The organism is Rhizobium sp. P40RR-XXII (genome assembly GCF_012641405.1).
Lineage (GTDB): Bacteria > Pseudomonadota > Alphaproteobacteria > Rhizobiales > Rhizobiaceae > Rhizobium.
The window spans coordinates 56,711-112,498 of record NZ_JABAII010000012.1; the positions used below are offsets into that span (position 1 = coordinate 56,711).

Genomic DNA, 55,788 nt, shown 5'->3' on the forward strand with positions numbered 1-55,788 from the left:
CCCGTCGGGGGCATGACCTCTTTCGCTCTATAGCCTGCAGCCTGCGCCGAGATCATGCGTTATTGAAAGTGCCGGTGTTCGTTTCGTCCCGGTTGCGATGGATCGGGCGACCATCTCCCGTGGCCGTGATCTTGGTCGTAGTGAAACATTGGTTCCGAGATTTTGTCAATTCGGAATGTTTATTCCATTTTCGTTTTATCGGATTTTATTGCGCCTTTTCGCCGGCGTTCGGCAATGGCGACCGGAAAGGCCATGATCAGCGCCATCGATGCCGATAACGAGCGGAAGCCGGCAAAATCGGACTCGGCCACTTCGAACCAATGGGTCGCGCAGGCGGTGAGCGGGGAAAAGGCCGAATCGGTGATGGCGATGACGGGCACATTGCGTGCCGCGAGATCCTGGGCCTGCGCCAGACTGTCGGCGGCGTATGGCGAAAAGCTCGCGGCGATCGCTGCGTCCTTCTCCGTAGCAAAACGGGCAATCTCGCCGTCGATGCCGTTGGGTGAGGCGACGATCTGGTGGCGGATGTTCAGCTTGGAAAAGGCATAGGTCATATGTGCCGTCAGCGGATAGGAGCGGCGCTTGGCGATGAGATAGATCGTCTCGGCCGCGGCTAGGACATCCACTGCCTTGGCGAAACGGTCCGTCTCGATGGTTGCGGCGAGCTTGTTGATGGACTGGCTTGCGGCGGACAGGAAGCCGGAGAGAATGCCGGCCTCCTCGTCCTGAATGCCGGAGCGTTCCAGCGTCACCAGCCGTTCTTCGTAGCTTAGGGTGCGATCGCGCAGTCTTTCGCGAAAGATGCTCTGCAGGTCGGAGAAACCCTCGTAGCCGAGGTGATGAGCAAGTCGTACCAGCGTGGAAGGTTGAACCTCGGCGGCAGCGGCAATGCTGGCCGTCGTGCCGAAGGCGACTTCGTCGGGATTGCCAAGCGCGAAGGCGGCGACCTGCGCGAGACGCTTCGGCATGGCGTTCTTGCGCTCGATGATGATGCTGCGCAGGCTTTCGAAGTCGCGCGGAACCCTCGTCGGGGCCTCGATATTATTGTCCATGCGCCGTCCTCAAGCTCCCCCAACACCGACAATGAAACAAATATTCCATATTTGTAACGATACCGGATTTTGATTCGTTCGGCACGAAATATTTTAAGTACATGCTTTTAAATGGATAAATATGGGTCTAACACTCTGGCGAGAGTTTCGAGCCTATGATCACGCTTGTCAAAACGGTCTAAATATTCCAAAAATCCCTCGACTTCGGGAGCAGTTTGAGGAGGAAGGCCAAATGAAGCCGTTGGGCGTTGGATTGATCGGGACCGGCTATATGGGCAAATGCCATGCACTGGCATGGAATGCGGTGAAAACCGTGTTCGGCGATGTCGCGCGGCCGCGCCTGGTGCATCTGGCCGAGGCCAATGCCGATCTGGCAAGGGCGAGGGGCGATGAATTCGGCTTCGAAATGGCAACCGCGGACTGGCGAGACCTCATTGCGGACCCGGACGTCGACGTCGTCTCCGTCACGACGCCCAATCAGTTCCACCCGGAAATGGCGATCGCGGCGCTTGAAGCCGGCAAGCATGTCTGGTGCGAAAAGCCAATGGCGCCGTCCTACGGCGATGCCGAGCGCATGCTGGCCGCGGCCAAGACCTCCGGCAAGGTCGCCATCCTGGGCTACAATTATATCCAGAACCCGGTGATGCGGCACATCAGGTCGTTGATCGCGGAGGGGGCGATCGGCGCAGTCAATCACGTCCGCGTCGAAATGGACGAGGATTTCATGGCCGATCCGAACGGCCTTTTCTACTGGAAGAGCGAGCTTGCCTCCGGCTACGGCGCTCTCGACGATTTTGCGGTGCATCCGCTTTCGCTGCTTTGGTTCCTGTTCGGCCATGTGGAGGCCGTCATTACCGATATGATGAAGCCCTATGCCGAGCGGCCGCTGAAGGATGGCGGCAGCCGCGCCGTCGAAAATCATGATCTTGCGAATGTGCTGATTCGGCTTGGCGGCGGCATTTCCGCCGTTCTCATGGCCAATCGCTCGGCCTGGGGCCGCAAGGGGCGGATAGCCCTGCAGATCTTCGGCTCCAAGGGTTCGATCTCCTACGATCAGGAACGCATGAACGAATTCGAGATCTATCAGGCCGAGGGCAGGGATAGCGAGCAGGGCTTCCGCAAGGTGCTGGCCGCACCCGCCCACAAGCCTTATGACCGCTTCATCCCGGCACCCGGACACGGCCTCGGCTTCAATGATCTGAAGATCATCGAATGCCGCGAGCTGATCCGCGCCATATCAGGCGAGGCTGCGTCGGTCGTGGCTTTCAAAGATGGTCTTCGCATCGAGAAATCGGTGCATGCCATGGCGCAATCCTTCCACGAGCGGTGCTGGGTGGAAATCGAGAGCTGAGCATTTGGCCTAATTTTCTCCCGATCCGGGGTGCAGGGTCAGCTATGATTGACGCTTGCGGATGCAGGCGTTACCCCTGAAGTCCATAGGCATCCCCGTGTTGCACGGAGGATCGCTATAATAACATGGAGTGCGGATCGTGACGGGCAGATTGGTCATAGTCGGGGCCGGGCAGGCGGGTTTCGCGCTCGCGGCCAAATTGCGAGGACTGGGTGATTCGAGGCCGATCACCATCGTTGGCGCCGAGGAAAACCTTCCCTACCAGCGGCCGCCACTGACCAAGAAGTACCTGCTCGGCGAGATGATCTTCGATCGCCTGCTGTTCCGGCCCGAACATTGGTATGCCGACAACAATGTCGATATCCGCGTGTCGACCTGGGTCGAGCAGATCGATCGCGCTGCAAAGCAGATCATCATGCAGGACGGATCGAGACTGGATTACGAGATATTGGCACTGGCAACGGGCGCGACGCCGCGCCACCTGCCGCCATCCGTTGGCGGTGCGCTGGAGGGCGTCTATCTCGCTCGTGATAAGCGCGATGCCGACCTCCTTGCCGGCGAGATGCGCCCCGGACGCCGGGTGCTTATCATCGGCGGCGGATATATCGGGCTCGAAGCGGCCGCGGTCGCACGCCATCGCGGCCTCGAAGTGACCCTCATCGAGATGGGCGACAGGATCCTGCAGCGTGTCGCCGCCAAGGAAACGGCCGATATTTTCCGGGCCATTCATCAGAAGCATGATGTTGTCATTCGCGAGAAGACCGGATTGAAGCAGCTTGTCGGCCGCAATGGCCATGTTGCTGCCGCGGAACTTTCCGACGGCTCGACGATCGATGTCGATTTCGTCGTCGTCGGTATCGGCGTCGCCCCGAATGACAGGCTGGCCAAGGAGGCTGGTCTCGAGGTTGGCAACGGCATCGTCGTCGATTCGTTTGCCCGCACCTCCGACCCCTATATCTTCGCCATGGGCGATTGCGTCGAGCTGCCGTGGGAGGACGGGCGAATCCGCCTCGAATCGGTGCAGAACGCGGTCGACCAGGCGGAGGCCGCCGCCGAAATCATCGCCGGCGGCGACAAAGCCTATGATCCGAAACCTTGGTTCTGGTCGGATCAATATGACGTCAAGCTGCAGATTGCCGGTTTCAACCTGGGTTACGACGAGACGCTTCTGCGCCCCGGCACTCGCGAGGGTGCGGCTTCGATATGGTATTTCAAGCAGGGCCGCTTCATCGCCGTCGATGCGATAAACGATGCAAAGGCTTATGTGACGGGCAAAAAGCTCCTGGAAGGCGGCGCCAATCCGTCCAAGGCGATCCTTGCAGACCCGGCGGCCGATTTGAAGCAGCTATTGGCCTGATATGAGTTTTCAAGTCGGACGGACCGCCTTCCGGCCGACAACCGGCTGTTGCCGAATCTCGGAAAAGAACGCAGCCGAAGGCGAAAAAGCGCTTGCGTCGATAAATGAATGGCCCTATCAGGGCCGCACCGGAGAGGTGGCCGAGTGGTCGAAGGCGCTCCCCTGCTAAGGGAGTATACCAGAAATGGTATCGTGGGTTCGAATCCCATCTTCTCCGCCATTTCCCAAATATCAAGCAGTGATCGCCGTTAGTCCCGCAAATGGGCCGCTTCCCCCCTGGAGTACGGAGCGTTCCTTGATTCGGTCGCCGATATCCGGCCTCTGGCCCGGAGCCTCTCCGGACTATTGCAGGTGCCGCGCCGCCCGGCTGCGAATCGAACGGTGAGAATCGTTTGAGCGCCTGCTTCGATTTGGGACGGCTGCAAGCAAGGCTTGTCCACCGCACTACCGGAAGTCGTCGCCTGAAATGGCGCAGATGACTTGCCTGTTGTCGTGGAGATCCCGAAATCGCCGCGGATTGGCCATTTTGCTGCCCGTTTGCATATCGCGGGCCTCTTTAATCATGTGCCGCCTAAGTACCCGTAGATTAAAGGATTTCTTAACGAAGTCTAAATCTATGTGGCGGCCGTGTTGCCAACTTGTGTCCTTTCGGCAACAGGACTTGCGGAAGGTTCACGCAAATCCCCCTTTCGGAGAAGATGTCGATTGCGTGACAGAGCACGTCTTGTATTTTCACTCTCGGAAGCGAGGGCGATTGATCGTCCACTTCTTGAAACGCGAGAATGGGACAGGGAATACCTTCGGGTAGCTCTCATTCTCGACATAAACTTTGACTGGAGGTCAATATGAACATCAAGAGCCTTCTTCTCGGCTCCGCTGCTGCACTCGTAGCAGTTTCCGGTGCTCACGCGGCTGACGCTATCGTCGCTGCTGAGCCGGAGCCGCTCGAATACGTCCGCATCTGCGACGCTTACGGTGCTGGTTACTTCTTCATCCCGGGCACGGAAACCTGCCTCAAGATCGGCGGTAAGGTTCGTACCGAAGGCAAGTGGTACGATGCCTACAATCCCGATGCACGCGATGGTACGATCTGGCACACTCGTGCTGAGTTGAACGTCAACACCGCGACCGACACCGAATACGGTCCGCTGAAGACGGAAACCATCATCCGTTGGGACTGGAACGACGGCAACGCAACGTCCACCAACCTGCTCTGGGCTTACATCAGCCTCGGTGGCTTCACGGTTGGTAAGACGGACTCGCAGTTCAACCAGTTCACCGGTTATGCCGGCGACGTCATCAACGACGACGTGGTCTATGACGGCCCGTACGAACTGAACCAGATCACCTACAACTACGACGCTGGCAACGGCTTCACGGCTGTGATCTCGCTCGAAGACAGCAACTCCGGTTCGGGTGCTACGGGCTCCAACGGCGAAGACAGCTCCGATCACTACGCTCCTGACGTTGTCGCAGGTGTTGGCTACAAGGCCGGCGCATGGGGCTTCAAGGTCGTCGGCGGCTACGACTCGATCGTTGAAGAAGGCGCTGTCAAGGCTCGCGTTGACGCCGACTTCGGCGCATTCTCGGCCTTCTTGATGGGCGGCTGGAACACCGACGGCGACAAGCTCAACAAGTACGCTGGCGCTGGCGGCGGTGGCTCTGCCTCCGGCATCGGCTGGGGCGACTGGGCTGTCTGGGGCGGCGTTGGCGTTCCGATCAACGAAAAGCTGAAGTGGAACCTGCAGCTCGCCTACACCGACTCGAAGATCTTCGCCGCTACCACGAACGTCAAGTGGAACCCGGTCAAGAACCTGCTCATCGAGCCGGAAGTCTCCTACACCAACTGGGACTCCATCAATCAGGACCAGTGGGCTGGTATCCTGCGCTTCGAGCGTAACTTCTAATCTGATTTGACCTCGGTCTATCCGATTTTCACTTCGGTGAAGGAAAAGCCCGGCCATTGGCCGGGCTTTTTCGTGTTTGCAAGTATTAGCAAACCAGAATGCTATATCCATTACCGCCATGCAGCCGTCGTTAAATACAGCTCTCTAAATTCGGCGAATTTTTTAGCTGAGCCAGAGTAGAATTCGGCTTTTGATGCGTCTGCGATATGACAGTTTTGCGACGTGATTTTTGTGCAACGCACACTTTGAAACGCCCGTCACAATTGCTGATAGTTTATCTCTGATATTGCTCTGAAAAAAACGATCTGTAGGTTCCAGATCGGAAGCAAGACTTACTGTCTTGGTTCTCCCAGATCAGGGGTCAACTTTTAAAACTAGGTGGGTAGGGCGCGTCGATTTTTCGGCGTGATTTCTCATACCTAATTGATATTGAAACTGGAGTTACTATGAACATCAAGAGCCTTCTTCTCGGCTCCGCTGCTGCGCTGGCAGCAGTTTCCGGTGCTCATGCGGCCGACGCCATCGTCGCTGCTGAGCCGGAGCCGCTCGAATACGTCCGCATCTGCGACGCTTACGGTGCTGGCTACTTCTTCATTCCAGGCACTGAAACCTGCCTCAAGATCGGCGGCCGCGTCCGTACGGAAGGTGGCTGGTACAACGCTTACAAGGCTGGCCAGGACGCAGGTGCACGTGGTACCTACTGGCATACCCGCGCTGAACTCTCTCTCGACACCGCCACCGACACCGAATACGGTCCATTGAAGACCAATACCGTTGCTCGTTGGGACTGGAATGACGGCAATGCGACAACGACGAAGCTGCTTTGGGCCAACATCAGCCTGGGTGGTTTCCTCGTCGGTAAGGCTGATTCGGTCTACTCGACCTTCCTCGGCTATGCCGGCGACGTCATCAACGACGACGTGATCGAATACGGTATCAATGGTACCGACGAACTGAACCAGATCACCTACAAATATGATGCCGGCAACGGCTTCACGGCTGTGATCTCGGTGGAAGATTCCAACTCCGGCGCTGGCGCTACTGGTGCAAACGGCGAAGACAGCTCCGACCACTACGCTCCGGACGTTGTCGCCGGTGCTGGCTACAAGGCCGGCGCCTGGCAGTTCCGCGTCGTCGGTGGCTACGACTCCATCGTTGAAGAAGGCGCCGTCAAGGCTCGCGTCGACGCCGACTTCGGCGTTCTCACCGCTTTCGTCATGGGCGGCTGGAACACCGATGGCGACAAGCTCAACAAGTATGCCGGTGCCGGCGGTGCTGGTCTCGGCTGGGGTGACTGGGCTGTCTGGGGCGGCGTTGGCGTTCCGATCAACGAAAAGCTGAAGTGGAACCTGCAGCTTTCCTACGACGACGTGAAGACTTTCGCCGCGACGACGAACGTCAAGTTCAACCCGGTCAAGGACCTGTTGATCGAGCCGGAATTGACCTACGTCAACTACGACGCCGTGAACAAGGATACCTGGGCTGGTATCCTCCGCTTCCAGCGCACTTTCTAATTCGGTTCGCCGAATCGAATTTGACAGATCTTCCGATCAGACCTCCGATCGGAAGAGGGAAGGCCCGGTCTCCCACCGGGCCTTCTTGTTTCGTATAGAGTCCAACGATTTGAGGCTCGTCCTCAAAGCCCTGAGATGAAATCCCGGATCGCGTCCGGAATATCGCCGAAATGCAGGATTGGGGCATGCCCTTGTCCATTGGCGATCTTGACGATGGTGCCTGGATGGCGTCTTGCCATCTCATCGGTCGTGGATTGCGCAAGCAGCTTCGAATTCTCGCCGCGAATCACCATCAGCGGAATGTCCTGAAATCCTTGGAATTGCGTCCACAGGTCGGGAATCGGCGCTTCCAGGTCGAGTGCCTGCATCTGGGCAGCGATGGCGGGGTCGTAATCGGCAGCGGGTTTGCCATCGACGGAGGCGTAGATCGCTCGCGCCATGTCCTGCCAGTCCTCTTCGCCAAGCGCGGTAAAGGCATTGCCATGGTTCTCCCGCAGGATTTCGGTCGCCTCGCTCCAATTGGCGGGTTTCTTGTCACGGTTGAGATAGTCGCGAATATCCGCCAGCCCGATCTTCTCCAGGATGGGACCGATATCGTTGAAGATGACCGCTTTCAGGATATCCGGCCGGTTGGCCGCAAGCATATGCAGGACCAGGCCACCGCGCGACGTGCCGACGAAGATAGCTTGCCGAAGATCGAGGGCAGCGCAAACCGCCAGCACGTCCTGCGCTTCGACGACGAGATTGTAGTGGGATTTGTCGGGATCCCGTTCGGACAGGCCGCGTCCGCGAGCGTCGAGTGTGATCACCCTGTGTGGAGCGAGGGAATCCTGCGAGAGAAGCAGCGCCAATTGATGAAAGTCGCGTGAATTGCGTGTCAGCCCCGGCAGGCAGAAGACGGGCGGCCGGTTTCGTGTCGCGCCGGCATAATCCCGCACATGAAGCTTCAGGCCGTCCCCGGCCGGTATCGTTCTGGCAAGGAAACCGCTTTCATCGTCGCTGCGCATGCATCATCCCTCGTGCTTCGGACATTGCGAGGGATGTAACGGCATTTCTCCGACACGCACAACTGCGGTTCTCGGCTAACCGCGGCCGTTGACCAGATCCTGCACGATGTCGGCCTTTTGTCCGAGCCGCGCCTTGTAGACCTGGTAGTTTTCCATGACCCGCTGGACATAGTTCCGGGTCTCGGGGAAGGGGATGCGCTCGATCCAGTCGACCACGTCGTCGAGCGACTTGCCGCGTGGGTCGCCGTAGCGGCTGATCCATTCCGGCACCTTGTTCGGTCCGGCATTGTAGGCGATGAAGGTAAGAATGTAGGATCCGCCGAACGTATCGATCTGCTCGCCGAGGTAATGAGCGCCGAGTGTGGCGTTGTAGCCGGCATCCTGTGTCAGCTTGTCGGCGGAGTAGGCCATTCCGTGCCGGCCGGCAACCGCCTTTGCCGTCTTCGGCAGCAGCTGCAGCAGGCCCCGCGCATTGGCGGAGGAAACCGCAGCCGGATTGAAGGCGCTTTCCTGGCGGGCAATGGCGTAGGCGAGCGCCTTGCCGGAGCCGGAGATATTGGCATTGTCCGGAATGACGCCGATCGGGAAGGCCAGTGCCGCCACGTCGACGCCACGCCCATAAGCAATCTTGCCGATCTGCAGCGAAAGCTGGTGGTTACCGGAGCGCTCGGCTCGAGCCGCCAGCAGGGCGATTTCGCCGGGGCTTTCCAATTGTTTTGCCATGGCGCGATAGAGCGCCTCTCCACGCCAGCCATGCCCTGCCGCCTCGAGCTGCGAGATCGCCTGCACCGCTTCGCGCTCCTGGAAGCGTTGGCGGTCGGCAGCCGAGGGGCAGGGATAGCTGACGTTCAGCGTGCGGCGGCCGAGCTTCTCGGCGGCAAGCTGTCCATAGAACGTGCTCGGATAGGAGGCCGCCTTCGCATAGAAATCGGCTGACTTACCCGGGCCGCCCGCTTCGGCTGCGCGGCCGAGCCAATACCAGGCGCGCGATTGCGAGATCGGCCCGTTCGAGACCAGCAGGATCTTGCGGAAATGGCTTGCCGCGCTTGCGCCGTCCTGCAGACCGCGCAGAGCGTACCAGCCGGCATGGAATTCGGCTTCGCCGACATCCTGCGGGCTTTCCGCGACGCTGGCGTCGACAACGCGATAGGCTGCTTTGAATTCACCCTGGTCCACCAGGCCGCGGCTGACGATACGCTGCTCGTTCCACCATTGGCCGGGGCTGACGAGCACGCCGCGGTCACGCGGCATTTGCGCCAGAAGATTGGCCGCGTCGTCGTATTTGTTTTGGCGGCGTAGGCTTTCGATGCGCATGAAGAGATAGGCGGGATCCTTGCGCCATTGCGCGTCGACGGCTGCTATCAGCGCGTCGGCGTTCGGCGAGCGGTTATTGACCGCGGCCCAGGCCTTGTAGAGCGATTGCGCCTTGCCGAGATCGCCGAAACGTTTGGCCTGCGCAGTCTGGTCACGGTAAAGCAGATAGTCCATGCGCGCATTGTGATCGGCGGGAGACAGCAGGCTCGGGAATTCGGCGAGGATCTTGTCCTCGAGAGATTTGTCGAGCGGCTCGTCGCGCCAGATCTTGCGGATCAGCTTGCCGGCTTGAGCGGATGAGCCGCGCGCCATCAGCGCGCGTGAAAGGATGATGGCGCCTTCCACGGTTTCCGGCTGCGAGTTGCCGAAGGCGGCGAGAACCTGATCCGTCGCCGGATTTTCGTCGTAGAGCGCGCGCTCGGAATTGGCGCGCAGGCTGCCGAGCCCCGGCCATCCCACGAGTTCGCGAGCGGCGGTGGCAATCTCGCCCGAGGGAATGCCCGGCTGGCCCGACGTGGCAATCGCCCAGGTCAGGATATGACGATCAAGCGTGCCGTCGCCCATGCTGTTGCGAATGGCCAGCGCCTGCATCGGATTCTTGTTGGAAAGCGCGTCCAGGCCCGCCTTCAGATCTCCGCTCACCGGTGCGATGGCGCCGCTGCGCGGGATCGCGGCTGTGCTTATCGGATCCGTCGCCATGGCGAGATCGGTGCTGGCGCGTGTAGATGCCTGTTGGCCGGGAAGCTGCGAGGCAACGGCGCCCCAGGCCGCCGCCAAGCCCACAGCGGTCCAGATCATGACTGGTCTCTTCATCCGGCTACTCACAAAACAAACGGTCCCATTCCATTTGCCAAATGCTATATTAACGAAACCTTACCGGTGGTCCGAATTTCAATCAATTATGATATCGGAAACTGCCCTCTACCATCCAAAGCGTGCTTGTCGCGGTCAAGCCGGCGCTTTATGGTGCGCGGATTCATAACCATGGATTGCGGCCGAAGCATGAATGCCGCGCCGCTAGGAGACTTGCATGTTCCAGGGATCCATTCCCGCACTCGTTACGCCCTTTACTGACGCCGGCAAGGTGGATGAGGCGTCCTTCGCCTCGCATGTCGACTGGCAGATAAAAGAGGGTAGCAAGGGTTTGGTGCCCGTGGGCACGACGGGGGAATCGCCGACCCTGTCGCATGACGAGCACAAGCGGGTCGTCGAGCTTTGCATCGAAGTCGCCAATAAGCGCGTTCCGGTCATGGCGGGAGCGGGTTCGAACAATACCCGCGAGGCGATCGAGCTTGCGCAGCATGCCGAAAACGTCGGTGCCGACGCGGTTCTGGTCGTTACGCCCTACTACAACAAGCCGACGCAGAAGGGGCTTTACGCGCATTTCGCCGCCGTTGCCGAGGTGGTTAAGCTGCCGATCTATATCTATAATATTCCGGGCCGCTCGGTCGTCGACATGACGCCGGAGACGATGGGGGCGCTTGCGAAGACCTACGGCAATATCGTCGGCGTGAAGGATGCGACGGGCAAGATCGAGCGCGTCTCCGAGCAGCGCATCAGCTGTGGCCGCGATTTCCGCCAGCTTTCCGGCGAGGATGCCACGGCGCTCGGCTTCAACGCCCATGGCGGCATCGGTTGCATTTCCGTGACCGCCAATGTCGCGCCGCGCCTGTGTGCCGAATTTCAGGCAGCCACGCTTGCCGGGGACTATGCCAAGGCTCTCGAATATCAGGATCGCCTGATGCCTTTGCACAAGGCGATCTTCCTCGAGCCCGGTCTCTGCGGCGCCAAATATGGTCTTTCACGCCTTGGTCGCATGAGCCGCAACGTCCGTTCGCCGCTTTTGTCGACCTTGGAACCGGGCACGGAGGCTGCTATCGATGCGGCCATGCGCCACGCCGGCCTTCTGAACTGACCCATAGCAAGCATCGGCGAAACTCTCTGCAAGGCCGCTCTCTTCACAAGGGGGGCGGTCTCGCTTATTTAGGGTGCAGGAACTTGGCGCGCCGAAGGCTGCCGCCGGAATGATACAAGAAAAGAAGAACAATCATGGCCCCCAAAGGCAGCCAACGTGTAGTGAACAAGGTCGTCGCGGAAAACCGCAAGGCCCGTTTTAACTACGAGATCATCGATACCTATGAGGCAGGGCTCGTGCTGATGGGCACGGAGGTCAAGTCGTTGCGCGAAGGCAAGGCCAACATTGCTGAATCCTATGCTTCGGATGAAGGCAACGAGATCTGGCTAATCAACTCGTATCTGCCGGAGTATCTACAGGCGAACCGCTTTAATCACGAGCCGCGCCGCCGCCGCAAGCTCCTGCTTTCGAGCCGCGAAATCGGCCGGCTGCGCTCCGCCATCAATCGCGAGGGCATGACGCTGGTGCCGTTGAAGATCTATTTCAACGACCGAGGCCGCGCCAAGCTGGAATTGGCTCTCGCCAAGGGTAAGAAGCTGCATGACAAGCGCGAGTCCGAGAAGGAGCGCGATTGGAACAGGCAGAAGAGCCGTCTGCTCAAGGACAATCGGTGAGGGTGAGGGTGAGGAGCGATCGGGCAAAGCCCGAGCAATCGATCCAGTGAATCGATTGCAGCGACGAACGCCCTGAGCCTCAGCGAAGGGCCGGTGGCCGCGGCAAGCGCGCAACTACCCTCGGCGACTATACTGCGGATTGCAGCGACGAATGCCTCTTCGGCAGGCTCAGGATGCCTCAGCGAAGGGCCGGCGGCCGCGTCAAACACGAAACGCTTCCGCCGCGCACGCAATTACCCTTCGGCAAGCATCGAACGCATCTGACGCAGTGCCAATTACTCTTCGACATCCGTCGAGGCGGGCGCCGGTTCGACGGGACGTTGTGGGCGCTCCGAAGCCTCGCGGCCGATCTCTGCCTTCAGCGATACGAGATCGATGAAATGGTCGGCCTGCCGGCGCAGATCGTCAGCGATCATCGGCGGCTGGGTTGCCATGGTCGAGATGACCGACACCTTGCGGCCACGGCGCTGCAGGGCCTCCACGAGGTTCGTGAAGTCGCCGTCGCCGGAAAAGATCACCAGGTGATCGACGGTTTCGGATTGCTCCATGGCGTCGATCGCCAGTTCGATATCCATGTTGCCCTTGATCTTGCGGCGACCCATGGAGTCCGTGAATTCCTTGGCCGGCTTAGTGACGACCTTGTAGCCGTTATAATCGAGCCAATCGATCAGCGGGCGGATCGAGGAGTATTCCTGATCTTCGATAAGAGCGGTGTAATAATAGGCGCGCAGGAGATATCCGCGTTTCTGAAAAGCTTTTAGGAGCTTGCGGTAGTCAATATCGAAACCGAGGCTCTTGGATGCAGCGTAGAGATTGGCGCCATCTATAAAGAGTGCAATTTTTTCGCGTGGGTCAAACATCGCTTACATATCCGCTGTTATAAAAACGTAATGATTTCATTCAAAGTTCAGCTAAAACAATCCGTTGCAAAGCGTTGAAGAATAATTCGTAGTACTTTATGAATTATTCATATAACCGAGATGTAGGGCACGAAATGTGATATTCCAAGCAATCGCAGGTAGAAATCGCCGTTTGTCTAGGGTAATTTTAGCACTTTCCCAGGGAGTGCGAAGGCGCTCAAACAGGAAAAACTTGAATTTGCCATCGTTTGCTTGTATCGGCGTGCTACTCCGAGACATGATGACGACATCACGACCGCAAAGGACAGGCAATGGCCCGTGTCACAGTAGAAGATTGCATTGATAAAGTAGAGAACCGGTTCGAGCTCGTGCTGCTCGCCAGCCATCGCGCCCGCCTGATTTCGCAGGGCTCCTCGATCACGATCGACCGTGACAACGACAAGAACCCGGTTGTTGCGCTGCGCGAAATCGCCGACGAGACGCTGTCGCCTGATGATCTCAAGGAAGATCTCATCCATTCGCTGCAGAAGCATGTGGAAGTGGATGAGCCCGAGCCCGATCCGGCAAGCCTGCTCGCAGCCGGCGCCTCCGCCTCCAGCGACGAGGAAGAAGATCTGCCGGAGACCGTTACGTTCGACCAGATGTCGGAAGAAGAACTTCTGGCCGGTATCGAAGGTCTGGTTCCGCCGGAAAAAAGCGACGATTACTGATCGTCGAGCTTGATGCTCCGGGCAGGAGCGATATGATGGGGAAATGCGTGCGCCGGTCATATGACTGGCGCGCTTTTGTTTTTGCGGGAGTAGCCTCGGAATGATGCGGCAATACGAGCTTGTCGAGCGCGTGCAGAAATACAAGCCCGATGCCAACGAAGCTCTTCTCAACAAGGCCTATGTTTATGCAATGCAGAAGCATGGCCAGCAGAAACGTGCCAGCGGCGATCCCTATATTTCCCATCCTCTCGAAGTTGCTGCCATCCTGACCGATATGCGTCTGGATGAATCGACCATCGCGGTCGCTCTCCTCCACGACACGATCGAGGACACGACGGCGACACGGGCCGAGATCGACGAACTGTTCGGCGAAGATATCGGCCGGCTGGTCGAAGGCCTCACCAAGATCAAGAAGCTCGATCTCGTCACCAAGAAGGCGAAGCAGGCTGAAAACCTGCGCAAGCTGCTGCTCGCCATTTCCGATGACGTGCGCGTGCTGCTGGTCAAGCTTGCCGATCGGCTGCACAATATGCGCACGCTTGATCATATGTCGCCGGAAAAGCGCGCCCGCATTTCCGAGGAGACGATGGAAATCTATGCGCCGCTCGCCGGCCGCATGGGCATGCAGGACATGCGCGAGGAGCTGGAAGAGCTTTCCTTCCGCCACATCAATCCGGAGGCGAACGACACCGTCACCAAGCGCCTCGAGGAGCTGTCGCGGCGCAATGAAGGCCTGGTCAAGAAGATCGAGACCGAGCTGCGCGATCTGCTTGTTGCCAACGGCCTTGCCAATGCCATGGTCAAGGGCCGGCTGAAGAAGCCCTATTCGGTCTTCCGCAAGATGCAGTCGAAGTCGCTCTCCTTCGAGCAGCTTTCCGATATTTATGGCTTCCGTCTTCTCGTCGACGACATTCCATCCTGCTACCGTGCGCTCGGCATCGTGCACACCCGCTGGCGCGTCGTTCCCGGACGGTTCAAGGACTATATCTCGACGCCGAAGCAGAATGACTACCGCTCGCTGCACACGACGATCGTCGGCCCCTCCAGCCAGCGCATCGAGCTGCAGATCCGCACGAAGCGCATGCACGAGATCGCCGAATTCGGCATCGCCGCCCACACGCTCTATAAGGACGGTACGAATAGCAATGGCAATGGTGCGGATGGGGAGCTGCTGTCCCGCGAAAGCAATGCTTATTCCTGGCTGCGCCATACCATCGAGGCTCTGGCCGAAGGCGACAGCCCGGAAGAGTTCCTCGAGCACACGAAGCTCGAGCTGTTCCAGGATCAGGTCTTCTGCTTTACGCCGAAGGGCAAGCTGATCGCTCTGCCGCGTGGCGCAACGCCGATCGATTTTGCCTATGCCGTTCATACCAATATCGGCGACACGACCGTCGGCGCCAAGATCAACGGCCGCATCATGCCGCTGGTGACGCGGCTGAACAATGGCGACGAAGTCGAGATCATCCGGTCCGGTGTGCAGGTGCCGCCGGCCGCCTGGGAAGAGATCGTCGTCACGGGCAAGGCGCGCGCCGCCATTCGCCGCGCGACCCGGCTTGCCATTCGCAAGCAATATGCTGGCCTTGGCCACCGTATCCTGGAGCGCACCTTCGAGCGCGCCGGCAAGGTCTTCTCGCGTGATGCCCTGAAGCCGGCCCTGCATCGCCTCGGTCAGAAGGATGTCGAGGATGCGATCGCCGCCGTCGGGCGGGGGGAGATGTCGTCGCTGGATGTCCTGCGTGCCGTTTATCCCGATCATCAGGATGAGCGCGTGACCGTGAAGCCCGCCGGCGACGAAGGTTGGTTCAACGTCCGCAGCGCCTCGGGCATGATCTTCAAGATCCCCGGCAAGACCAAGGCCGATCTGGCTGACGGCACCGATGCCGAGGCGCCGCCGATCCGTGGCCTGGCAGCCAATGTCGAGGTGCATTTCGCCCCGACCGGCGCCGTTCCCGGCGATCGCATCGTCGGCATCATGGAAAAGGGCAAGGGCATCACCATATATCCGATCCAGTCGCCCGTCCTGCAGCGCTTCGATGATGAGCCGGAACGCTGGATCGACGTACGCTGGGATCTGGACGAGGCCAACAAGTCCCGCTTTGCGGCACGGATCATGATCAACGCGCTGAACGAGCCGGGCACTTTGGCCAAGGTGGCGCAGACCGTCGCCGATGTCGATGTCAATATTCGCGTGCTCAATACCGTTCGCGTCGCCGCCGATTTCACCGAAATGGCGCTCGATGTGGAAGTCTGGGATCTGCGCCAGCTCAACCAGCTTCTGGTGCAGCTCAAGGAGCTCGACTGTATTGCCACGGTAAAGCGTCTTTACGAGTGAGATCTGTCCGGCGCTATCTTCGATCCAAGGCAGACTGCATATTTTGTGATCATTTTATGACGAAATTCGAGCACCTTTCCGGATAGATATGCGCTTAGCGCATGGCTGCGTCTATTTTAGAGCGGTGGTAATTCACCTTGATCGCGCTTATCTTCTATTCATCGAAGAAACGAAACAGAGATGAGAGAAGACAATGTTTAGCCCGATCAAGAAAATCGCCCGCGCCCTGCGTGTTCCGAGTGTTGAAGACCGCGAAATGGCTTACCTGAATGGCTCGCACGACCGTTTTGACCTTGAATATCGTCAGCGTCAGGTCGACCGCGGTCTGTTCCGTCAGCGTTAACAGCCGTTAATACTTAAAAGACCAGGAGGGCGCGTCGTTATTGCGCCCTTGGAGCATCCCCGATCTCGCGGGATTGCTTCCCGCAAAAGAGAGAACGCCCATTTTCTGCATCCTGAGCAGGTGGAGTTCCAAAAAGGGCCGCACTTTCGGTTCTTAATCGGTGCGTGATACACAAGGCCGGTCTTGTCATGACGGCCCCCATTGCACTAGATAAGCCGCATGCTATTTCGTCGCCGAAAACCACTGACGTTCAAGGAAAAACTGCGGGAGCACCTGTGGCCCCGCAAGGGTTTCGTCCGCTCGTTCCAATATTTCGGTAAGCGCCTCGTTCGTCTTGCCGCATCGCCGCATTCGGTTGCGGCCGGTTTTGCTGCGGGCATCGTCGTCTCGTGGACACCCTTCATCGGCGTGCATTTCGTGATGGCGATCATTATCGCCTATCTGGTGGGCGGCAATGTCATCGCGTCGGCGCTCGGCTGCCTGGCGGCGGGTAATCCCATCACCTATCCCTTCATCTGGGCTTTCACCTGGGAAATTGGCCATCTGATCCTGGCGCGCGACAGCGGCAGTCAGGGTGGCAGCATCGATTTGCCGGCGCTGTGGCACAAGGGCGATCTCACCCAAATATGGGACCCGGTTTTAAAGCCGATGCTGATCGGCGGCATTCCTCCGGCGATCGTAACCGGCGTGATCGTCTATGCGCTCACCTATTATGGCGTGAAGACCTTCAAGACGCGCCGCAAGGAGCGCCTGATGGAGCGCGCCCGCGAGCGGCTGGCGCTTGCCGAAAACGCATCGAGCGTCTGACGGTGCCTGACATCGCCCCGGCCGCCAGGAGGGCCTTCCCATGATTATCGGCATTGGCAGCGATCTCATCGACATCCGCCGGGTGGAGAAGACGATCGAGCGTTTCGGCACTCGGTTTACCGAGCGCTGTTTTACCGACATCGAGCGCGCCAAGTCCGAAGGCCGCAAGAACAAGGCGGCATCCTATGCCAAGCGCTTTGCCGCCAAGGAAGCCTGTTCCAAGGCTTTGGGCACCGGCCTGGCGCAAGGCGTCTTCTGGCGCGATATGGGCGTCGTCAATCTGCGGAGCGGCAAGCCGACGATGCAATTGACCGGCGGGGCGGCCGAAAGACTGGCGTCCATGCTGCCGCCAAATCATCGCGCCGCCATTCATTTGACGATAACGGATGATTTTCCTCTTGCTCAGGCTTTTGTGATCATAGAGGCATTGCCGGCAGATGGCTGAATCGCAGCCATCTGTCGCTTTTGGCATCCGCGCCATTGCCGCAATGATGTGAAGCGAGTAGACAGGGCCTAAAAGCAAGTGCGCCGGTGGGGTGCGAAAAAGGAATAAGACTGCGTGTCCGAGAAAGCCGTAAAACAGCAGAACGCCCTGTGGGAAAACATCAAGGTTATCGTCCAGGCGCTCGTCCTGGCCATGATCATCCGAACGGTTCTCTTTCAGCCGTTCACCATCCCGTCGGGTTCGATGATGCCGACGCTTCTTGTCGGCGACTACATCTTCGTCAATAAATTCGCCTACGGCTATTCGAAATATTCGCTGCCGTTCTCGCCGGACCTCTTCAGCGGCCGTATTTTGGGTAGCGAGCCGAAGCGCGGCGACGTCGTCGTCTTCCGCTTCCCGCCGAACCCGGACGTCGACTACATCAAGCGCGTGATCGGCCTGCCGGGCGACCGCATTCAGGTCAAGAACGATATCCTCTACATCAACGGCCAGGCCGTTCCGCGCGAGCCGCACGGCACGTTCTCCTCGGACTACAGCCAGGAGCCGGGCGATAACATCCCCGTCTATAGCGAGCGTCTGCCGGATAGCGGCAAGGTTTATGACACGCTGGACCTTTCGCCCAATTCCCGTGGTGACAATACCCAGGAATATGTCGTGCCGGCCGCTCATTACTTCATGATGGGCGACAACCGCGACAATTCCGACGATAGCCGTTTCGACGTCGGCTACGTGCCCGCCGAAAATCTCATCGGCCGCGCCAGCGTCATCTTCTTCTCGCTGGGTCACGACACCTCGTTCCGCGAGGTCTGGAAATGGCCGACCAACATGCGTTGGGATCGCCTCTTCAAGGTTGTCGAATGACGAAGGCGCAGGCGCTCTCCCAGGCGGATCGTGCGAAGCTTGAGGTTGCGATAGGCCATGAATTCGCCGAGAAGGAGCGTCTCGACCGTGCGCTGACGCATGCCAGCGCACGCACGCACAAGACGGGCAACTACGAACGGTTGGAATTTCTCGGCGACCGGGTTCTCGGCCTGTGCATCGCGGAATTGCTCTTTAAGACCTTCGGCGCAGCGACGGAAGGCGAGCTTTCGGTTCGCCTCAACCAGCTCGTCAGCGCCGAGACCTGCGCCGAAGTCGCCGACGAGATGGAGCTGCATCTTTACATCCGCACTGGCGCCGACGTGAAGAAACTGACGGGCAAGCGCATGCTGAACGTGCGCGCCGATGTCGTCGAAAGCCTGATAGCCGCGCTCTATCTGGATGGCGGGCTTGAAGTCGCGCGCGCGTTCATCCTGCGCTTTTGGGAGCGCCGCGCCATCCGTCCGGAAGGTGCAAGGCGCGACGCCAAGACGGAATTGCAGGAATGGGCGCATGCGAAATTCGGTGTCACCCCGGTCTACAGGGTTGATGATCGCAGCGGACCGGATCATGATCCACGCTTCACCGTGACGGTGGAAGTGGCGGGAACGGCGCCCGAGACAGGAATTGAACGCTCCAAGCGTGCGGCCGAACAAGTGGCGGCGACGCGGATCCTGGAGCGTGAAGGCGTATGGCAGCCTCAGTTGACTGGGAAGTGACTGCCGGGGAATAATGGAAAAATGAGCAATCAGCAGGACACGCCCGCCGAGGACGGCGCGGTTGAACGTATCGGCCCGACGCATTCGGGCTTCGTGGCCCTTATCGGCCCCACCAATGCCGGCAAGTCGACGCTGGTCAACCGGCTCGTGGGTGCGAAGGTCTCGATCGTCAGCCACAAGGTGCAGACGACGCGCGCGATCGTGCGCGGCATCGCCATTCACAACAATGCGCAGATCGTCTTCATGGATACGCCCGGCATCTTCAAGCCTCGCCGCCGTCTCGACCGCGCGATGGTGACGTCGGCCTGGGGTGGCGCCAAGGATGCCGATCTCATCATGCTGCTGATCGACAGCGAGCGTGGTTTGCGCGGCGATGCCGAAGCGATTCTGGAAGGGCTGAAAGAGGTTTCGCAACCGAAGATCCTGGTGCTGAACAAGATCGACCGCGTTCGCCGCGAAGATCTGCTGGCGCTTGCCGCCGCAGCCAATGAGAAGATTGCCTTCGATCAGACCTTCATGATTTCGGCTGAAAACGGCTCCGGCTGTGACGACGTCATGGACTATCTGGCGAACACGTTGCCGGAAGGACCCTGGTACTATCCCGAGGATCAGATTTCGGATCTGCCGATGCGGCAGCTTGCCGCCGAAATCACCCGCGAAAAGCTGTTTCTGCGCCTGCATCAGGAGCTTCCCTATTCTTCGCATGTCGAGACGGAAAAGTGGGAGGAGCGCAAGGACGGTTCGGTGCGCATCGAACAGGTGATTTATGTCGAGCGCGAAAGTCAGAAGAAGATTGCGCTCGGTAAGGGCGGCGAGACGATCAAGGCGATTTCGACTGCATCGCGCAAGGAACTCTCCGAAATCCTGGAGCAGCCGGTACATCTTTTCCTCTTCATCAAGGTTCGCGAGAACTGGGGAGATGATCCCGAGCGTTTCCGGGAAATGGGGCTGGACTTCCCGCGTTAATGAAGCTTTGTGTTCATGAGTGCTTTATAATGCAGCGGCTTATCGGGCATGTTGCCCATGCCGCTGCCATTCAGGGAGCGTTTCATGGCGAAGGCTGCGACGATGCATGGACAGCGAACATCATGCCAGCACTGTCCGTTGAGGACTCTGCCGCATTTTCGTGAATTCGACCGCGATGAGCTGAATTTCATCAGCAGTTTCAAGAAGGGCGAGCTTCTTGTCGATGCCGGCGCCACGATTTTCCTCGAAGGTGCCCACAGCGCCCACCTCTTTACCATCCTGTCGGGGTGGGGTTTTCGCTACAAAACCCTGGAGGACGGCCGGCGCCAGATCCTCAACTATGTGATGCCCGGCGATCTCATCGGGCTGCAGGGTTCGATCATGGGAGAGATGCAGCACTCGACCGAAGCGCTGTCGCCGGTATCGCTCTGCGTTTTCGAGCGCACCGAATTAATGACCCTTTACAATTCGCACGCCTCTCTTGCCTTCGACCTGACGTGGATTGCTGCAAGGGAGGAGCGGATTCTGGATGAACATCTCCTGAGCATCGGACGCAGGTCCGCGGTCGAGCGCGCAGCCTACCTGATCGCATACCTGCACCAGCGCGCCGGAGCGCTTCGTCTCTTTAATGGCAGCAAGGTCATTCCCGTCACGCAGCAGCATGTGGCGGATACGCTGGGCCTTTCCGTTGTTCACACCAATAAGACATTGAAAAAGCTGGCTGCACGAGGATTGCTTCTCTGGCAGGAGCGAGGCTGCGAAGTTTTGGATGGGGAAGGGCTTGCCGCACTTGCCGGTTGGGACGGACTTGATTCGGGCAAGCGTCCCTTCATCTGAGTTATTCTCGATGCAAAGCAGCATGTCTTTTTTAAATGCTGACAGCAACTGTATCAGCATAGATTATTTTCACCGTCACTTTTCCACCAGTTTCACCTTTTACTAACCCCGGCGGCAAAAGCGATTGGAGCACGTCAACGAGCCCATAGTACCGCAGTGCAAAAAGTGCGAAGCGGTTTGGAGGCAAGGTCATGTTGCAAGAGACTAAGCCAGTACGAATGGGAAAATCCATTCATTCAATACGGGCCGATGATTGGCACCGGAGGGATAGATGTGGGACTTTTTACGGGGAGCGCCAACTGGCGTGCGGGTGCAAGGATGGCGCTGATATGACGGTTCAGCGCGTCCTTATTCTGGAAGACAATCTCATTATTGCCATGGAGGCGGAGGAAATTCTTCGTCTCGTGGGAATTCAACAGATCGAGATTGCTTCAAATCTGGAACAGGCGGTCAACGCCGTGCATTCCGAACACTACGATTTTGCGATGCTGGACGTGAACCTCGGGGAGTCGACGAGCTTCGGCTTTGCCCGATTGTTGATGGATCGCGGCATCTCCTTTGGTTTTGTCAGCGGTTATTCCGATACGCTCGATTTCCCGGCGGACCTGCGGCATGTGCCGCTTTTGAACAAGCCCTTCGATGAGCAAGCCATGCGCCTCTTTGTTCATACATTGGCGGCTGGCGATTCCAGTGCCATGTGACAGCGGCGGGCATTTGCCTTAAATTCGAATCGCAAAAATCTTTCGGGGCAGCTGGCCAATGCAGTGGCAGGACCACGCGATCATTCTGGGCGTCAAGCGCCTTGGCGAGACCAGCGTCATCGCCGAGGTGATGACGCATGCCCGCGGCCGCCATATGGGGCTGGTGCGATCAGGCCGCTCGCGCGCCATGCAGCCGGTGCTGCAGGCCGGCAATCTCGTCGAGGTAACCTGGCGGGCAAGGCTGCATGAGCATCTCGGCGAATTTCGCATGGAACCGGTCACACTCCGGGCCGCGCGGCTGATGGAGACCGCGACCGCCGTCTACGGCGTGCAGGCGATGGCCGCCTTGCTGCGGCTGCTGCCGGAGCGGGACCCGCATCCGCATCTCTACGACGCGCTCGACGTGATCCTTGAAAACCTGCAGAATCCCGCCGACGCTGGTGAGCTTTTCGTGCGCTTTGAACTTGCCGTGTTGAACGATCTGGGTTTCGGCCTCGATTTGGCCGAATGCGCGGCAACTGGCGTGCGCGAGGACTTGGCTTTCGTTTCGCCCAAGACCGGACGTGCCGTCTGCCGTGCGGCCGGTATGCCTTGGGCGGATAAGATGCTGGCGCTGCCGCCGTTTCTATCAACCGGAGCCGTGGTCGCCGCGGATACGGAAAGCCTCGCGGCCGCCTTCCGCCTGACCGGCTTCTTCCTGCATCGCCATGTCTACGAACCGCGCGGCATAGAGATCGCCGCGGCGCGCGAGGGCTTCATTCAGGCCGCGATGAAGGCACTGAATGCGGCGTCGCGGGAGCGGCCGACCGTTGCAGCCAAAAGATAGAGCAAGCCGCGCAAAAGTGCGCGGCAAATAGGATCGCGCTCAAGGCGTGTTCGGAGCCGGAAGACCGCTCGCTTCAAACCGCCATATTCGACGCCGCCGACATCACCTCCCGCGGGGCGGGAATACCGAACATATGACGACCGGCCTCTTCGACTTCCGTGAAACACCAGCGGATGACGCCATCCCGATCGAGCAGGAATTCGCCGACGAGCTGACCTTCGCCCGTCGCAATCATATGTTTGTCGTCCTGCGTGAATTCGTAGCCATCCGCCTTGTCGAGGAACTCCGTCGCCGCCATCGGATCCATCGGTTCGGGAAGCTCGCCCGGCATCTCGATGCGCATCGATCGCACCGCATTCATTCCGACCTTGCGCGGCCAGTCGGTCTCGTCTTCGGTGAACTGGATATTCGGCAAGCCGAAGGCCTTGTGCGATACCCGCTCCGGATCGGAAGCGGCCAGCAGGTTGGGAAGCGGATGAAACCGGAAGTAGAGCCGGGCGCGTTCGATCGGTGTGTTGACGACGGTCAGGCTGTCGATGCCTTTCTCCTGCAGAGCTCCGGTGAGTTCGGACATCGCGGCGATCTGCCGGCGGCAGAAGGGGCAATGCAGTCCACGGAACAATCCGACAAGGACCGGCCTCTGGCCGCGAAAATCATCGATGGCGATCTTGCCCTGGCGAGTGATTGCATCCAGCACGACATTCGGCGCGCGATCTCCAGGCTGCAATGGTCTTTCGGTGTGGTTCTCCTGCATGTTTCGTTCCTCCCTTTATGTATTTGAACCGGTTCTCCCAACCAATCGCCTGAGACAATGAAGACAGTCAGTCGAGAAACGGCAATACGACGAGCGTGCCTGGATCGAGGTTGTGGCGGATGCACACATCCTGTGCCAGCGTGAAATACCGTTCCGCCTCGTCCATGTCGTCATGCTCGAGGCTCAGTGTCGCCAAGCCATCATAGCACGGAAAGAGCAACTGCGGTTCATCGATCTCCTTCGCAACCTCAAGGGCTTCCTCGTAATACTTACGAGCTAGCTTCGGCTGCCCGTGGCATTGATGAATTTGTCCGAGGACGATCAGCGGTACGGAGAGATGATCGCGCTGATCGAGCGCCCGGTCGATTTCCACTGCCTTCTCCGCCGCCGGCACGCCTTCGGCGGCGCAGCGGTCGGTAAAGGTACAGCAGGAAACGGCGAGGTTGGCGAGAAGGCGCGCCTGGAAGCCGAGATCGCCGATGCGGGTCGCGACCTCAAGCCCGCGCCGGCAGATCTTGATGGCGTGGGCCGGATCCACGATGGTGTAGAGCACGCCGAGGTTGGAATAGGCGCGACAGGCAGCACTTTGCAGATCGGCCTTTTCGGCAACAGCAAGACTGCGCTCCACTTCCTGCACGGCATCGCGGCGGCGGCCGAGCCGCGCAAGTGCTGCGCCCTTGGTGTTCAGTGCCTCCGCCATCGCGCGCGCCGCCTCTCGTCCGGCTTCGGTCGTTCCGTCGATGGGGAGCGTTTCCAGCCGTTGCAGGGCCAGCGTCGCCCATTCGGCGGCCGCGGCCTGGTCGCCCATGCGGAAGGCCATATGGCCGCGCTCCTGCAGGAGATGCGCATGTTCGACCGGGGCATCGATCGTCGCGATCAAAGCCTCGGCCTCGGCGCAATGCGCTTCCGCCTGATCGCGGCGCCCCGCCTCGTGATGCAGCCGGCCGATTTTTCGCAATATCCTTGCTGCAGCGATCCGATCGTCTCTCTTGCGGTGGATCGCAAGCGCTCGTTGATAATGGTTCAGGGCCGCGTCGCGGAGACCGGCGGGACCACAGAGATCGGCAAGACGCTCCAGAAGCGCCAATTGCTCCGACGTCACCTCCGGCTCGTCTGCGAACGCGGCAAGTGCCTGACGGTAGAGGCGCATTGCATCGTCATTGGCATAGGTCATGCGTGCCAGATCGCCTGCCGCCATCAAATAGGTGGCTCCTTTGGCTTTCTCGGTGGTCAGGCTGAAGTGATGGCCGAGCTGCGCCAGATGCTCGGGGCGATCGGGCGCTGAGCCATATTGGTGTTCCAGAACCTGACCGATCCGGTGATGAAGGTCCGTGCGCCGCTGCAACAGGAGATTATGGTAGATGACATCGTGCAGCAGGGACTGGCTGAAACGATAGGTGGGTGAGGCGCCGGCATCCGGCCCGCGCAATTCCTCGACGATATCGGCATCGCAGAGATAGTCCAATGCGGCATCGATGGCAGCCGGGTCGGCGGCGATGCTGCGGAGTAGAGCGGTGTCGAACTTCGGGCCGACCACCGCCGCCTCCTGCGCCAACCGTTTGATCTCCTGCGGCAGACGATCGACACGGGCAAGCAACAGGGCCTGCAGATTGACCGGAATATCGACATCCGTGTCTTCCGCCGCAACTTGCCAGCGCTGACCGTCATTGTGCAGCCTGCCCATGTCGATCAATCCCCGAAGGATCTCCTCGATGAAGAGCGGATTGCCGCCGGCTCGATCGAGGATGCGCTGACACATCGCAACCGGCAGCTTGCCATGGCTCTCGCCGAAAAAGGCGGCGAGCAGCTTCCGGCCGTCGGCGGCGGCGAGTGGGCCGAGACGCTGCACGGTGACACTGACCCGATTGGAATCCAGCGGGTCGATCCGCGATGTCGGCCGATAGATCGCCAGCAGCATGAGCCGGCTGCGCTCCAACCGATCCATCATGAAGCGAAGCACTTCCAGCGAAGCGGCATCGGCCCAATGCAGATCTTCGATGATAAGCAGCAGGGGGCCTTGCGCCAGCCGCCGCTCGAAGACGGTGCGGACTGCATAGAAGATCTGCCGCCGCAACTGTTCAGGCTCGATGTGTCGCAACGCTCCGTTGGGATCGCCGAGGCCGAGGACATGCAGGAAAAGCGGCAGAAGCCCGTCGATATCCTCCTGGGTGAGATCGAGCGCGCGGAATCCCATTGCCAGTAATTGCCGCGTCCTGTCGAGATTGTCCCGCTCGCCGATGCCGTAGGCGCTGCGCACCACCGCGGCAAGCGTCCCATAGGATTGTTCGCCGAGAGGCGAGCAGGTCGCCTTGCGGATGGCGAGACCTGGAAAGCGGGCCGTATTGCCGGCAATGGCGATGAACTCGTTGGCCAGCCGCGACTTGCCGATACCCGCTTCGCCGATGAGGCGGACAAGTTGTGCCGCACCACCGCAGGCAAGGTCGAGGCAGGTTAAAAGCCGCGACAGCTCCGTATCTCGTCCGATCATCGGTGCCTGAAGGCCGAAACTTTCGAGCCCGCGCGCCGTATGCGGCGCTTCCAACGGTCCCGTTAGCCGATGCACAAGCACATTGCCGCTTTTGCCGCGCAAGGCTTGGGCGCCGAGGCTGTCGAAGGCGAAGGCATGGCGGGTGAGGCGATAGGTCAGCGGCCCGACGAGGATATCGTTTTCGCCCGCCATGGATTGCAGCCGTTGGGCGGTATTCACCGTGTCGCCGGTCACGGAATAGGATTTGGTACTGACCGCGCCGAAGCCGCCGGTGACGACCGGGCCGCTATTGATACCGATATGCAGACGCAGTGGCACGCCGGCGCGTGGTTGCCAGCGCTCGCCCACCTGTGTTGCCCGATCGATCATATCGAGCGCTGCGTTCAGTGCCCGCACCGGATCGTCCTCATGGGCGACCGGCGCGCCGAATAGCGCCAGCAGCGCATCGCCGACGAACTTGTCGACGAAGCCGCCATAGGCCTCGACCGCTTGGGTCATCTCTTCGAACAATTCGTTCTGCAGCATCCGCATGACTTCGGGGTCGATCTGCTCGCTCAGTGTCGTAAAGCCGCAGAGATCTGCAAAAAGCACGGTCACCGGCCGCCGGTCGGCATCATCTTCGGATTTTGCCGATGCAGCCTTGATGACCGGCTTGGCCGCGGGTTGCGCCTTGTCGGAAATCGCAGCGCCGCATTTGGGGCAGAAGGCAAAATCGGGCTGGCAAGGGTTGCCACACGCGGCACAGGAGATTGGCTGCTTTGTGCCGCATCGTGGACAGAAAGCAAAGCCGCTTTGAATATCGAAACCGCAGCCGGCGCACTCCATCGGACGCACCTCGACCAAGCCCGCGCACCACGGCTGTTTCAGCCGTGACCGCCGGGTTCAAAATGAGTGATAAGCATGCGCCTGCTGTCTTAGGTCCGCAAGCTAAACAAACGGCGGAACGACTATCGCCGCTTCAGCGCCCAGCCCTCCGGCCGCTCCTCGAGCACCGTCACCGTATCGCCGATCTTCACCGAGCCTTCGCCGCGCGGCACGGCGTTCCAGCCGAAGAGCGGGCCGGGGACGCGGCGGTCGGCCGACATGCGTATGCGGCCCATGGCGGGTATCGGGTTTGGCACGTCGCGCGAGCCGGTCTTCTGATCCTGCGTCGTCATGATGCAGCGCGAACAGGGCTTGACGAGATCGAGGCGAATGCCGCCGATCTCGATTGCCGACCAGCGATCCTCCGGCCATTCCTCATCGATATCGATGACGATGTTCGGGCGGAAGCGCTCCATGCCGACAGCGCCTTCGCCATGGGCGGCGAGATTGGCGTTGAGCGCCTTCAGCGAGCCGGTGGTGGTGACCAGAATCTGGTAGCCATCGGAAAACGTAACAGGCGTCTCCTCGCCCGCCCATTCCGGATTGGCGACGCGCTCGGCAAGCCTGTCGAAGAACACCATCCTGACTTCACGACCAAGCCAGCCGGACAGAGCCTTGTTGGTCTCCTCATCGGCAACGGAGGCGCTGACATTAGATTTCAAGACGACGATATCCATGCGATTGTCGGGGTGGGGCGGCGGTACGATGATGTCTGCCTTGCCCTCCATCTTCAGGCGCAGGTGGGAGGGCGCCGGTTGGACATCGATCCGGGCCAGCGCCTGCAATTCGCGCTGGGTGATGAACTGGCCGGCAGGATCGACCAGCATGGCGCGACGGTCGCCTGCCAGACCGAAGGCATCGATGGCGGTCGACGGGATGGCGATGCCGCGTGCGCTCTTGAGCGGGTAGATGAACAGATCGCTGACGCGCATGGAAAGTCCTCAGATTTCGTCGATGAACATTGCCAGCACGGTCTTCAGCCGGTCGTGCCGCGCCTCGGCAAACTTGGCTCCGGTCCCGGTCTGGAATCCGTCCGCCAGTTTGAACAGCTTCGTCTCGAAATGGTCAATGGCGAAGCGCTTGTCGTCAAGCGGCCGTTCGCTTGCCAGCGGGTCGAACGGGTCGTAGAGGCCGGAGCCAAGACGCCCCGCAATGTAGAAACAGCGGGCAGCGCCGACCATGCCGATCGCATCCAGCCGGTCGGCATCCTGCAGGATCTTCGCTTCCAGCGTTTCCGGCGGCAGGTTGGCGGAGAAACTGTGCGTGGTGATCGCATGTGCCGCAGCGGCAATATCCTCATCGGCCCATCCAAGTTGCCGGAGAATGCCCGAAGCCTTTTCGGCGGCAAGCCGCGAAGCCTGTACGCGATGCGGCGAATTCTTCTCCACGGCAACGCAATCATGCAGCAAGACCGCGGCGGCAAGTATCCGGGCATTGCCGCCTTCCTCGGCCTGAATGGCCACGGCGTTGCGGAAGACACGCAGGATGTGGGCGATATCGTGCGAACCGTCGTCGCCGTCGGCGGCGTGCGGAATGAGATCCGCAGCCAGGGCTTCGAACGGGGCAAAGGCCCGCGCCATCTTCTCGGTATCCATCTTCGCAGTCGCTCCGCATTGATCTGTCGGCAGGTTCCTTCGTCCTACCGGGTTGAAGGATTCGCCGCAATCACTCCGCGGCTTTCTTGCGCGTCAGGATTTTCTGGTAGAACAGGCCGATACCGATCAGCACGGCGCCAAGGCCGATGAAGGAGAGGGCGCGCAGGAAGCCCTCGAGGTTCGCCATGTCGATCAGGAAAGCCTTGACGACGGCGATGAAGACCAGCGCCGCCGAGGCAATGCGCAGGCTGCGTGCCTCGAAGCGGGTGCCGAGCCCGAGAAGCGCAATGCCGATCAACAGCCAGACCACGGAATAGGAGTAGAGCTCGCCCTGGATGAAGCCGTTCCAGAAGGGAATATATTCGCCCTGCCAGAAGCGGCGCACCGACAATGTCGCCCATGCGAAAGCCATGACGGCTGCAGCCAAAGCCAGCATGATGACATAGGGCAGGGGGCGTCGGTTGCGCGCATAGAGCGCCAGGCCGCCATAGGCGATACCAGGCAGCAGATAGGCAAGCAGCAGCAGGTTGAAGAACGGGATGCGACCCGTGCTTTCGCCTGTCATGAAAGGGTTCAGCCCTAGCAGATGCAGGGTCAGAATCATGACGACCGAAAGGACGCCGAGCGCCATGCCGCCATAGCGGAAGACCGGACTTGCCGCGCTCAGATCGAGCGCCATCAGCGTCGCGGAAGCGCCGATTGCGAGCAGCGTGTAGATCGATTGCTCGCCGAGTGTCGGAACCGCGTCGTTCAGGACGCCGCCGTTCATGGCATGGCGCACCAGAATGGCAACGGTCAGCAGCACGAGGAAGCAGGCAAGCGCTTGCAAGGCGTTGCGCAGCCGCAGGCTTGGCGCGTGGCGAGTGATGAAGGCCGCAAAGACGGCAAGGGCCGCCGGAATGCCGTGACCGGCAAGCAACATGTTGAAGACCGGCGTCGTGCCGAGCTCCGCCGGGTCGACGATCGTCGGCTGCCAGGCAATGCGCCCCATGGTGATGACCAGTGCGGCGACCATCGTCCACGGAAGAACAGGCCAATTGCGCAGGCGTCCCGCCAGCAGATAGACGATGCCAAGAACCGGCAGCAGGATCGTCGCCGTGGCATGATGTGCCAGCGCATGAAGAGCAAAGACGGCAGCGGCAAAGGAGCCGGCGGCAAGGATGTTCGTTGGCAGATCTTGCGTCTCGCCTTCGCGGCGGTATTGCCATTCGGCAAGCGCGATCAGCACGACAGCCAGCCCGATGCCATAAAGGCCATGCAGCCAGTCGAGAGTCCAGTTGCCGAAGTTGACGAAGCTGATTGCGGCGATCGCCAGCGGCGTGGCGGCCATGATAAGGCTCCAGAGAGCGGCATAGGGCTTCTCCTGCCCGGCGAAACGCCTGAGGAAAAAGGCACCGATCAGCACGAAGAGGGCGCCGAGGCCGAGTACTTCATAGAGTACCGTGCTCTGCAGGCTGACGGTTTCACCCGTGCCGCTGCTTTCGACGCCGGCGATCCATCGGGTCAGAACGCCGAATACGCCGACGACAGCGATGAGTGGGGACAGGATCGTTGCCCAGGCCGCGTAGAGGCGTCCGGCGCCGAAGGCTGCAACCGCCGCGACGATTGCCGCGAACATGAATGTGGCATCGACGACGGAATATCCCTGTTGAAGGCTGTAGGTGATGAGGCAGAGCGACACCGTGAGCGCGCCGACCGCCGCCGTCAGGGTCATGCCGAGCGGCGCCCTGGCGAGAAACGCCGTCCATTGGCCGCTTGCGGCCAGCGGCGGGGAGATGCCGTCAGCAGGCAGGGCTTCGTTATCGTGCTTTATCGGCTCCGAGACCGGATAGCGCCCGGGCCAGAGGAAGAGAGTGCCACCGATCATTGCCAACATGGAAAGCGTAACGGGCGTCAGGTCGACCACCGGGCTGAAGGTAATATAGAGCAAGGGCCAGAGGCTCAGCAGCCCATTGGCGAGGGATGGCGCAATCAGCCAGCGGCGCAGGCGCGAAGCCAATAGGGTCGCGACCCATGTCAGCACAAGGTAGCCGAAGAGAATCCAAGGTCTCGGCGCGGTCGAAGCGATGAGCGCTGGGGTTGCCATCGACGCCAGAAGACCGAGGCCGGCAAGCGCTTGCCCATGCAGCAGCGAGAGCCCGAGCGTGGCGAGCGAGATCAAAGCGAGCAGCGTGAAGGCTGTGGCCGGCCCGATGAAGCCATAAATGCCATGGGCCGCATAGGTGGAGCCGAACAGGGCGACGACGCCGGCTGCCGTCAGCACGCCGGGGATCATCGCATTCTGGAAGGTGTTGTTCAGAACTGGTGCGACGCGGCGGCGGATCACTTCGCCCGCGGCAATCAGGAAGAGGCCGAAGAGCGCTGCAAGGACGAGCCGGACGCCGGGGCTGAGAAGGCCGCTCTCGATCGAATATTTGACCATGAAGATGCCGCCGAACGCCAGCGCGATGCCACCGACCCAGACGGCCCAGCGTGCGCCGATCGTGCTCTCCAGGCTTTCCTTCGCCTGAACGGGCGTCTGGCTCCGAGCGGGTGCGGGACCGTCCCCGAACGTATCGGCGTTACCGCGCGCGGCGGCGGCGGCCTCGGCGGCTGATCCATCGTCGAATACCGCTTGCCGCTCGTCTTCGACGGGCGGTGCCATAGGATGAGCCGTCGAGTGCGGCATGGGAATCGATTCGCCCCCATCCTCCGTCAGCACCTTGCCGGCAAGGGCATTTTGCAGCTCCTGAACGCGCGCTTCCAGCTGCTTTATCCGGAGGTTGTGGCCTCGCAGCACCAGAATGCCGACGATCAGGATGACGAGTGGTAGCAATTCCATCATATCCTCTCCACGGGCGATTGGTCGCACAATATACGAAACGGCTCGCGCGGTAAGGAAAGATAGTCAGATTCGCCTATGATTCCAGGGGATTATGTCAAGCGACCCCATGCCGGAACGCAAAGAAATATTAGGAAATACGGATTTAACGCTTAAAAACTATGGTTAATACTCATTAACAATTTGTCTTTACCGACGGCGCGAAGCAGCTTAAGAGCATGTCATAGTTTAACTCCGAATGTATTGCGTGCAAACGACGTCGCATGAGGCGGCTCCTACCATAGGAGGTTTGTATGTCCCATGTTTCTTCCATATCCGGCAGCGCATACCCGTATCGTGGCACGCTCTCGCGCCTCGATTCGAATGATGACGGCGTCCTGAGCCGTGAGGAGCGCGAAGCCGACGAGCGTCCCGGCATTCTCGAAACGGATAATACCGAAGGGAATGCTGCCGATGGTTCGAACGGCGCATTGGGCAGCCTGATAGCCAAGCTCATGCAGTTGCCGAATGCCGATGCTGCCTCCGCGGCCAAAGCGCCGGAAGCCAGTGTCGCTTTCGATCTCGACCTGTTGTCGCCGATGGATGCTTACAACAGCACCTACGGCCAGTATGACGTCGACAGCGTAGCGGCCTGACAGGCGCTTTTGCCCGATGATATTGGCGGCCTGCCGGGATGCTGGCGGGTCGCCTTATCGTTTTGAAGTAAGTTCATTTTCCCGATCGCCGGAACACTCATGCCTGTCATCGCGTTGGGCAATTGCCAAACAGCACAGGGAGGGTCTTTCCGTGAAGCGGATGACGATCGTTACAATTCTCGCACTCGCAGCAGCCATGCCCGCCGCGGCGCAAACCCAAAGTCAAAACACCGCGACCGCCGATTTTGTCGGTCTCGACGGCAAGCAGGCGGGGCGGGCGACCCTGACGGAAGGCAAGAAGGGCGTGCTGATCGAAATGGAGGTTTCCGGCCTGCCCGCCAATCGCTGGGTCGCCTTCCACATTCATGAAAACAGCCATTGCGACCATGCGCACGGGTTCGAATCGGCCGGCAGTCATTTCAATCCCACCAAGGCTGAGCATGGCTTCCTCGCCGCCAACGGGCCGCATGCCGGCGATATGCCGAATCAGTACGTCGATCAGGATGGCAAGCTGCGCGCCCAGGTCTTCAACGGCATGGTTTCGCTGAACGGCAAGAACGGCATTCGTGGCCGCACGCTGATGATCCATGCCGACTCGGACGACAATCGCAGCCAGCCTGTCGGCGGCGCCGGCAAGCGCCTGGCATGCGCCGTCATTCAATAGGACAGCAAAAGCGCGATCCGAATCTCGATCAGACGGATGGGGTTGCCGCCTGATCGTGATGATCGATTGTCGTGAACGAACGGAGATTGCGAACGCAGTCTCCGTTTTTCGCAGCCTGTCGCCTATGTGGCCAGTGGCAGCATGAAAGGCGCATTGCCGTCCGCATCCGCGCCGCGGCCGATCTCCTTGACCGCGGCGACCAGGCGCCCCTGGCGTCCGAGCATGTCGTCGCCGATCGCGACCAGCCGGGCATTCGGCGTCGCAAAGGGCGAGCTTGAGCGCAAGCGGCGCGCGAGCGTCAGATCGTCTTCTTCGGGGCGAATGGCCAAGGCTGCAATCAGTGCCGCCGCTGGCGAGCGTGAAACGCCCATCCAGCAATGGATGAGCAAGGGCGCGCTACGATCCCAGCCGACGGCGAAATCGATGATAGCGCGAACATGCGCCTCCTGCGGCGCGACGAGATCGCCGGTTCCGGCAAAGCTGATATCGTTCATGTTGAGCAAAAGATGCCGATCCGCCTTGATGACGGCGGGACGGTGGAAGGCGTGCTCCTTTGCCATCAGGCTGATCATCTCGCATGCGCCATGCCGAACGGCCATTTCGGCAATGCGCGCCAGCGGCGATATGATGATCGCGGTCACGCGCCGATCCTCATGGCGGCGCGCTCGGCCTCGATTGCCTCGAAGCGTGCGAGGAACAGCCGCTGCGCCTCGATTGCCGGCACCGGATCGATCGGCAGCATCTCGCGCGTGATGTCGCGCGGCTGGCCGAAGAACTTGCGCGCCTCCTCGGGCGCGAAGCCGGCAAGCAGCGTCGCCTCGAAATAGGCCGAGATCGTATCGGCCTTCTTGATCTTTTCCTTGAGCTTTGGCGTGCAATGCGGGGGAAGGGCGAAGCGGCGGTAGATCGCTGCTTCCAGCCGCTGTTCCACAACCTTGTAGTCGCCACCGACGACGGACTTGAACGGCGAGATCATGTCGCCGATCACATATTCCGGAGCATCATGCAGCAGCGCGGCAAGACGTTCATCGGGCGTTGCCGGGTTGAGATGACGGAAGATCGCCTCCACAACGAGGCTGTGTTGCGCCACCGAAAAGGCGTGATCGCCGGAGGTTTGCCCATTCCAGCGCGCAACGCGGGCGAGCCCATGCGCGATGTCGCCGATCTCGACATCGAGCGGCGAGGGGTCCAAAAGGTCGAGCCGCCGCCCGGAGAGCATGCGCTGCCAGGCGCGCGCGGTCTTGGCCGATGTCATGCCGATGCCTCATCGGACGGCTCGGGGAACGAAAGGCCGGACCAGGCCGGGAGCGACACTGAGACCTCCACGCTACCAGCCTGTATCGGAGCGCCTTCGGCAATGGCTTCGCCGGCCCGGTCTATGCGGACGACGGCAAGGCCCATGCTGCCGGCGGTCGAACCGAGCGTGCCGATCGGCTTGCTGCCAACGGTCAGTTCCGTACCGGAAGCCGGCAGCTCGGCATTGCCCTTTATGATAACGACGCGTCTGCGCGCCGTGCCGCGATGCTGCATGCGGGAGACGACTTCCTGGCCGACATAACAGCCCTTGCGGAAACCCAGGCCGCCGTTGAGATCCATCAGCACATCGTGGGGGAAGGCATCCTGCAGCGCAAAATCGCGGCCCGAGACGGCGATGCCGTTGGCGATCCGCAGTTCGTCATAGAGGGTCTCGGCGTCGTTACCATGCTCTCCGGGCATGCGCGTCAGCGCGATGCCTGCCTTGGCGAAGCGGCTGTCCTTGGGGCCGTCTGCATCGGCATCGCCCCAGGCGACGGTGACGCCCTGAACGTCCTCCGTGCCGAAATCGACCTTGGCGCGCAGCCGATACATGATGAGCCGCTTCAGCAGGCTTTCGCTTTGTGTAGTGTCGGTTTCGAGCAAAAAGCCGGCGCCGTCCCGCCAGATCATGAAGTCGAACAGGATTTTGCCCTGAGGTGTCAGCAGGGCGCCCGGGCGCGCTTCACCGGCACCGAGTGAAACGAGATCGGTGGTGATGAGATTGTGCAGAAACGATTCCGCCTCCACGCCGGCAATGCGGATGAAGGAACGCTCTCTCAGGAATACGGCTGGCATGATGGATCCGCTGATTTGGCCTATCACGCAGAGGTAGGGCCTTCGGCGAGGAACCGCAAGTTCCCCGGCCGGATCATTCGCCCGAGGTGAAAAATTTCCAGCGGCCGTCCGGCGTGATGCCGACGCGATAGAAATTATAGCCGCCGAATTCCAGCATGTCGGCATAGTCGCCAGCCGTCACGATGCGCATCAGATCGACCTTTTCCGGCGTGGAAAGCGTCTTGATGTCCTTCTGGGCGAAGTAGGGCCAGACATAGACCTCATCAGGGGTTCCCTGGCCGATATGGGCAAAGCCGGTCGACATGATGTCGAGGAGAATCGACAGGATTTCGATGCCGTCGGGATCGCCCGAAAGATCGTGCAGGGTCTTGATCGGGTCTTCGCCGGGATCGTCGGCGGTGACCTGTGTCTGCTTCAGACCGCCGCCGACATTCATCAGCGGACGCAGGCGTTCGAGATCGCCGGAGGCGGCAGCTTCCACGATCGCCGTACGGAGCTTCTTTACCGGCTCGGGCGCCTTGTCGATGTCGAATAGGAACTCGGCCGATTTGTTGGCGTTCGAAGCGTCACCGCTGCTCTGGCTGGCCTGCTTGTTGATCAGCGGATCGGGGGACGGCAGCGTATTGTTGTTCGACGGCGCCTCCAGCGCCTGCTCGATCGGCTTCTCGTTCTTTTGCTGGGTGGATTGTGCTGCGTCCTTCGCCTGGGATGCCGGAGGATTGAGCTGGGAAAAGGCAAGGGCCGGTAACGGCAGGGCAGTGCTGCCCAAAAGCAGGGTCACGGCAGCAAGCGAGGCAATGGAACAGGAAAGCGCATTGCCCGGAAAGATACGCATAAGCAATCTCTGATTGTTATTGCAGGGTACGGTTCGGAGAGAATTCACCAGCCAGCATGCGTTCACGCAGCGATTCGAGCAAGGCTTCCGCGCCCTGTTCACCCTGATTGCGGATCGTCTCGCGAATGGCATGCGCAATGGCCGCGTCGGCGATGATCTCAGGCTCGATACCGTCAGCCATGCCGTCGGCCCACGCTTCATTCTGGTATTCCAGCGCTGCCTGCATCTTTTCATGGACGATCATGTCGTCGATTTCATTCAGGCTGGTTTCCATTGATTCTTTCCTTAAGACGTTCATGTCCTTACCACTTGCTTAACAACTTTATCAGCCTTTTCCCAAAACGACACGGCTCGCTATGAAAAGAGGTTAATAAAACGTCAATTTCCAAAGCGGGCGGTGATTTCTGTCGCCAGTGTTGCACCTTCGTTACGGTATCGCTCTTCCGCCACGAGAGCCTGCGGCGTGCAATTCGTGTAAACGGATGCGAAGGACCGATATCCACGGTTGAAAGCAGCCGTCAGCTTTTCCTTGCGTTTCTGCTCGCCCTTGGTCTCGGTATCGAGCAATTGCTGCATATCACCCCGCCATCCGTCTTCCCCTTTCGGACTGCAGAGATTGCGCAGATAGTCGATCGAGCCGAGAATTTCGGCGAGCCGGGAAAGCTGCTCGTCATAGGGTGCCGGCCGTTCGGCATTCGCTGCATCGGGCGCCTGAGCAGGTGGCGCGTTTGCTGCCGGCTGTGCCGCAGCGGGAAAGGCTGCGGCAAGCGCGGTGCAGATCAGAAGCGGTCGGCCAAGGCTGTTATGAATCATGTAACCATGTTGACCGGACAAGCATGACGTGAACAAGGCGCGGTAGGTGGTTTCCACGCCGATATTGCTCAGCATCGTTAATTTCGGGGGCCGAGCTATGCGTTTGCTGCAACAAGTCGTTCCACGCATTCGAGCACGCTGGCCGGAACAGGCAGGCGGCGCACCTCCTCCAGCGTGTACCAGCCTATGGCGGCTGCGTCGTCGGCCGCCTCTGCAACCGCATCCTCGTCGGCATCGACGAGGAAAACCGAAAGCAGAAAATGGCTCATGAGTGTTCCGTCGGCTGCATGGGAGCGCAGATCATAAGTCTCGAACAGACGTGGATTGCGGGCGGTTATGCCGGTCTCCTCCCTGAATTCGCGCAGCGCCGCATCATCAGGCGTTTCTCCTTCCTCGGCCCGTCCGCCCGGAAAGGCATACATATCGGCAGAGGGTGGCTTGCTGCGCAGCACCAGCAGGAAGCGGCCGTTGCGCTCGAGGATGGCGGAGGAGGCGGGGCGGGGTGGGGAGGTCATGGATCGCGTCGCATTCGAATGAGGAGATCGGGGCGGTGACCGGAGATCATCGGCGACCAAGCTCTACAGGAAACGACCCTTGCTGTCCTCCGGGAATGCCCCTTAACTCGCTGTCGATAGGCGCGGCGAGTCGCACGCGCCGAATGCGCGGGCGATCATCGGGATGATTTACGGACTATATGCCTTGGCTGCCTTGGCCGAAATTGCCGGCTGTTTTGCCTTCTGGGCCTGGCTCCGTCTGGCAAAGCCGGTCTGGTGGCTTGCGCCCGGCCTCGTCTCGCTGGCGCTCTTTGCCTGGCTGCTCGCATTGGTGCCGAGCGAGGCTGCCGGGCGCACCTTTGCCGCTTATGGCGGCGTCTATATCGTTGCCTCCATTCTCTGGCTCTGGTTGGCCGAAGGGCGGCTGCCGGATCGGTGGGACATATCAGGTGCCGCCGTTTGCCTCGCCGGCGCGGCGATCATTCTCTTCGGCCCTCGCGGTTGACTTGACCCGACGCCTTCAGGGTGCAAAACAAACGCCATGTGCGGACGTTTCGCTTTGACATCGACGGCAGACTACGTGGGGGAAGCGCTCGGCGTTCTGCTGAATGAGGGTTTTCCGGCGCGTTACAACATCGCGCCGACGCAGCCGATCCTCGTCGTCATCGCCGGCGACAGGCAGCTTCCGGGCAGCAACCTGCCGGATCGCCGCGCCCTGCTTGTGCGCTGGGGATTTACGCCGGCCTGGGTGAAGGATCCCAAGGAATTTCCGCTGCTGATCAATGCGCGGGCGGAAACGGCGATCGGCAAGGCCTCCTTCCGCGCCGCCATGCGCCATCGCCGCATCCTCATTCCCGCATCCGGTTTTTACGAATGGCATCGTCCTTCGAAGGAAAGCGGCGAGAAACCGCAAGCCTATTGGATCCGACCGCGCAACGGCGGCGTCATCGCCTTTGCCGGGCTGATGGAAACCTGGTCGTCGGCCGATGGTTCGGAGGTCGATACCGGCGCTATCCTGACGACAGCGGCAAACAGCGCAATCCGCTCCATCCATGACCGCATGCCCGTCGTCATCAAGCCGGAGGATTTCGCCCGCTGGCTCGATTGCAAGACGCAGGAGCCGCGTGACGTCCTCGATCTTATGACGCCGGTCCAGGAGGATTTTTTCGAGGCGATACCGGTTTCGGATCGCGTCAACAAGGTCGCCAATATGGGGCCAGACCTGCAGACACCCGTGGCGGTCGAGCCTGCCAAGAAACCGTCGAAGAAAGCAGATTCCGAGGATGGCCAGCTGAGCCTTCTCTGATCGGCCGCTATTGGGTGGCCAGAAAATGCTGCCTGCCGGCATCGGTCGGTGGCGGGCAGGGGCTCTGCGCTGTTAAGCGATCTTCTTCTTGAGAGGCTTGGTCTTCAGCATCAGATGAGCCGCAAGAACGGCTTTCAGGCCCAATGGGCGGTAATGCTTGCTGGGGTCGATCTTTGCTTGCGGTTGTGCCGCCTGATCTTTCTTCTGGGTCACGTCTCACTCCTCACCATGCTCTCCCGGAGCATTTCGTAGTTCACTATCAAGTAGTGCTATTTTCTTGAGAATCATGACAAATCGAAGGCGTTTTCCAATCAGCTTTTGTAAACAACGACCATATTTCGAGAGATTAGCGCCGAATCCTCGTGTAGAATCCGCACTGCCGCAATGTTTGAATTTGCCGAGAACCGAGGTTTTGGCCGCTCACTATTTGACGCGCGACCGATCGCCACGCCCCTGATTCGATAAGGGAAACTTACAGACTTGCGGTTGCACGGGAGCGATGCGGCCAAGACTTCGTAGCGTTTTGGCTAGATATGCCGACCGATATCGTCGTTGGAATCGTCGACGTCCGGATCGCCGGGACCATTGATGGTATAGGTGCCGTATTTCTTGGCCCAGGACCGCGCGCCGAAGGGTAGCGAGAGCAGATAGGCAACGACGGTCACCACCATGACATGCCACGTATAGCTCATCAGCATCGCGACATAGACGACAAGCCCGAGCATGATCGGCAGAACCAGGTCACGCCTTATGCGGCTGCCTTCCGATTTGCCGGACCAGACGGGCAGGCGGCTGACCAGAAGGAAGCCGATCAGAACGGTGTAGGCCGCACCCCAATAGGCGAAGGTGCGGTCCGGCGTCAGACCCAGAAAGCCGAGATAGACCGGCAACAGCACCAGCATGGCGCCGGCGGGCGCGGGCACGCCGACGAAATATTCCGACTGCCAGGAGGCCTTGTGCTCGCGCTCGGCCATGACGTTGAAGCGGGCAAGGCGAAGTCCGGCTGCGATCGTGTAGATCAGCGCGGCAATCCAGCCGAGGGAGCGGGCCTGGTCGAGCAGGAAGACATAGACGACAAGCGCTGGAGCGACGCCGAAATTGACGATATCGGCGAGCGAATCCATCTGCGCGCCGAATTTCGAAGTCGCCTTCATCAGCCGCGCCACGCGCCCGTCGACGCCGTCAAGAAAGGCGGCGACCAGCACTGCGACGACGGCAAGCTCGTAGCGGTTTTCGAACGCGAGACGAATGCCCGTCAGGCCCGCGCAGATTGCCAGAACGGTAATCATGTTCGGCACGATCAGCCGCAGCGGGATTTCCCGAAGACGCGGTCCACGCGCTTCGTCATTAGGCCCATGCGGCTCGAAAGGCGGAAAAGGCGTCTTCATCTCGTTCGTGTTCCTAGAGCAATTCCAGCAAAACTGCGAAGCAGGGTTACGTCCGGAATCGCGTGAAAACAATGATATGGAGCATTTCCGTCATTCTGTTTAGAGCGGAAATGCTCCAGGGCTCAGCTGCGGCGGCTAAGGGTTGCGCCCTTTGCCGAGCCGAATTCGGCAATGACGGTTTCGCCGGCGATCGCCCGTTGGCCGACGGCAACGCGCGCCGATGCGCCCTCGGGCAGGAAGATATCAAGGCGCGAGCCGAAGCGGATCAGGCCGATGCGCTCGCCGGCATCCAGCGGCTCGTCCGGGTTAACGAAGCAGAGAATGCGGCGTGCGACGAGGCCGGCGATCTGCACGACGCCGATTTCGCCATGCTTGGTCTCGATGACGAGGCCGTTGCGCTCGTTCTGTTCGCTGGCCTTGTCGAGTTCGGCATTGAGGAAGCTGCCCTGGCGATAGGCGATGCTGGTGATGCGGCCGCGCATCGGCGAACGATTCACATGGCAGTCGAAGACGTTCATGAAGATCGAGATGCGCAGCATCGGCTGGGTGCCGAGATTGAGCTCCGCCGGCGGTGTCACCATCTGCACGCCGGAGACCTTGCCGTCTGCCGGCGATATCGCAAGATCGTCGTCCTGCGGCGTCATGCGCTCGGGATCGCGGAAGAAGTAGGCGCACCAGAGCGTGAGGATCAGGCCGATCCAGAAGAGCGGCTTGAAGATCCAGCCCAGTACGAGCGACGCGACGAAGAAACCTGCAACGAAGGGATAGCCTTCCTTGTGTACCGGAACGATGACGTTGCGTACGCTGTTCAATAAGCTCATCTATGGCCTACTCCGTTAGGGCACCCTCCCCAAAAACCGGGTCGCGGTCACGGGAAGAGATCATGCCGGTCAAAAGAATGCGAATAAGATACGCAGTCTTGCTCTGATTACCAGTCGAGCGTGACTACAGGCAAACGCTGTCATGGGCAATGCTCTCGCACGCTCGCCCCCAGCGCAATCCCATTCTCGGCCGATACATATGTCTATCTGGCGTTTTCCAGATCTGCTCTCGTAAAAACGGGCAAGACGGGAAGTCGTGGAAGGCCTTGGATCGCAGGGGCACCCTCTCCACGCCAGATCGCACAGACAACGGCAAGAATGTGCGCCTGTGAGCCGATTGCCAGGTGATAGGCATCCTTCACCGCGCCGCCAGTCGAAATCACATCCTCGATGAACGTTACCCGGCGTCCGGCAACGTCTTGTCCCTCGATTGCCTGGCATGTTCCATAGGTCTTTGCCTCCTTGCGAACGAAGGCCGCGGGGATGCCAGTCTCCAGCGAGATTGCCGTCACGAGCGGGATGCCTCCCAATTCCAGGCCGGCAACGACTTCGGTTTCGGCCGGGATGAGATCGGCCATGGCGCGTGCCAGCGGTTTCAGCAGCGAAGGCATGCCTTCAAAGCGGTATTTGTCGAAATACCGGTTGGAAATCTGGCCGGAACGGAGTTCGAATTCGCCGTCCAACGTCGCCACCTCGGCGATGCGCCGGGCGAGATCGCTTCTGGTTCCAATTACCCCGTCTGTCATCGTTCAACTCCTTCATGCCGCAATATCCCGCGTATACGCGGGAATCATGCAGCCGCAAACCACATGATGTCTTGGAGAGGCGCGATGCAGGATGCAGATTTGCTTAGGTCTCGCATCCTTGCCCGGTTCGGGGCGAATAAGGCAAAGCCGCCGGAGGTTATCCGGCGGCTCGGGCATTTGCTGCAGTTCGGAAATCAGAGGCCGAGAGCGGCGCGCAGCTCCGCCTTGGCGCCTTCATATTCGCTCTTATAGTCGTCATGCGTCATGATGGTTTCGGCGATGACGGTGCCCGCAATATGGGCGGCTTCGATATCGGAGGCGTAGTGAATGCCGCCGACGATGCGGTTGTGGCCATATTCCCAGGCGCGGGTCATGATGACGGCGCGTTTTTCCGGCACCATGTTCGACAGCACGATGCCCATCAGCGTGCCGAGCGTGGCGTGGCCGGACGGATAGGAGCCGGACTTGGAGAGCGGCACGATGGGCTTGACCAGATCGCTGTAGAGATGCGGGCGCGGGCGCTTCCAGACATTCTTGGCCGGATCGACAACGGCGCCTTCGGTTTCGACGATGCGATCGAAGAAGGCCGAGAATTTCGGCAGGTTTTCCTTGGTGAATTTCGGATTGTCGATGACGTCGGAGAAGCGCCAGACATTCTCTTCCGCATCGGCCACGGCGCGAGCCGCCATTTCCGGCGTGCGGGTCACCTGGATCGTCAGGATTTCGCCGAGCTCCGCCTTCATCTGCGCGGAATCATTGGCGGGCGGAGGCGGCAGCAGATCGAGGAGATTGATCTCCTTGGCATCGGCGAACGGCTTGGCATCCTCGGCAAACACCGGCGAGGCAAGGCCGACGAAGAGCAATATGCTTAAAGCTTTGACAGAAGTACGCATTTTGGGGGCTCCGTTGAAAGGACCCTCGTACCTAGCAAGCTGTCATCTCAGCCTCGTGACAGCAGTCCGTGCATAATTCGTCGTACCGTTTCCGTGGCCGGAGCCTGATGGTGCGGACTTTGCGGAGGCTGGCTCAGCTTGCCGGCGCCAGCCGGTCGACCACGCCGAGATCGTCGCTTTCGCGCACCTGCTTCAGATGTTCTTCGGCCTGCGTTGCCTCGCGCTGGCGGTTCCACATGGAGGCATATAGTCCATTCTGCGCCAGAAGATCCGCATGCGTGCCGCGCTCGGCGATCACGCCGCTTTTCAGCACGATGATCTCGTCCGCGCCGATCACCGTCGAAAGGCGATGCGCGATGACCAATGTCGTACGATTCTTCGAAACGACATCGAGGGCAGCCTGTATTTCACGCTCGGTCGTCGTGTCGAGCGCCGAGGTCGCTTCGTCGAGGATCAGGACCGGCGGCGCCTTGAGAATGGTGCGCGCGATCGCGACACGCTGCTTTTCGCCGCCCGACAATTTGAGACCGCGTTCCCCGACCTTCGTATCGAAGCCCTCGGGCAGAACGCGGATGAACTCGCCGATCTGAGCGATTTCGGCTGCAGCCGTCACCTCGGCATCGCTCGCGGCCGGCCTGCCATAGCGGATGTTGTAGGCGATGGTGTCGTTGAAGAGTACGGTATCCTGCGGCACCATGCCGATGACCTTGCGCAGGCTTTTCTGCGTCACGGTGCGCAGGTCCTGGCCATCGATGGTGATGGAACCGCCTTGCACGTCGTAGAAACGATAGAGCAGGCGCGACAGCGTCGATTTTCCGGCACCCGAAGGCCCGACAACGGCGACGGTCTTGCCGGCCGGCACCTCGAAGGAAATGCCCTTCAGGATCGGCCTTGCCGGATCATAGGCAAACTGCACGTCCTTGAACGAGATCGCGCCGCTGCCGATTACCAGTTCCTTGGCGCCGGGTGCATCGACCACTTCGGGCCTGACTTCCAGCAGATCGAACATTTCCTCGATATCAGTCAGACCCTGGCGTATCTCGCGATAGACGAAGCCTATGAAATTCAGCGGCACCGAAAGCTGCAAAAGCATCGCGTTGATGAAGACGAAGTCCCCGACAGTCTGGTGGCCGTTCAGAACCGACAAGCCGGAAATGACCAGCATGACGGTCGTGCCGAGGCCGAAGATCACGCCCTGGCCGAAGTTCAGCCAGCCGAGCGACGTCCAGACGCTGGTGGCGGCCTTCTCATAGCGTGCCATCGACTGATCGAAGCGCTTGGCCTCCATCTCCTCGTTGCCGAAATATTTGACCGTTTCGAAGTTGAGGAGCGAATCGATCGCCTTCGTATTGGCGTCCGTGTCGCTGTCGTTCATCGTACGGCGGATGGAGATGCGCCAGTCGCTCGCCTTGACGGTGAACCAGATGTAGAGCCAGACCGTAACCGCCGTCACGGCGAGATAGGAGAAGCCGTAGCCGCGCCAGAAGATGATGGCGGTCAGCAGGAACTCGATGAAGGTCGGAAACGTATTGAGGATGGTGAAGCGGACAATGGTCTCGATGCCTTTCGTGCCGCGTTCGATGATGCGCGAGAGGCCGCCGGTCTTTCGTTCCAGATGGAAGCGCAGCGACAATTCGTGCATGTGCACGAATGTCTTGTAGGCGAGCTGGCGAACGGCATATTGGCCGACGCTCGCAAACAGCGCATCGCGCAGCTGGTTGAGGCCGAGCTGGATCAGGCGTGTCAGATTGGTGGCGACGATCAATGCGATGGCGCCGACCATGAAGGCCGGCAGGATGCCCTGCATGTCGAGCTTGCCGTTCAGCGCATCGACGGACCATTTGAAGAAATAGGGAACCAGCAGCAGGAAGAATTTGGAGACCAGCAGGAAGACGGTCGCCCAGACGACGCGCATCTTCAGGTCCATGCGCCCGCTCGGCCACATATAGGGCCAGAGATTGACGATCGTATTCATCGGATTGCTGGAATCCGCCGATATCGTTTTGTTGCGGTCAGCCATGTCCGTCTCCGGCAAATGATTGGGACAGCCTGGCGCGGCAACCATTGCGCGGCTGGCTGTGAAACCTTCGCATGTGGGGCAAGGCCGTTCGGCGAAGGCGATGAAGGTCGCGCGACGCTTACACTATTTTTATGACGCATAAAAGCGTTGGCCAGGCGCTGACGGCGCCTGGCCAATGACGATGGTCCCGGTGGAAGACTGTTGCCTAGAGATGTTCGCCGGACAGCCGCTTGCGGTGAAGCTCCTCGGCATTCGGCAGCGCATCCTTCGGCAGCCCGAAGACCTGGCCGGGAAGGATCCGGTCCGGATTGTTGATCTTGTCCTCGTTCGCCAGGTAGATGGTCGTATAGCGCACGCCGGCGCCATAGATGCGGCGTGAGATCTGCCAGAGCGTATCGCCACGACGGATGATGACGGCATTGGTGTCCTGCGAAAGCGGCGCCTGCTCCAGCGTTTTCGGGCCGCTTTCGCTGGAGGAAACCTCCACGTTCGGTTTTGCCGGCGATGTCTGCGCGGGGACGGTAACGGCTGCAACAAGCTGTTCGAGGCCCGGCAGCGCCGCGCCGATCGATTTCGCATCCTTCGGCAGGGCCTGCAATGCGCCCAGCGCCTTGACCGCAGCTCTTACGGCGTCGGCCGCGGCCTTTTTCAGATCCGCGGTGGCGTTGATGGACGGACGAAATTCCGAAAGCGATTTCAGCGCGATTTCCGTGCCGGAGCGAGCCGCGGCGAGCTGTTCGGCATTTGGCTGCTTGCCGTCGGTAAACAGGCCCTTGAGCAGCGCGAAGGCTTTGGCGGCACCTTCCTTGAGCTTGGCGAGCTCACCTTCGTCGAGCGGCACCATGCTTGTGGCGGCCGACTGTCCCTGGCCATTGGCGGCAGCCGGCACCTGAGCCGCCACCGTCACCTGATTGCCCTCTGGGCGCGTGAAGTTGACGCTGGTGCGAACGATGACCTTGCCGGCTCCGTCGAGCACGTCGACGCGGATCTTGTGATCGCCGACGGCTAGCGGCATCGGTCCGTCGACGACGAAATGGCCGTCTCCTTCCGCAACGTTTTCGCCGATGAGCTTCTCGTCGGCGTAGGCGCGCACCTTGGCATTCGATTTCGTGCTGCCGGCAACGAAGATATGGTCGTTTTCGATTTCGACGGCGTTGACCATGACGTCGGGACCTGCATCCATCTTCGCCGTCGGCGGCGCTGTCGTGCCGGCTGCAGGGTTGGCGGATGCGACAACCGCGCCGTCCTGTTTGGCACCTGCTGCCGCGGTGCCGTCCAGTGCTTTCGTCTGCGGGTCGGCAGCCGACGCATTCTGCTCGGTGGACGTTACGCGACCCTGCTTGGCCGAGGGAGCGGTGATGATGCGGCTTGCAGCGCCCGGCTTGGAGACCATGGCGAGAAGCTGTGTCGAATCGTCTTTCGGCACGGAGACGGTCGCTACTTCCTCGGAGGTGGCAACCTTGCCGTCCTTGCCGGTTGCCCGGAGCATCAATTCATGGTCGCCGGGCGGCAGCGGATTGTCGAGGACGGCGGCAAAGTCGCCACTGGGGCCGACATTGGTGGTCGTAACCACTTTTTCCCCGTCGACGATCTCCAGTTTCGCGTTCGGCTCGGCCGAGCCGGCAATGACGGTTGAGCCGTCCGGCTCGACACGCAGCACGTCGAATGACGGTACCTGAGACTTCCCAGCCGCGTCGGTCCCAGATGCTGTTTGGCCCGTCAGTGCCGCCGTTGCCTTGTCGATCGCGCTGCCGGCTTCGGCGGCGTTGTCGGGGAGAGATTGGGTGATGGCGAGCGCCTTGGCTGCGCCGTCCTGTATCTTCTTCACGAGCCCCGTCGTTGTCGCGTCGATGCCTTGCGGAAGGGCGAAGCCGACGATCGACTGCAGCGCCGTGATCGCCTTCGTCTTTGCGGCCGCGAAGGCGTCCTGCGCCGGGGTGGCTCCATCCTTGAATAGCGCCTTGAGATCGGTAAGCGAAGCCGTGGCAGCCCCCGTCAGGTCGGTGAGCTTTTTGGCAAGATCGGCGGTGTTAACGGCGCTCGATGCGGCATTCTGCGTGGTCTTGTTCGCGGTCTCGCCAGCCTTCTGCGCGTTTTCCTCGATCGTATTCTTCACCGCATCGCCGGCCTGATTGACGGCGCTGCCGATCGGGTTCTTGTCGCCGTTGATGCGTGGCATCACGAAAAAGACCATCAACAGGGTCGCAATTGCCAACACCAACAGAGCCAGCCAACCGGCACGGTTCTTCATCATCATTCATCTCCACGCGGCGAAGTCGTCGCAACTCCTAAAATTGCTAGCGATTTCGCCTGCTTTTACAAGCTTTCTCAGCCATTTTCGCATGTTCCGACGCAAGTTTTCCTTTGAAAAATCTTGACTGAGCATCTGCAGCATAGTTGTTTGGAACCATGACCGACGATTCTGCGCCAATTCGATCCATTTGCGTTTATTGCGGCTCAAGGCCGGGGCGCGATCCCTCCCATATGGCTGCTGGCCGCGAACTGGGCAAAAGCATTGCCGAAAACGGCCTGCGCCTGATCTATGGCGGCGGAACGAAAGGCATCATGGGCGCCGTCGCAAGCGGTGTCCTGTCGCATGGCGGCCAGGTCACGGGCATCATCCCGGAATTTCTCGTCGACATGGAAGCGACGCGCCATTCGCTCGGTCAGCTCGACGAACTTATCATAACGCCTGATATGCATGCACGCAAACATGGCATGTTCGAGCGCGCCGATGCCTTCGTGGCATTGCCCGGCGGTATCGGCACGCTGGAAGAGATCGTCGAGATCATGACCTGGGGCCAGCTCGGCCGCCACGAAAAGCCGATGGTCTTCGCCAACATCAACGGTTTCTGGGATCCGATGATGGAGCTCATCCGCCATATGACGGAAGAGGGCTTCGTCCATACCGCCCACCGCGTCCAGCCGCTGGTCATCGACAAGATCGCCGATATCATCCCGGCGATCCGCAAACACGCCGCCGAGACACATGGCGACCGCGGCGGCGAAGAGGCCGTTATCTCTAAGCTCTGATTAGCGATTTGCTAACCATACCACGCCGTTAGCGCCCTCTGCTCTGACGCAGCATCGACCAGCTATAGAGCACGAGACCGGCCCAGATCAGCGAGAATGCAATCAGCTGCGTCGTGCCGAAGGGTTCCTTGAACAGGAAGACGGCAATCAGGAAGACCATCGTCGGCACGATGTACTGCATGATGCCGATGGTCGACATTCTGAGAAGCTTCGCGCCGTTGGCGAAGATCATCAGCGGCAGCGCCGTCACAAGTCCGCAGCCGAGCAGAAGTGCGGTGTCCGCGAGGCCGGTCTGGTAGAAATGGCCTTCGCCGCGCGCCTCCAGATAGAGAATATACAGCATCGCCGGAATGCAGAGCAGCAGCACCTCGATGAAGAAGCCCTGATTGGCACCGACAGGCAGCGTCTTGCGGAAAAAGGCGTAGAAGCCCCAAGAGAAGGTCAGCGACAGGGCGACCCAGGGCAGGGTGCCGGCCTTGACGGTCAGGATGATGACGGCTGTCGCCGCCAGGCCGATCGCGACGATCTGCGTCGGTGCCAGCTTTTCCTTGAGAAGGATGGCACCGAGAGCGATGCTGAACAGCGGGTTGATGAAGTAACCGAGAGCCGCATCGAGCGAATGGCCGGCCCCGATCGCCCAGACATAAGTTCCCCAGTTGATGGTGACGAGCGCGGCCGTCAGCGACGCCATGGCGATTGTCCGCGGATTGTGAAACGCCGCCTTCACGTCACCCAGGCGTCCAAGCGCCAGCAGCACGATGCCGGCGACGGGAACCGACCAGACGATGCGATGGGCGATGACCTCGAAAGCCGGTATATGCGCCATGGCTTTCATATAGAGCGGCAGGATGCCCCAGAAGAGATAGGCCGTCATCGCGAAGCCGAAGCCCCGGACAGCATCGTTGTTCTTGATTTCCGGTTTCACCGCATCGGTGGCCATGAATTTTCCCGTCTTTCACGATTATTTGAGACGGGATTACTCCAATGCGTGCCGCGTGGCTAATTCATTTCCTTGACGGCATCGTCAAGCTTTTTGATGGGCGGCGGATCACTCCGCCGCTATTCTGCCCGCCATATGCCGGTTCTTCATCAGCTTGTAGATGACGGAATCCATCAGCGCCTGAAACGACGCGTCGATGATGTTTTCGGAGACGCCGACCGTCCACCAGCGCACGCCGCTGCTGTCTGTGGATTCGATCAGGACACGGGTTATGGCCTCCGTACCGCCATTGAGGATACGCACCTTGAAATCAGCCAGCTCCAGATCGTCGATCTCGTGCTGGTATTTGCCGAAATTCTTGCGCAGCGCCAGGTCGAGCGCATTGACCGGGCCGTCGCCCTCGGCGACCGACATGATGGTATCGCCGTCGATGATGATCTTGACCACCGCTTCCGAGACGATCTTTACTTGACCGTGGGAATCGAAACGGCGCTCGACCATGACGCGAAATCCGTCGACCGCGAAGAATTCCGGGATGGTGCCGAGCGTGCGGCGTGCCAGCAGCTCGAAGCTTGCGTCAGCTCCTTCGTAGGCATAGCCCGTCGCTTCGCGTTCCTTGACGATCTGGATCAGCCGGTCGAGCTTCGGATCATCCTTGCCGACATCGATGCCGCGACGCTTCAGAGCGTTTATGAAGTTCGACTTCCCGCCCTGATCGGACACCATGACCTTGCGGAAGTTGCCGACGCTTTCCGGCGGCACATGCTCGTATGTGCGGGGATCCTTGAGCAGCGCCGAGGCATGGATGCCGGCTTTGGTGGCAAAGGCCGAGGCGCCGACATAGGGAGCCTGATAGTCGGGTGATCGGTTCAGGAGCTCGTCGAAGGCGTGCGAAAGACGTGTAAGGCCGACGAGCCGCTCCGCATCGATCGTCGTCTCGAAACGCTCGCTATAGGCTCTTTTCAACGCCAGCGTCGGGATCAGCGTGATCAGGTTGGCATTGCCGCAGCGCTCACCGACGCCGTTCAGCGTTCCCTGGATCTGCCGGACGCCGGCTTCGACCGCGACGAGCGAATTGGCGACCGCTTGTCCGGTGTCGTTATGGGCGTGGATGCCAAGACAGTGCCCGGGAACGCCGCAGGCGATGACCGCCTCGACGATGGCGCGGACCTCCGGCGGCTGCGTGCCGCCATTGGTGTCGCAGAGCACGACCCAGCGCGCTCCGGCGTCATAGGCCGTCCTGGCGCAGGCAAGCGCATAGGTCGGATTGGCCTTGTAGCCGTCGAAGAAGTGCTCGCAATCGACCAGAGCTTCCTTGCCGGCGCCGACGGCCGCCTTGACGCTCTCGGCGATGCTTTCGAGATTCTCCTCGTTGGTACAGCCGAGAGCCACCTTGACGTGATAGTCCCAGCTCTTGGCGACGAAACAGATCGCGTCGGATTTCGCCTGCAGCAGGCTGGCGAGGCCCGGATCGTTGGAGGCGGAGACGCCGGCGCGTTTCGTCATGCCGAAGGCAACGAAGGAGGCCGATTGCGTGCGCTTCTCGCTGAAGAAAGCCGTATCGGTCGGGTTGGCGCCGGGATAGCCACCTTCGATATAATCCAGGCCGAACTCATCCAGCATGGTCGCGATGGCAATCTTGTCCTCGACCGAGAAATCGATGCCGGGGGTCTGCTGCCCGTCGCGGAGCGTCGTGTCGAAGAGATAGATTTTTTCGCGTGTCATACTGTTTCCTCCGGCGAACCGGTTTTGATAGTGGGGCGCCCCTCATCCGTCCCATCTCGGTTTCACGTTGCTAAACCGTTCGAGGCCACCTTCTCCCCGTCCTGAGCCTGTCGAAGGATGGGGAGAGGGCTAGGGTGAGGGGCCTTATTAGGCCTATTCTTTCCCTGCAAACTTATCTGTCGCTCGAATCAGCCGATCCAGGATGCCGGGCTCCGAATAGGCGTGGCCCGCACCTTCGATCAGATGAAACTCCGCCTTCGGCCAGGCCTTATGCAGTGCCCAGGCGTATTTGGCCGGGCAGGGCATGTCATAGCGGCCATGGACGATGACGCCGGGAATGTCCTTCAGTCTATGCGCGTCGCGCAGCAGCTGGCCTTCCTCGAGCCAGCCGGCATTGACGAAGAAATGATTCTCGATGCGGGCGAACGCATGCGCATATTCCGCCTCGGTGAACTTATCACTGGTGGACGGTTCCGGCAGCAGCGTGATCGTCTCGCCCTCCCAGATCGACCATGCCTTTGCGGCCTCCAGGCGGATGGCCTTGTCCGGATGCGTGAGGCGGCGGTGATAGGCGAGCATCATTTCGTGCCGCTCTTCCGGCGGGATCGGTGCGACGAAGCGTTCCCATTTGTCGGGGAACATCTCCGATACGCCGAACTGATAATACCAATCGAGTTCGGCTCTGGTCAGCGTGTAGATGCCGCGCACGACCAGCTCCGAAACCCGCTCCGGATGCGTTTCGGAATAGGCGAGCGCCAGCGTCGAGCCCCAGGAGCCGCCGAAAACAAGCCATTTCTCCACGCCGGCCATTTGCCGCAGTCGCTCGATATCGGCAACCAGATGCCAGGTCGTGTTGGCTTCCAGGCCGGCATGCGGTGTCGAGCGTCCGCAGCCGCGCTGGTCGAACAGCATCACGTCGTAAAGCGCCGGATCGAATACGCGGCGATGGCTCGGCGAAATGCCGCCGCCCGGGCCGCCATGCAGGAAGACGGCCGGCTTGGCGCCCGGCGTTCCCACGCGTTCCCAGTAGATCACATGACCGTCGCCGACATCGAGATGGCCCGAGGCGTAGGGTTCGATCTCCGGATAAAGCGTCCGCAGTATCTCCGTCATATTTTCAGCCCTTCCGCCGGCCAGACATCCGTATCGTGATCGGGATGCTGGAAGGAAATGATCTGCTCCTGCCGCGAGTAGAAGTCCGGATCCTGATGGACGGGCTTTTCGAAGATCGTCTCCACCCAGGGCAGGCGATAGGCATGGTTGACCTGGATCTGCGGCGCGAGATCGTCGCGCTCGTCGAAGGCGCCGATGGCGATTTCGAGGCCGCCCGGATGACGGTAGGTCAGCGGCGTTCCGCAGTTCTTGCAGAAGCCGCGGTCGATATTGACCGATGACTGGAAATAGGTCGGCTCGCCGCGCGTCCATTCCAAACCGTCTTCAGGTGCCGTAACGAGGGCGGAGAAGAAGCTGCCGAACTGCTTCTGGCACATGCGGCAATGGCAGATCGAGGGGCGGCCGAGCTGACCCCGAATGCGGAACCGCACCGCCCCGCATTGGCATCCTCCGCTTCTGGTGACTTCAGTCATGGCGCTTCTCCTCTGGCCAGCTTGAGGTATCGTGATCGGGATGTTGATGATTGGAGAGCTTGATCGATACCGCACGATCTGAGCTATCCTCATCTGGTTCCATCGGCAGCACATCGAGCGCATGGAACCAGGGCATCTTTCCCGCAAGGTTCGATTGCGCGACGGGTTGGACCGTCGCTGGCTCATCCAATGAACCAAGTGTCACATTGATGGAATCCGTGCCGGGAACATCATAGAACAATGGCGTCCCACAGGTGCCGCAAAACCCGCGACGCACGAGATCGGACGAATGAAACCATGAAGGTTCGCCGCGAGTGAGCTCGAAATCAGCACGTTGGACGTTCCCTAGCGGCAGGGCATAATTGCCGGAAGCCTTCTGGCACATGCGGCAATGGCAGAGATGCGGATAGCCGAGAGCGCCGGTGGCGCGATAGCGAACCGCGCCGCACTGGCAGCCACCGCTGTATCTCTCCGTGATTGTCATTTGCCGGCCTCCGGCGGCCATGCCGCCGTATCGTGATCGGGATGTTGGTAGGACACGATGTTCACCACGAAGGGCGCTTGCGCGGCATCTTCCTCCGTCGAATGTCCGGGCAGCAGATGCAGTCGGTCGACGAAGCCGATCTTGGCTTCCGTGCCATATTGCACGACGGGCGGCAGGCTTGGCGGATCGTCGAAGGCGCCAGCCGCGACCGCAATGCCATCAGGCGCTTCATAGGTCAGCGGCGTGCCGCAGTCCCCGCAGAAACCGCGCTTCACATAGTTCGACGATTGGAACAGCTTCCGCTCGCCGCGTGTCCATGTGAGTTCGGCGCCGCGCGTCGAGACCAGCGGCGCATAATAGGCGCCGAAAGCCTTCTGGCACATGCGGCAATGACAGATCGACGCGTCCTTCAATTCGCCCCGCACCCGGAAGCGAACCGCGCCGCACTGACAGCCACCGGTATAGGTCGAGACGGTCATGATCTATCCTTTCCAGCGACGAGGAAGATATGTGTGCAGACATTGTCTATGTCGTTCAGGACGTCGTCGTTCCAGAAGCGCAGGACGGCCCAGCCTTCTGCTCGGCGTGCGTTGTTGCGGATTTTGGGCGGGACTGGAGTATGCGGCAAAGTAACTAAGCTCACCGCTTGATCTCCCAAGTCGTGATGCGCTCGCCCGTTACCGGATCTTTGCCATCTTTCAGCTGGATGCCTCTTGCCGCAAGTTCATCGCGAAGCCTGTCGGCCTCGGCGAAGTTCTTGGCCTTCAGCAACTCCAGGCGTTCACGCACCTTGGCATCGATTTCCATGACAACGGCTTCGTCGACCTCCGCCTTCTTTGGCAGTAGGCCGAGAAGATCGGCGCTTGCCGCGAAGACGGGCAGGAGGCTGGCATCGGCATTGGCCGCCTGTGCCAGCGCATGTATTGCCTGAATGGCGGCAACGGTGTTGAGGTCGTCGGCGAGGGCGGCGAGGATCGTCTGATCCGGCGCGGCGGCGCCAACCTCCGCTGCCGGCCATCTGGCGATCAGCCGTTCGGCTTCCTCAAGGCGCTTCACGGAAAAGTCGATCGGCTCGCGATAATGCGTCATCAGCATGGCAAGCCGCAATACTTCGCCCGGCCAAGTCCGGCCGCCGAGCTTCTCCGACTGCAGCAACTCATGGATGGTGACGAAATTGCCTTCCGATTTCGACATCTTGCGGCCTTCGACCTGCACGAAGCCGTTGTGCATCCAGACATTCGCCATCGTATGCGTGCCATGTGCACAACGCGACTGGGCGATTTCGTTTTCATGATGCGGGAAGATCAGGTCCAGGCCGCCGCCATGAATATCGAAGATATTGCCGAGATAGCGGCCGCTCATGGCCGAGCACTCGATATGCCAGCCCGGACGGCCACGGCCCCACGGGCTTTCCCAGCCGGGCTCGTTCTCGTCCGACAGCTTCCAGAGCACGAAATCGCCAGGGCTCTTCTTGTGTTCGTCGACCGCGACGCGAGCGCCCGCCTGCTGCTCATCGAGATTGCGCTTTGACAACTGACCGTAATCGGCCATCGACTTGGTGTCGAACAGCACCTCGCCGGCTGCCCGATAGGCATGCCCCTTGGCGATCAGCGTCTCTATGATTGCGATCATCTGTGCGATATTATCGGTCGCCCGCGGCTGCACCGGCGGTTCCAGGCAGCCCAGCGCCGTCGTATCCTCGCGATACTGCCGCTCGGTCTTCTCCGTCACCAGGCGGATCGCGTCGTTCAGCGGCAGGCCGGGATGGTCGCGCAGCGCGCGCGCGTTGATCTTGTCGTCGACATCGGTGATGTTGCGGACATAGGTGACATGGCTTTCGCCATAGAGATGGCGTAGCAGCCGGAACAGGACATCGAAGACGATGGCGGGCCGGGCATTGCCGATATGGGCGAAATCGTAGACCGTGGGGCCGCAGACATACATGCGGACGTTGTTGCGGTCGATCGGCTGGAAATCGACCTTTTCGCGTGTCAGCGTGTTGTAGAACTTCAGTTGCGGCTCGGCGGCCATGTCACTCTCCCAAGGCATAAATCCGAAAAAATACCGTCGCCGGCAGGCCGGACGTTTGTCATCTTGGATTTTGGGAGACGAAAACGGCCAGGCCAGCGAAGCGCTAGCGAATAATCTTCCGGCAGATAATGCAGATAACCGTTTTCATGGGCGGCTTTATCGCGCGCCGGAAGAATTTGGTCAAGTGGGAACGCTTTCTCTGAGGTATGGGGAGGAGCTGTTTTTATTCCGGCATCCGGTAGTCGACGAGCTTGTTCTCGCGCACGACGAAGAGCTTGCCGGTTTCGGTGACGTCGGGGCCGACGAGCGGCAGGATCGCCTGGGCGACCTCACGGGGATGCGGCAGCGTATCCGGATCTTCGCCGGGCATGGCTTGGGCGCGCATGGCGGTGCGGGTGGCGCCGGGGTCGACGCTGGTGACGCGCAGCGGCGTGCTCTGCGTTTCCCCGGCCCAGGTCCGCGCCAGCGCCTCGACGGCGGCCTTGGATGCGGAGTAGGGACCCCAGAAAGGCCGGCAGCGATGTGCGGCGGCCGACGATAGGATGACCGCGCGTCCGGCCTCGGAACGCATCAGCAGTGGCTCGACGGAGCGGATCAGCCGCCAGGTGGCGGTGACGTTGATGGTCATCACCTTCTCGAATACCTTCGCCTCGACATGGCCGATCGGCGAGATCACGCCGAGAACGCCGGCATTGGCGACGAGGATGTCGAGCTTGCCCCAGCGTTCGAAGATCGAGCCGCCGAGAGCATCGATGGCGTTCATATCCGAGAGGTCGAAGGGCACCAGCGTTGCCGAGCCGCCGGCTGCCTTGATGGCGTCGTCCAGCTCCTCAAGTCCGCCGACCGTGCGCGCGCAGGCGATCACATGCGCACCCGCCTTGGCCAATTCCAATGCCGTGAAATAACCGATGCCGCGCGATGCGCCCGTGACGAGGGCGATCTTGTCCTTGAGATTGACGCTCATGCTGTCCTGATCCGAATGCGTGGAAGAGAAAAAGGGGCAAGAATGCCCCTGTCAACCGTGGCTTACGTCAGCCGTTGCTGGCGAGAACGGAAAGCTTGCGCACATTGCTGGTGCTTTCCTTGTCGAGCAGGCGGGTCGGATAATCGCCGGTGAAATAGTGATCGGTGAACTGCGGCTGCGCATTGTCGCGCGGCTCGCCGCCGACGGCGCGATAAAGGCCGTCGATCGACAGGAATTCCAGCGAGTCCGCGCCGATGAAATCGCACATGGCCTTCAGGCTGCTGTACTGGTTGGCGAGCAGCTTATCGGCGTCCGGCGTGTCGATGCCGTAAAAATCCGGATGGAAGATCATCGGGCTGGCGACGCGGATATGCACCTCGCGGGCGCCGGCCTCGCGGATCATCTGCACGATCTTCACTGATGTCGTGCCGCGCACGATGGAATCGTCCACCAGCACGACCCGCTTGCCCTCGATGATGGCGCGGTTGGCGGAATGCTTGAGCTTGACGCCGAAGGCGCGGATCTGCTGTGTCGGCTCGATGAAGGTGCGCCCGACATAATGGTTGCGGATGATGCCGAGTTCGAAGGGAATGCCGCTTTCCTGCGCGTAGCCGATCGCCGCCGGCGTACCGCCGTCCGGCACCGGTACGACGACATCGGCCTCGATGGGAGCTTCCTTGGCGAGATTGATACCCATGTTCTTGCGGGCGACATAGACGTTGCGGCCGCCGACGACGGAATCGGGACGGGCGAAATAGACATATTCGAACAGGCAGAGCCGCTCGGGCGTCGGAGCGTCGGGCTTGCGGGCGTCGATGGTGATCGAGCCGTCGGGTTGGATCTCGCAGATGACGACCTCGCCGTTTTCGACGTCGCGGACGTATTTCGCGCCGATGATGTCGAGCGCGCAGGTTTCCGAGCAGAAGATCGGCTTGCCGTCGAGCTCACCCATGACCAGCGGCCGGATGCCGATCGGGTCTCGGGCGGAGATCAGCTTCGTGCGCGTCATGGCGAGCATCGAATAGCCGCCTTCCATCTGCCTGATGGCATCAATGAAGCGGTCGGAGGAGGAGGCCTGCTTGGAGCGGGCGATGAGATGCAGGACGACTTCCGTGTCCGAGGTCGACTGACAGATCGCGCCGTCGGCGATCAGCTGCCGGCGCATGGTCAGGCCATTGGTGAAATTGCCGTTATGAGCAATCGCGATGCCGCCGACTTCAAGCTCTGCAAACAGCGGCTGGACGTTGCGCAGGATCGTCTCACCCGTGGTCGAGTAGCGCACATGGCCCATGGAACGGTCGCCGGGCAGGCGGGCAAGCGTCGCGGGATCGGTGTAATGATCGCCGACGAGACCCATCCGTC

54 protein-coding genes, 1 tRNA gene and 1 pseudogene (1 of these 56 running past the window's edge) are annotated in these 55,788 nt (G+C 60.4%); 23 read left to right on the plus strand and 33 right to left on the minus strand.

Annotated features, from left to right (window positions below):
* Positions 1-179: 179 nt before the first annotated feature.
* Positions 180-1,052 (minus strand): MurR/RpiR family transcriptional regulator, encoded by an 873-nt coding sequence (locus HGP16_RS21730; protein WP_168842073.1) that lies wholly within the window; start codon positions 1,050-1,052, stop codon positions 180-182.
* A gap of 232 nt (positions 1,053-1,284) precedes the next feature.
* Here HGP16_RS21730 and HGP16_RS21735 point away from each other — a divergent pair, with 232 nt between their 5' ends.
* From HGP16_RS21735 to HGP16_RS21755, 5 genes are all read left to right on the plus strand, one after another.
* Entirely contained in the window at positions 1,285-2,403 is a 1,119-nt protein-coding gene (locus HGP16_RS21735) for a Gfo/Idh/MocA family protein (RefSeq protein WP_168842074.1), read from the plus strand.
* A gap of 139 nt (positions 2,404-2,542) precedes the next feature.
* Positions 2,543-3,760 (plus strand): NAD(P)/FAD-dependent oxidoreductase, encoded by a 1,218-nt coding sequence (locus HGP16_RS21740; protein ID WP_168842075.1) that lies wholly within the window; start codon positions 2,543-2,545, stop codon positions 3,758-3,760.
* A gap of 130 nt (positions 3,761-3,890) precedes the next feature.
* A tRNA-Ser gene (locus tag HGP16_RS21745) sits at positions 3,891-3,980 on the plus strand.
* A gap of 625 nt (positions 3,981-4,605) precedes the next feature.
* Positions 4,606-5,667: a porin gene (locus HGP16_RS21750; RefSeq protein ID WP_168842076.1), complete on the plus strand. Its 1,062-nt coding sequence runs from the start codon at positions 4,606-4,608 to the stop codon at positions 5,665-5,667.
* A 446-nt stretch (positions 5,668-6,113) separates the two neighbouring features.
* Positions 6,114-7,181: a porin gene (locus tag HGP16_RS21755; protein ID WP_168842077.1), complete on the plus strand. Its 1,068-nt coding sequence runs from the start codon at positions 6,114-6,116 to the stop codon at positions 7,179-7,181.
* 122 nt (positions 7,182-7,303) lie between these two features.
* Here HGP16_RS21755 and HGP16_RS21760 read toward each other — a convergent pair whose 3' ends face one another.
* On the minus strand, positions 7,304-8,188 hold the full coding sequence (locus tag HGP16_RS21760; RefSeq protein WP_168842078.1) for an alpha/beta fold hydrolase: 885 nt from the start codon (positions 8,186-8,188) through the stop codon (positions 7,304-7,306).
* 75 nt (positions 8,189-8,263) lie between these two features.
* Positions 8,264-10,315: a lytic transglycosylase domain-containing protein gene (locus HGP16_RS21765; protein ID WP_168842079.1), complete on the minus strand. Its 2,052-nt coding sequence runs from the start codon at positions 10,313-10,315 to the stop codon at positions 8,264-8,266.
* A 217-nt stretch (positions 10,316-10,532) separates the two neighbouring features.
* On the opposite strand from HGP16_RS21765, the gene dapA reads away from it, so the two are divergent.
* Complete coding sequence (gene dapA, locus HGP16_RS21770; protein ID WP_168842080.1) at positions 10,533-11,417, plus strand: 4-hydroxy-tetrahydrodipicolinate synthase; 885 nt, start codon at positions 10,533-10,535, stop codon at positions 11,415-11,417.
* A 134-nt stretch (positions 11,418-11,551) separates the two neighbouring features.
* The gene (gene smpB / locus HGP16_RS21775) at positions 11,552-12,031 is read left to right on the plus strand and encodes an SsrA-binding protein SmpB (protein ID WP_168842081.1); all 480 of its coding nucleotides are present in this window, start codon (positions 11,552-11,554) and stop codon (positions 12,029-12,031) included.
* Positions 12,032-12,306: 275 nt separating this feature from the next.
* On the opposite strand, the gene HGP16_RS21780 is transcribed toward smpB, so the two are convergent.
* A complete protein-coding gene (locus tag HGP16_RS21780; RefSeq protein ID WP_168842082.1) occupies positions 12,307-12,891 on the minus strand; it encodes an NYN domain-containing protein in 585 nt (194 codons plus the stop codon).
* 311 nt (positions 12,892-13,202) lie between these two features.
* Here HGP16_RS21780 and rpoZ point away from each other — a divergent pair, with 311 nt between their 5' ends.
* The 11 genes from rpoZ to recO all read left to right on the plus strand — a co-directional run bounded on the left by rpoZ (position 13,203) and on the right by recO (position 22,435).
* Positions 13,203-13,601, plus strand: a complete 399-nt coding sequence (gene rpoZ / locus HGP16_RS21785) for a DNA-directed RNA polymerase subunit omega (protein WP_069616142.1) — start codon at positions 13,203-13,205, stop codon at positions 13,599-13,601.
* Positions 13,602-13,701: 100 nt separating this feature from the next.
* The gene (locus HGP16_RS21790) at positions 13,702-15,933 is read left to right on the plus strand and encodes a bifunctional (p)ppGpp synthetase/guanosine-3',5'-bis(diphosphate) 3'-pyrophosphohydrolase (RefSeq protein WP_168842083.1); all 2,232 of its coding nucleotides are present in this window, start codon (positions 13,702-13,704) and stop codon (positions 15,931-15,933) included.
* A gap of 193 nt (positions 15,934-16,126) precedes the next feature.
* Positions 16,127-16,276 (plus strand): DUF3563 family protein, encoded by a 150-nt coding sequence (locus HGP16_RS21795; protein WP_120663420.1) that lies wholly within the window; start codon positions 16,127-16,129, stop codon positions 16,274-16,276.
* A 219-nt stretch (positions 16,277-16,495) separates the two neighbouring features.
* Complete coding sequence (locus HGP16_RS21800) at positions 16,496-17,083, plus strand: DUF2062 domain-containing protein (RefSeq protein WP_168842084.1); 588 nt, start codon at positions 16,496-16,498, stop codon at positions 17,081-17,083.
* 40 nt (positions 17,084-17,123) lie between these two features.
* Complete coding sequence (gene acpS, locus HGP16_RS21805; RefSeq protein WP_168842085.1) at positions 17,124-17,528, plus strand: holo-ACP synthase; 405 nt, start codon at positions 17,124-17,126, stop codon at positions 17,526-17,528.
* Between the two features lie 114 nt (positions 17,529-17,642).
* Positions 17,643-18,389: a signal peptidase I gene (gene lepB / locus HGP16_RS21810; protein WP_168842086.1), complete on the plus strand. Its 747-nt coding sequence runs from the start codon at positions 17,643-17,645 to the stop codon at positions 18,387-18,389.
* Positions 18,386-19,105: a ribonuclease III gene (gene rnc, locus HGP16_RS21815; RefSeq protein WP_168842087.1), complete on the plus strand. Its 720-nt coding sequence runs from the start codon at positions 18,386-18,388 to the stop codon at positions 19,103-19,105. The genes lepB and rnc overlap by 4 nt, the downstream gene beginning before the upstream one ends.
* Positions 19,106-19,126: 21 nt before the next feature.
* The gene (gene era / locus HGP16_RS21820; protein WP_168842088.1) at positions 19,127-20,071 is read left to right on the plus strand and encodes a GTPase Era; all 945 of its coding nucleotides are present in this window, start codon (positions 19,127-19,129) and stop codon (positions 20,069-20,071) included.
* Positions 20,072-20,155: 84 nt separating this feature from the next.
* Positions 20,156-20,908: a Crp/Fnr family transcriptional regulator gene (locus HGP16_RS21825; RefSeq protein WP_168842089.1), complete on the plus strand. Its 753-nt coding sequence runs from the start codon at positions 20,156-20,158 to the stop codon at positions 20,906-20,908.
* Positions 20,909-21,099: 191 nt separating this feature from the next.
* A complete protein-coding gene (locus HGP16_RS21830) occupies positions 21,100-21,609 on the plus strand; it encodes a response regulator (protein ID WP_246703504.1) in 510 nt (169 codons plus the stop codon).
* Positions 21,610-21,667: 58 nt separating this feature from the next.
* Positions 21,668-22,435 (plus strand): DNA repair protein RecO, encoded by a 768-nt coding sequence (recO, locus tag HGP16_RS21835; protein WP_168842090.1) that lies wholly within the window; start codon positions 21,668-21,670, stop codon positions 22,433-22,435.
* Between the two features lie 73 nt (positions 22,436-22,508).
* Here the strand turns inward: recO and HGP16_RS21840 are convergent, their stop codons facing one another.
* The 5 genes from HGP16_RS21840 to HGP16_RS21860 all read right to left on the minus strand — a co-directional run bounded on the left by HGP16_RS21840 (position 22,509) and on the right by HGP16_RS21860 (position 30,960).
* Complete coding sequence (locus tag HGP16_RS21840) at positions 22,509-23,189, minus strand: peroxiredoxin-like family protein (RefSeq protein ID WP_168842091.1); 681 nt, start codon at positions 23,187-23,189, stop codon at positions 22,509-22,511.
* A 67-nt stretch (positions 23,190-23,256) separates the two neighbouring features.
* Positions 23,257-26,502 carry an adenylate/guanylate cyclase domain-containing protein gene (locus HGP16_RS21845; protein WP_168842192.1) on the minus strand — a complete coding sequence of 1,082 codons (3,246 nt, stop codon included), beginning with the start codon at positions 26,500-26,502 and terminating at the stop codon, positions 23,257-23,259.
* Between the two features lie 122 nt (positions 26,503-26,624).
* Positions 26,625-27,473 carry an MOSC domain-containing protein gene (locus HGP16_RS21850; protein ID WP_168842092.1) on the minus strand — a complete coding sequence of 283 codons (849 nt, stop codon included), beginning with the start codon at positions 27,471-27,473 and terminating at the stop codon, positions 26,625-26,627.
* Positions 27,474-27,482: 9 nt separating this feature from the next.
* Complete coding sequence (locus HGP16_RS21855) at positions 27,483-28,136, minus strand: HD domain-containing protein (RefSeq protein ID WP_246703505.1); 654 nt, start codon at positions 28,134-28,136, stop codon at positions 27,483-27,485.
* Positions 28,137-28,206: 70 nt separating this feature from the next.
* A complete protein-coding gene (locus HGP16_RS21860; RefSeq protein ID WP_246703506.1) occupies positions 28,207-30,960 on the minus strand; it encodes a DUF2339 domain-containing protein in 2,754 nt (917 codons plus the stop codon).
* A 290-nt stretch (positions 30,961-31,250) separates the two neighbouring features.
* Between HGP16_RS21860 and HGP16_RS21865 the strand changes: the two genes are divergently transcribed.
* Together HGP16_RS21865 and HGP16_RS21870 are read left to right on the plus strand one after the other, a co-directional pair.
* Positions 31,251-31,592: a hypothetical protein gene (locus HGP16_RS21865; protein WP_168842093.1), complete on the plus strand. Its 342-nt coding sequence runs from the start codon at positions 31,251-31,253 to the stop codon at positions 31,590-31,592.
* A gap of 151 nt (positions 31,593-31,743) precedes the next feature.
* Complete coding sequence (locus HGP16_RS21870) at positions 31,744-32,256, plus strand: superoxide dismutase family protein (protein ID WP_312862923.1); 513 nt, start codon at positions 31,744-31,746, stop codon at positions 32,254-32,256.
* Between the two features lie 122 nt (positions 32,257-32,378).
* On the opposite strand, the gene HGP16_RS21875 is transcribed toward HGP16_RS21870, so the two are convergent.
* The 7 genes from HGP16_RS21875 to HGP16_RS21905 form a co-directional block, all read right to left on the minus strand.
* Positions 32,379-32,897: a tyrosine phosphatase family protein gene (locus tag HGP16_RS21875; RefSeq protein ID WP_168842094.1), complete on the minus strand. Its 519-nt coding sequence runs from the start codon at positions 32,895-32,897 to the stop codon at positions 32,379-32,381.
* Positions 32,894-33,511, minus strand: coding sequence for a YfbR-like 5'-deoxynucleotidase (locus HGP16_RS21880; RefSeq protein WP_168842095.1), 618 nt, complete (start codon positions 33,509-33,511; stop codon positions 32,894-32,896). Before HGP16_RS21880 ends, HGP16_RS21875 begins: the two co-directional genes overlap by 4 nt.
* A complete protein-coding gene (locus HGP16_RS21885; RefSeq protein ID WP_168842096.1) occupies positions 33,508-34,347 on the minus strand; it encodes a folate-binding protein YgfZ in 840 nt (279 codons plus the stop codon). The genes HGP16_RS21880 and HGP16_RS21885 overlap by 4 nt, the downstream gene beginning before the upstream one ends.
* A gap of 73 nt (positions 34,348-34,420) precedes the next feature.
* Positions 34,421-35,182: a hypothetical protein gene (locus HGP16_RS21890; RefSeq protein ID WP_168842097.1), complete on the minus strand. Its 762-nt coding sequence runs from the start codon at positions 35,180-35,182 to the stop codon at positions 34,421-34,423.
* A gap of 16 nt (positions 35,183-35,198) precedes the next feature.
* Entirely contained in the window at positions 35,199-35,456 is a 258-nt protein-coding gene (locus HGP16_RS21895) for a hypothetical protein (protein ID WP_068385602.1), read from the minus strand.
* Between the two features lie 104 nt (positions 35,457-35,560).
* Entirely contained in the window at positions 35,561-35,995 is a 435-nt protein-coding gene (locus HGP16_RS21900) for a TIGR02301 family protein (protein ID WP_168842196.1), read from the minus strand.
* A 95-nt stretch (positions 35,996-36,090) separates the two neighbouring features.
* Positions 36,091-36,510, minus strand: a complete 420-nt coding sequence (locus HGP16_RS21905; protein WP_168842098.1) for an NUDIX hydrolase — start codon at positions 36,508-36,510, stop codon at positions 36,091-36,093.
* Between the two features lie 163 nt (positions 36,511-36,673).
* On the opposite strand from HGP16_RS21905, the gene HGP16_RS21910 reads away from it, so the two are divergent.
* Entirely contained in the window at positions 36,674-36,994 is a 321-nt protein-coding gene (locus HGP16_RS21910) for a YnfA family protein (protein WP_168842099.1), read from the plus strand.
* 36 nt (positions 36,995-37,030) lie between these two features.
* On the plus strand, positions 37,031-37,795 hold the full coding sequence (locus HGP16_RS21915; RefSeq protein ID WP_168842100.1) for an SOS response-associated peptidase: 765 nt from the start codon (positions 37,031-37,033) through the stop codon (positions 37,793-37,795).
* A 72-nt stretch (positions 37,796-37,867) separates the two neighbouring features.
* Here the strand turns inward: HGP16_RS21915 and HGP16_RS21920 are convergent, their stop codons facing one another.
* The 7 genes from HGP16_RS21920 to HGP16_RS21950 all read right to left on the minus strand — a co-directional run bounded on the left by HGP16_RS21920 (position 37,868) and on the right by HGP16_RS21950 (position 45,917).
* Entirely contained in the window at positions 37,868-38,008 is a 141-nt protein-coding gene (locus HGP16_RS21920; RefSeq protein WP_168842101.1) for a hypothetical protein, read from the minus strand.
* Between the two features lie 314 nt (positions 38,009-38,322).
* Positions 38,323-39,183: a CDP-diacylglycerol--serine O-phosphatidyltransferase gene (gene pssA / locus HGP16_RS21925; protein WP_149636749.1), complete on the minus strand. Its 861-nt coding sequence runs from the start codon at positions 39,181-39,183 to the stop codon at positions 38,323-38,325.
* A 122-nt stretch (positions 39,184-39,305) separates the two neighbouring features.
* Positions 39,306-40,004 (minus strand): phosphatidylserine decarboxylase, encoded by a 699-nt coding sequence (locus HGP16_RS21930; RefSeq protein ID WP_168842102.1) that lies wholly within the window; start codon positions 40,002-40,004, stop codon positions 39,306-39,308.
* 203 nt (positions 40,005-40,207) lie between these two features.
* Positions 40,208-40,750: an orotate phosphoribosyltransferase gene (gene pyrE, locus HGP16_RS21935; RefSeq protein WP_168842103.1), complete on the minus strand. Its 543-nt coding sequence runs from the start codon at positions 40,748-40,750 to the stop codon at positions 40,208-40,210.
* A 194-nt stretch (positions 40,751-40,944) separates the two neighbouring features.
* A complete protein-coding gene (locus tag HGP16_RS21940) occupies positions 40,945-41,643 on the minus strand; it encodes a phosphatase PAP2 family protein (RefSeq protein WP_168842104.1) in 699 nt (232 codons plus the stop codon).
* A 133-nt stretch (positions 41,644-41,776) separates the two neighbouring features.
* The gene (locus HGP16_RS21945) at positions 41,777-43,663 is read right to left on the minus strand and encodes an ABCB family ABC transporter ATP-binding protein/permease (RefSeq protein ID WP_168842105.1); all 1,887 of its coding nucleotides are present in this window, start codon (positions 43,661-43,663) and stop codon (positions 41,777-41,779) included.
* Positions 43,664-43,868: 205 nt separating this feature from the next.
* Positions 43,869-45,917, minus strand: a complete 2,049-nt coding sequence (locus tag HGP16_RS21950; protein WP_168842197.1) for a LysM peptidoglycan-binding domain-containing protein — start codon at positions 45,915-45,917, stop codon at positions 43,869-43,871.
* Between the two features lie 155 nt (positions 45,918-46,072).
* Between HGP16_RS21950 and HGP16_RS21955 the strand changes: the two genes are divergently transcribed.
* The gene (locus HGP16_RS21955) at positions 46,073-46,696 is read left to right on the plus strand and encodes a TIGR00730 family Rossman fold protein (RefSeq protein WP_168842106.1); all 624 of its coding nucleotides are present in this window, start codon (positions 46,073-46,075) and stop codon (positions 46,694-46,696) included.
* A gap of 28 nt (positions 46,697-46,724) precedes the next feature.
* Here the strand turns inward: HGP16_RS21955 and rarD are convergent, their stop codons facing one another.
* The 10 genes and pseudogenes from rarD to purF form a co-directional block, all read right to left on the minus strand.
* Positions 46,725-47,636 (minus strand): EamA family transporter RarD, encoded by a 912-nt coding sequence (gene rarD, locus HGP16_RS21960; protein ID WP_168842107.1) that lies wholly within the window; start codon positions 47,634-47,636, stop codon positions 46,725-46,727.
* Between the two features lie 108 nt (positions 47,637-47,744).
* Complete coding sequence (gene cimA / locus HGP16_RS21965; RefSeq protein ID WP_168842108.1) at positions 47,745-49,361, minus strand: citramalate synthase; 1,617 nt, start codon at positions 49,359-49,361, stop codon at positions 47,745-47,747.
* A 153-nt stretch (positions 49,362-49,514) separates the two neighbouring features.
* Positions 49,515-50,474 carry a prolyl aminopeptidase gene (gene pip, locus HGP16_RS21970; RefSeq protein ID WP_168842109.1) on the minus strand — a complete coding sequence of 320 codons (960 nt, stop codon included), beginning with the start codon at positions 50,472-50,474 and terminating at the stop codon, positions 49,515-49,517.
* Positions 50,471-50,947, minus strand: a complete 477-nt coding sequence (locus tag HGP16_RS21975; RefSeq protein ID WP_168842110.1) for a GFA family protein — start codon at positions 50,945-50,947, stop codon at positions 50,471-50,473. Before HGP16_RS21975 ends, pip begins: the two co-directional genes overlap by 4 nt.
* A complete protein-coding gene (locus tag HGP16_RS21980; protein ID WP_168842111.1) occupies positions 50,940-51,431 on the minus strand; it encodes a GFA family protein in 492 nt (163 codons plus the stop codon). Before HGP16_RS21980 ends, HGP16_RS21975 begins: the two co-directional genes overlap by 8 nt.
* Positions 51,428-51,910 carry a GFA family protein gene (locus HGP16_RS21985; protein ID WP_168842112.1) on the minus strand — a complete coding sequence of 161 codons (483 nt, stop codon included), beginning with the start codon at positions 51,908-51,910 and terminating at the stop codon, positions 51,428-51,430. The genes HGP16_RS21980 and HGP16_RS21985 overlap by 4 nt, the downstream gene beginning before the upstream one ends.
* Positions 51,907-52,035, minus strand: a pseudogene (locus tag HGP16_RS21990) (DUF559 domain-containing protein); the annotation flags it as partial. The gene HGP16_RS21985 and the pseudogene HGP16_RS21990, both read right to left, overlap by 4 nt.
* A gap of 35 nt (positions 52,036-52,070) precedes the next feature.
* Positions 52,071-53,462, minus strand: a complete 1,392-nt coding sequence (gene cysS / locus HGP16_RS21995) for a cysteine--tRNA ligase (protein ID WP_168842113.1) — start codon at positions 53,460-53,462, stop codon at positions 52,071-52,073.
* 223 nt (positions 53,463-53,685) lie between these two features.
* Positions 53,686-54,426: an SDR family NAD(P)-dependent oxidoreductase gene (locus HGP16_RS22000; protein WP_168842114.1), complete on the minus strand. Its 741-nt coding sequence runs from the start codon at positions 54,424-54,426 to the stop codon at positions 53,686-53,688.
* 67 nt (positions 54,427-54,493) lie between these two features.
* On the minus strand, positions 54,494-55,788 hold the 3' portion of the coding sequence (gene purF / locus HGP16_RS22005; RefSeq protein WP_168842115.1) for an amidophosphoribosyltransferase. Its footprint extends 190 nt past the window's final position; only the last 1,295 of its 1,485 coding nucleotides appear in the window; the start codon falls outside the window, past its right edge; it ends in the stop codon at positions 54,494-54,496.

What these genes read in the sequence shown, in the direction of transcription:
- HGP16_RS21940 (WP_168842104.1), bottom strand. Translation starts at nt 41,643, where the DNA reads ATGCGTACTTCTGTCAAAGCTTTAAGCATATTGCTCTTCGTCGGCCTT.
- HGP16_RS21930 (WP_168842102.1), bottom strand. Translation starts at nt 40,004, where the DNA reads ATGAGCTTATTGAACAGCGTACGCAACGTCATCGTTCCGGTACACAAG.
- HGP16_RS21905 (WP_168842098.1), bottom strand. Translation starts at nt 36,510, where the DNA reads ATGACCTCCCCACCCCGCCCCGCCTCCTCCGCCATCCTCGAGCGCAAC.
- HGP16_RS22000 (WP_168842114.1), bottom strand. Translation starts at nt 54,426, where the DNA reads ATGAGCGTCAATCTCAAGGACAAGATCGCCCTCGTCACGGGCGCATCG.
- HGP16_RS21955 (WP_168842106.1), top strand. Translation starts at nt 46,073, where the DNA reads ATGACCGACGATTCTGCGCCAATTCGATCCATTTGCGTTTATTGCGGC.
- HGP16_RS21890 (WP_168842097.1), bottom strand. Translation starts at nt 35,182, where the DNA reads ATGCGTATCTTTCCGGGCAATGCGCTTTCCTGTTCCATTGCCTCGCTT.
- HGP16_RS21915 (WP_168842100.1), top strand. Translation starts at nt 37,031, where the DNA reads ATGTGCGGACGTTTCGCTTTGACATCGACGGCAGACTACGTGGGGGAA.
- HGP16_RS21800 (WP_168842084.1), top strand. Translation starts at nt 16,496, where the DNA reads ATGCTATTTCGTCGCCGAAAACCACTGACGTTCAAGGAAAAACTGCGG.
- HGP16_RS21765 (WP_168842079.1), bottom strand. Translation starts at nt 10,315, where the DNA reads ATGAAGAGACCAGTCATGATCTGGACCGCTGTGGGCTTGGCGGCGGCC.
- HGP16_RS21855 (WP_246703505.1), bottom strand. Translation starts at nt 28,136, where the DNA reads ATGGATACCGAGAAGATGGCGCGGGCCTTTGCCCCGTTCGAAGCCCTG.
- HGP16_RS21900 (WP_168842196.1), bottom strand. Translation starts at nt 35,995, where the DNA reads ATGATTCATAACAGCCTTGGCCGACCGCTTCTGATCTGCACCGCGCTT.
- pssA (WP_149636749.1), bottom strand. Translation starts at nt 39,183, where the DNA reads ATGAAGACGCCTTTTCCGCCTTTCGAGCCGCATGGGCCTAATGACGAA.
- HGP16_RS21755 (WP_168842077.1), top strand. Translation starts at nt 6,114, where the DNA reads ATGAACATCAAGAGCCTTCTTCTCGGCTCCGCTGCTGCGCTGGCAGCA.
- acpS (WP_168842085.1), top strand. Translation starts at nt 17,124, where the DNA reads ATGATTATCGGCATTGGCAGCGATCTCATCGACATCCGCCGGGTGGAG.
- HGP16_RS21895 (WP_068385602.1), bottom strand. Translation starts at nt 35,456, where the DNA reads ATGGAAACCAGCCTGAATGAAATCGACGACATGATCGTCCATGAAAAG.
- smpB (WP_168842081.1), top strand. Translation starts at nt 11,552, where the DNA reads ATGGCCCCCAAAGGCAGCCAACGTGTAGTGAACAAGGTCGTCGCGGAA.
- HGP16_RS21830 (WP_246703504.1), top strand. Translation starts at nt 21,100, where the DNA reads ATGTTGCAAGAGACTAAGCCAGTACGAATGGGAAAATCCATTCATTCA.
- HGP16_RS21945 (WP_168842105.1), bottom strand. Translation starts at nt 43,663, where the DNA reads ATGGCTGACCGCAACAAAACGATATCGGCGGATTCCAGCAATCCGATG.
- HGP16_RS21750 (WP_168842076.1), top strand. Translation starts at nt 4,606, where the DNA reads ATGAACATCAAGAGCCTTCTTCTCGGCTCCGCTGCTGCACTCGTAGCA.
- HGP16_RS21985 (WP_168842112.1), bottom strand. Translation starts at nt 51,910, where the DNA reads ATGACCGTCTCGACCTATACCGGTGGCTGTCAGTGCGGCGCGGTTCGC.
- dapA (WP_168842080.1), top strand. Translation starts at nt 10,533, where the DNA reads ATGTTCCAGGGATCCATTCCCGCACTCGTTACGCCCTTTACTGACGCC.
- era (WP_168842088.1), top strand. Translation starts at nt 19,127, where the DNA reads ATGAGCAATCAGCAGGACACGCCCGCCGAGGACGGCGCGGTTGAACGT.
- pip (WP_168842109.1), bottom strand. Translation starts at nt 50,474, where the DNA reads ATGACGGAGATACTGCGGACGCTTTATCCGGAGATCGAACCCTACGCC.
- HGP16_RS21825 (WP_168842089.1), top strand. Translation starts at nt 20,156, where the DNA reads ATGGCGAAGGCTGCGACGATGCATGGACAGCGAACATCATGCCAGCAC.
- HGP16_RS21975 (WP_168842110.1), bottom strand. Translation starts at nt 50,947, where the DNA reads ATGACTGAAGTCACCAGAAGCGGAGGATGCCAATGCGGGGCGGTGCGG.
- HGP16_RS21910 (WP_168842099.1), top strand. Translation starts at nt 36,674, where the DNA reads ATGATTTACGGACTATATGCCTTGGCTGCCTTGGCCGAAATTGCCGGC.
- HGP16_RS21865 (WP_168842093.1), top strand. Translation starts at nt 31,251, where the DNA reads ATGTCCCATGTTTCTTCCATATCCGGCAGCGCATACCCGTATCGTGGC.
- rpoZ (WP_069616142.1), top strand. Translation starts at nt 13,203, where the DNA reads ATGGCCCGTGTCACAGTAGAAGATTGCATTGATAAAGTAGAGAACCGG.
- HGP16_RS21760 (WP_168842078.1), bottom strand. Translation starts at nt 8,188, where the DNA reads ATGCGCAGCGACGATGAAAGCGGTTTCCTTGCCAGAACGATACCGGCC.
- cysS (WP_168842113.1), bottom strand. Translation starts at nt 53,462, where the DNA reads ATGGCCGCCGAGCCGCAACTGAAGTTCTACAACACGCTGACACGCGAA.
- recO (WP_168842090.1), top strand. Translation starts at nt 21,668, where the DNA reads ATGCAGTGGCAGGACCACGCGATCATTCTGGGCGTCAAGCGCCTTGGC.
- HGP16_RS21850 (WP_168842092.1), bottom strand. Translation starts at nt 27,473, where the DNA reads ATGCGCGTCAGCGATCTGTTCATCTACCCGCTCAAGAGCGCACGCGGC.
- HGP16_RS21885 (WP_168842096.1), bottom strand. Translation starts at nt 34,347, where the DNA reads ATGCCAGCCGTATTCCTGAGAGAGCGTTCCTTCATCCGCATTGCCGGC.
- rnc (WP_168842087.1), top strand. Translation starts at nt 18,386, where the DNA reads ATGACGAAGGCGCAGGCGCTCTCCCAGGCGGATCGTGCGAAGCTTGAG.
- HGP16_RS21860 (WP_246703506.1), bottom strand. Translation starts at nt 30,960, where the DNA reads ATGATGGAATTGCTACCACTCGTCATCCTGATCGTCGGCATTCTGGTG.
- HGP16_RS21980 (WP_168842111.1), bottom strand. Translation starts at nt 51,431, where the DNA reads ATGACAATCACGGAGAGATACAGCGGTGGCTGCCAGTGCGGCGCGGTT.
- HGP16_RS21845 (WP_168842192.1), bottom strand. Translation starts at nt 26,502, where the DNA reads ATGGAGTGCGCCGGCTGCGGTTTCGATATTCAAAGCGGCTTTGCTTTC.
- HGP16_RS21790 (WP_168842083.1), top strand. Translation starts at nt 13,702, where the DNA reads ATGATGCGGCAATACGAGCTTGTCGAGCGCGTGCAGAAATACAAGCCC.
- HGP16_RS21780 (WP_168842082.1), bottom strand. Translation starts at nt 12,891, where the DNA reads ATGTTTGACCCACGCGAAAAAATTGCACTCTTTATAGATGGCGCCAAT.
- HGP16_RS21735 (WP_168842074.1), top strand. Translation starts at nt 1,285, where the DNA reads ATGAAGCCGTTGGGCGTTGGATTGATCGGGACCGGCTATATGGGCAAA.
- HGP16_RS21840 (WP_168842091.1), bottom strand. Translation starts at nt 23,189, where the DNA reads ATGCAGGAGAACCACACCGAAAGACCATTGCAGCCTGGAGATCGCGCG.
- pyrE (WP_168842103.1), bottom strand. Translation starts at nt 40,750, where the DNA reads ATGACAGACGGGGTAATTGGAACCAGAAGCGATCTCGCCCGGCGCATC.
- HGP16_RS21880 (WP_168842095.1), bottom strand. Translation starts at nt 33,511, where the DNA reads ATGACATCGGCCAAGACCGCGCGCGCCTGGCAGCGCATGCTCTCCGGG.
- HGP16_RS21950 (WP_168842197.1), bottom strand. Translation starts at nt 45,917, where the DNA reads ATGATGAAGAACCGTGCCGGTTGGCTGGCTCTGTTGGTGTTGGCAATT.
- HGP16_RS21795 (WP_120663420.1), top strand. Translation starts at nt 16,127, where the DNA reads ATGTTTAGCCCGATCAAGAAAATCGCCCGCGCCCTGCGTGTTCCGAGT.
- rarD (WP_168842107.1), bottom strand. Translation starts at nt 47,636, where the DNA reads ATGGCCACCGATGCGGTGAAACCGGAAATCAAGAACAACGATGCTGTC.
- HGP16_RS21730 (WP_168842073.1), bottom strand. Translation starts at nt 1,052, where the DNA reads ATGGACAATAATATCGAGGCCCCGACGAGGGTTCCGCGCGACTTCGAA.
- cimA (WP_168842108.1), bottom strand. Translation starts at nt 49,361, where the DNA reads ATGACACGCGAAAAAATCTATCTCTTCGACACGACGCTCCGCGACGGG.